This is a genomic window from Flectobacillus major DSM 103 (assembly GCF_000427405.1).
In the GTDB taxonomy this organism is placed as follows: domain Bacteria; phylum Bacteroidota; class Bacteroidia; order Cytophagales; family Spirosomataceae; genus Flectobacillus; species Flectobacillus major.
On record NZ_KE386491.1, the window covers coordinates 3414790 to 3472460 of the forward strand.

General features: G+C 37.5%; 45 protein-coding genes (1 of these 45 running past the window's edge). 29 read left to right on the forward strand and 16 right to left on the reverse strand.

Annotated elements, in window-relative coordinates; genetic code table 11:
• Positions 1-427: 427 nt before the first annotated feature.
• The gene (locus tag FLEMA_RS70740; RefSeq protein WP_044172154.1) at positions 428-1108 is read right to left on the reverse strand and encodes a response regulator transcription factor; all 681 of its coding nucleotides are present in this window, start codon (positions 1106-1108) and stop codon (positions 428-430) included.
• 326 nt (positions 1109-1434) lie between these two features.
• Here FLEMA_RS70740 and FLEMA_RS70745 point away from each other — a divergent pair, with 326 nt between their 5' ends.
• The 3 genes from FLEMA_RS70745 to FLEMA_RS70755 all read left to right on the forward strand — a co-directional run bounded on the left by FLEMA_RS70745 (position 1435) and on the right by FLEMA_RS70755 (position 6069).
• Positions 1435-3054, forward strand: coding sequence for an acyl-CoA carboxylase subunit beta (locus FLEMA_RS70745; RefSeq protein WP_044172155.1), 1620 nt, complete (start codon positions 1435-1437; stop codon positions 3052-3054).
• A gap of 129 nt (positions 3055-3183) precedes the next feature.
• Positions 3184-5496 (forward strand): ATP-dependent helicase, encoded by a 2313-nt coding sequence (locus FLEMA_RS70750; protein ID WP_044172157.1) that lies wholly within the window; start codon positions 3184-3186, stop codon positions 5494-5496.
• Between the two features lie 57 nt (positions 5497-5553).
• Positions 5554-6069 carry a DUF192 domain-containing protein gene (locus FLEMA_RS70755; RefSeq protein ID WP_044172158.1) on the forward strand — a complete coding sequence of 172 codons (516 nt, stop codon included), beginning with the start codon at positions 5554-5556 and terminating at the stop codon, positions 6067-6069.
• A 232-nt stretch (positions 6070-6301) separates the two neighbouring features.
• On the opposite strand, the gene FLEMA_RS0130830 is transcribed toward FLEMA_RS70755, so the two are convergent.
• The 4 genes from FLEMA_RS0130830 to mutY all read right to left on the reverse strand — a co-directional run bounded on the left by FLEMA_RS0130830 (position 6302) and on the right by mutY (position 10389).
• Positions 6302-7234, reverse strand: a complete 933-nt coding sequence (locus FLEMA_RS0130830) for a hypothetical protein (RefSeq protein WP_044172160.1) — start codon at positions 7232-7234, stop codon at positions 6302-6304.
• A 29-nt stretch (positions 7235-7263) separates the two neighbouring features.
• A complete protein-coding gene (gene gldE, locus FLEMA_RS0130835) occupies positions 7264-8634 on the reverse strand; it encodes a gliding motility-associated protein GldE (protein ID WP_044172161.1) in 1371 nt (456 codons plus the stop codon).
• 75 nt (positions 8635-8709) lie between these two features.
• Entirely contained in the window at positions 8710-9171 is a 462-nt protein-coding gene (locus tag FLEMA_RS0130840; protein ID WP_026997857.1) for a single-stranded DNA-binding protein, read from the reverse strand.
• 144 nt (positions 9172-9315) lie between these two features.
• The gene (gene mutY / locus FLEMA_RS0130850) at positions 9316-10389 is read right to left on the reverse strand and encodes an A/G-specific adenine glycosylase (RefSeq protein WP_026997858.1); all 1074 of its coding nucleotides are present in this window, start codon (positions 10387-10389) and stop codon (positions 9316-9318) included.
• A gap of 516 nt (positions 10390-10905) precedes the next feature.
• Between mutY and FLEMA_RS70760 the strand changes: the two genes are divergently transcribed.
• From FLEMA_RS70760 to FLEMA_RS70780, 5 genes are all read left to right on the forward strand, one after another.
• Entirely contained in the window at positions 10906-11190 is a 285-nt protein-coding gene (locus tag FLEMA_RS70760) for an HU family DNA-binding protein (protein WP_044172163.1), read from the forward strand.
• 92 nt (positions 11191-11282) lie between these two features.
• Positions 11283-12137 (forward strand): tetratricopeptide repeat protein, encoded by an 855-nt coding sequence (locus tag FLEMA_RS70765; RefSeq protein WP_044172164.1) that lies wholly within the window; start codon positions 11283-11285, stop codon positions 12135-12137.
• Between the two features lie 687 nt (positions 12138-12824).
• Positions 12825-14381, forward strand: a complete 1557-nt coding sequence (locus FLEMA_RS70770; protein ID WP_081681340.1) for an Rne/Rng family ribonuclease — start codon at positions 12825-12827, stop codon at positions 14379-14381.
• Between the two features lie 109 nt (positions 14382-14490).
• Complete coding sequence (locus tag FLEMA_RS70775) at positions 14491-15822, forward strand: AAA family ATPase (RefSeq protein WP_052354144.1); 1332 nt, start codon at positions 14491-14493, stop codon at positions 15820-15822.
• 11 nt (positions 15823-15833) lie between these two features.
• Positions 15834-16901, forward strand: a complete 1068-nt coding sequence (locus FLEMA_RS70780) for a 5-methylcytosine restriction system specificity protein McrC (protein ID WP_052354145.1) — start codon at positions 15834-15836, stop codon at positions 16899-16901.
• Here the strand turns inward: FLEMA_RS70780 and FLEMA_RS70785 are convergent.
• From FLEMA_RS70785 to FLEMA_RS0131055, 5 genes are all read right to left on the reverse strand, one after another.
• Positions 16885-17424: a DUF6702 family protein gene (locus FLEMA_RS70785; RefSeq protein WP_052354146.1), complete on the reverse strand. Its 540-nt coding sequence runs from the start codon at positions 17422-17424 to the stop codon at positions 16885-16887. The genes FLEMA_RS70780 and FLEMA_RS70785 overlap by 17 nt on opposite strands.
• A gap of 4 nt (positions 17425-17428) precedes the next feature.
• Entirely contained in the window at positions 17429-18814 is a 1386-nt protein-coding gene (gene rseP, locus FLEMA_RS0131030; RefSeq protein ID WP_026996383.1) for an RIP metalloprotease RseP, read from the reverse strand.
• Positions 18815-18892: 78 nt separating this feature from the next.
• Positions 18893-20044 carry a 1-deoxy-D-xylulose-5-phosphate reductoisomerase gene (locus FLEMA_RS0131040; RefSeq protein WP_026997859.1) on the reverse strand — a complete coding sequence of 384 codons (1152 nt, stop codon included), beginning with the start codon at positions 20042-20044 and terminating at the stop codon, positions 18893-18895.
• Positions 20045-20114: 70 nt separating this feature from the next.
• Positions 20115-20747 carry a rhomboid family intramembrane serine protease gene (locus FLEMA_RS0131050; RefSeq protein ID WP_026996384.1) on the reverse strand — a complete coding sequence of 211 codons (633 nt, stop codon included), beginning with the start codon at positions 20745-20747 and terminating at the stop codon, positions 20115-20117.
• Positions 20748-20810: 63 nt separating this feature from the next.
• The gene (locus tag FLEMA_RS0131055; protein WP_026996385.1) at positions 20811-21782 is read right to left on the reverse strand and encodes a polyprenyl synthetase family protein; all 972 of its coding nucleotides are present in this window, start codon (positions 21780-21782) and stop codon (positions 20811-20813) included.
• A 284-nt stretch (positions 21783-22066) separates the two neighbouring features.
• On the opposite strand from FLEMA_RS0131055, the gene FLEMA_RS70790 reads away from it, so the two are divergent.
• The 12 genes from FLEMA_RS70790 (at position 22067) to FLEMA_RS70840 (ending at position 36874) form a co-directional block, all read left to right on the forward strand.
• Positions 22067-22882 (forward strand): 3'-5' exonuclease, encoded by an 816-nt coding sequence (locus tag FLEMA_RS70790; RefSeq protein ID WP_044172166.1) that lies wholly within the window; start codon positions 22067-22069, stop codon positions 22880-22882.
• A 238-nt stretch (positions 22883-23120) separates the two neighbouring features.
• Complete coding sequence (gene nuoK / locus FLEMA_RS70795) at positions 23121-23450, forward strand: NADH-quinone oxidoreductase subunit NuoK (protein ID WP_044172167.1); 330 nt, start codon at positions 23121-23123, stop codon at positions 23448-23450.
• A 70-nt stretch (positions 23451-23520) separates the two neighbouring features.
• The gene (gene nuoL / locus FLEMA_RS70800) at positions 23521-25422 is read left to right on the forward strand and encodes an NADH-quinone oxidoreductase subunit L (protein WP_044174872.1); all 1902 of its coding nucleotides are present in this window, start codon (positions 23521-23523) and stop codon (positions 25420-25422) included.
• 76 nt (positions 25423-25498) lie between these two features.
• A complete protein-coding gene (locus FLEMA_RS70805) occupies positions 25499-26950 on the forward strand; it encodes a complex I subunit 4 family protein (protein ID WP_044172168.1) in 1452 nt (483 codons plus the stop codon).
• A gap of 55 nt (positions 26951-27005) precedes the next feature.
• Complete coding sequence (locus FLEMA_RS70810) at positions 27006-28427, forward strand: NADH-quinone oxidoreductase subunit N (protein ID WP_044174874.1); 1422 nt, start codon at positions 27006-27008, stop codon at positions 28425-28427.
• A gap of 1 nt (position 28428) precedes the next feature.
• Positions 28429-28926, forward strand: a complete 498-nt coding sequence (locus FLEMA_RS70815; RefSeq protein ID WP_044172169.1) for a GtrA family protein — start codon at positions 28429-28431, stop codon at positions 28924-28926.
• Positions 28927-29252: 326 nt separating this feature from the next.
• A complete protein-coding gene (locus FLEMA_RS0131260) occupies positions 29253-29438 on the forward strand; it encodes a hypothetical protein (protein WP_026996389.1) in 186 nt (61 codons plus the stop codon).
• Positions 29439-29544: 106 nt separating this feature from the next.
• Positions 29545-30156: a SprT-like domain-containing protein gene (locus FLEMA_RS70820; protein ID WP_044172170.1), complete on the forward strand. Its 612-nt coding sequence runs from the start codon at positions 29545-29547 to the stop codon at positions 30154-30156.
• A 49-nt stretch (positions 30157-30205) separates the two neighbouring features.
• Complete coding sequence (gene porU, locus FLEMA_RS70825) at positions 30206-33622, forward strand: type IX secretion system sortase PorU (RefSeq protein ID WP_052354147.1); 3417 nt, start codon at positions 30206-30208, stop codon at positions 33620-33622.
• A 97-nt stretch (positions 33623-33719) separates the two neighbouring features.
• Entirely contained in the window at positions 33720-34904 is a 1185-nt protein-coding gene (gene porV / locus FLEMA_RS70830) for a type IX secretion system outer membrane channel protein PorV (protein ID WP_159102701.1), read from the forward strand.
• Between the two features lie 115 nt (positions 34905-35019).
• On the forward strand, positions 35020-36312 hold the full coding sequence (locus FLEMA_RS70835; protein WP_044174879.1) for a M16 family metallopeptidase: 1293 nt from the start codon (positions 35020-35022) through the stop codon (positions 36310-36312).
• 127 nt (positions 36313-36439) lie between these two features.
• Positions 36440-36874, forward strand: a complete 435-nt coding sequence (locus tag FLEMA_RS70840; protein WP_044172172.1) for a CBS domain-containing protein — start codon at positions 36440-36442, stop codon at positions 36872-36874.
• A gap of 318 nt (positions 36875-37192) precedes the next feature.
• On the opposite strand, the gene FLEMA_RS0131500 is transcribed toward FLEMA_RS70840, so the two are convergent.
• Together FLEMA_RS0131500 and FLEMA_RS0131515 are read right to left on the reverse strand one after the other, a co-directional pair.
• Positions 37193-38107: a PfkB family carbohydrate kinase gene (locus FLEMA_RS0131500; protein WP_026996393.1), complete on the reverse strand. Its 915-nt coding sequence runs from the start codon at positions 38105-38107 to the stop codon at positions 37193-37195.
• Between the two features lie 176 nt (positions 38108-38283).
• A complete protein-coding gene (locus FLEMA_RS0131515; RefSeq protein ID WP_026997860.1) occupies positions 38284-39459 on the reverse strand; it encodes a hypothetical protein in 1176 nt (391 codons plus the stop codon).
• A gap of 223 nt (positions 39460-39682) precedes the next feature.
• On the opposite strand from FLEMA_RS0131515, the gene FLEMA_RS70845 reads away from it, so the two are divergent.
• From FLEMA_RS70845 to typA, 7 genes are all read left to right on the forward strand, one after another.
• Positions 39683-40063: a HEPN domain-containing protein gene (locus FLEMA_RS70845; protein WP_044172174.1), complete on the forward strand. Its 381-nt coding sequence runs from the start codon at positions 39683-39685 to the stop codon at positions 40061-40063.
• Positions 40064-40279: 216 nt separating this feature from the next.
• Positions 40280-41770 carry a cysteine--tRNA ligase gene (cysS, locus tag FLEMA_RS70850; protein WP_044172176.1) on the forward strand — a complete coding sequence of 497 codons (1491 nt, stop codon included), beginning with the start codon at positions 40280-40282 and terminating at the stop codon, positions 41768-41770.
• 116 nt (positions 41771-41886) lie between these two features.
• Positions 41887-42669 (forward strand): rhomboid family intramembrane serine protease, encoded by a 783-nt coding sequence (locus FLEMA_RS70855; RefSeq protein ID WP_044174881.1) that lies wholly within the window; start codon positions 41887-41889, stop codon positions 42667-42669.
• A gap of 149 nt (positions 42670-42818) precedes the next feature.
• On the forward strand, positions 42819-43730 hold the full coding sequence (locus FLEMA_RS70860; RefSeq protein WP_044172179.1) for a rhomboid family intramembrane serine protease: 912 nt from the start codon (positions 42819-42821) through the stop codon (positions 43728-43730).
• A gap of 286 nt (positions 43731-44016) precedes the next feature.
• On the forward strand, positions 44017-45978 hold the full coding sequence (dxs, locus tag FLEMA_RS70865) for a 1-deoxy-D-xylulose-5-phosphate synthase (RefSeq protein WP_044172182.1): 1962 nt from the start codon (positions 44017-44019) through the stop codon (positions 45976-45978).
• Positions 45979-46185: 207 nt separating this feature from the next.
• Entirely contained in the window at positions 46186-48030 is a 1845-nt protein-coding gene (locus FLEMA_RS70870) for a sensor histidine kinase (RefSeq protein WP_044172186.1), read from the forward strand.
• Positions 48031-48424: 394 nt separating this feature from the next.
• Entirely contained in the window at positions 48425-50239 is a 1815-nt protein-coding gene (gene typA, locus FLEMA_RS70875) for a translational GTPase TypA (protein WP_044172189.1), read from the forward strand.
• A 274-nt stretch (positions 50240-50513) separates the two neighbouring features.
• Here typA and FLEMA_RS0131805 read toward each other — a convergent pair whose 3' ends face one another.
• Together FLEMA_RS0131805 and FLEMA_RS0131820 are read right to left on the reverse strand one after the other, a co-directional pair.
• Positions 50514-50900: a DUF6970 domain-containing protein gene (locus FLEMA_RS0131805; protein ID WP_229359465.1), complete on the reverse strand. Its 387-nt coding sequence runs from the start codon at positions 50898-50900 to the stop codon at positions 50514-50516.
• Positions 50901-51064: 164 nt separating this feature from the next.
• Positions 51065-52801 (reverse strand): hypothetical protein, encoded by a 1737-nt coding sequence (locus FLEMA_RS0131820; protein ID WP_044172190.1) that lies wholly within the window; start codon positions 52799-52801, stop codon positions 51065-51067.
• 367 nt (positions 52802-53168) lie between these two features.
• Here FLEMA_RS0131820 and panB point away from each other — a divergent pair, with 367 nt between their 5' ends.
• Both panB and FLEMA_RS70885 read left to right on the forward strand, forming a co-directional pair.
• Complete coding sequence (gene panB / locus FLEMA_RS70880; RefSeq protein ID WP_044172193.1) at positions 53169-53984, forward strand: 3-methyl-2-oxobutanoate hydroxymethyltransferase; 816 nt, start codon at positions 53169-53171, stop codon at positions 53982-53984.
• Positions 53985-54087: 103 nt separating this feature from the next.
• Positions 54088-54813 carry an RluA family pseudouridine synthase gene (locus tag FLEMA_RS70885; protein WP_044172197.1) on the forward strand — a complete coding sequence of 242 codons (726 nt, stop codon included), beginning with the start codon at positions 54088-54090 and terminating at the stop codon, positions 54811-54813.
• 454 nt (positions 54814-55267) lie between these two features.
• Here the strand turns inward: FLEMA_RS70885 and FLEMA_RS0131870 are convergent, their stop codons facing one another.
• Positions 55268-55927: a phosphatidylserine decarboxylase family protein gene (locus FLEMA_RS0131870; RefSeq protein WP_026996400.1), complete on the reverse strand. Its 660-nt coding sequence runs from the start codon at positions 55925-55927 to the stop codon at positions 55268-55270.
• 680 nt (positions 55928-56607) lie between these two features.
• Positions 56608-57671 carry the 3' portion of a type III polyketide synthase gene (locus tag FLEMA_RS0131890; RefSeq protein WP_044172204.1) on the reverse strand. It continues 25 nt past the right edge of the window, so 1064 of the gene's 1089 nt are visible here — the last part of the coding sequence; its start codon lies beyond the right edge, outside the window; its stop codon occupies positions 56608-56610.

Below are 57671 nucleotides of genomic sequence, written 5' to 3' on the forward strand. Positions count from 1 at the left end.
GATACTAGATCCATTCACTTACTTTTGACTGGCATATCCCAGAATACTCTGCCATAAATGATTGACTAGGGTTTTGCTTTAAGTATTGCAAAATGAACTTTAGTTTAGCTTCATTCCCATAAAGGCTACTTAACTTAGATTCTTTAACTTGTCTGTACTTGCCTAAAGTCCCTTTGAGGGTATAGTTGCTAACTCGTTCATCCATAAGAGGACAAAAAACTGAATATAAATGTGTGTATTCGCTATGATTAAGTGTAGTTAATGTGTTAATTTTGTACATGGCTCGTCTTTTTTAGTTTGTTTGGTTTTGCGACTACAAATCTAAAAAATTCAAGCCTTTTTTTATGCTAATTCTGAAACCGTGATAAAGTCTAATGATAAAAAAGAGTATTCTGTTTTTTTTCTACAGAATACTCTTTCGTTATATTTAAGCGACTTCTAATCGAAAACCAACTCCGTGGACATTACTCAATTTGATATTCTCATCTTTATTAAGGTATTTTCTGAGCCTTGTAATGAATACATCCAAACTTCGTCCCTTAAAATAATCATCATCACCCCAAATAGCTATGAGTATTTTATCTCTTGAAAGCGTTTCGTTTTTATGTTGTACCAAAAACGCCAGCAAATCAGATTCACGATGTGTAAGTTCTTGCTGAAAATCGCCAATAATTAATTTGAGGTTTTTGCTATCGAAAGAATATTTCCCTAGATTTTGTACACCACTAGCCTGAACTGTTTTCTTTCCTGTACGTTTAAGAATAGCTTCTATCCTTAATACTAATTCTTCTATACTAAAAGGTTTTGTCAGATAATCGTCGGCACCTAGTTTCAGGCCTTTTATTCTATCCTCTTTTAGCGATTTGGCCGTCAGAAAAATAATCGGTATTTCACTACCTATATTACGAATGTATTCGGCAAGGGTAAAACCATCCATTTCGGGTAACATGACATCGAAGATACATATATCATATTGGTTTTGCTGAAATGCTCTTTGGCCTGCTTTGCCATTTACTTGTAAATCTATATCATATCCTTCTTGCTCTAAGTTGTCTTTTACTACAAATCCGAGGCTTTCGTCATCCTCTACAAGCAATATTTTAGTCATTCTTTATAATTTTAATTGTGAAGGTTGTTCGTTTTATTGTATATAAATATTCAATAGAAGGCATTTGAAAGTATAATCAAATGAATCAGATACCTAAATATATCACAGAATTGAACCTATAACTACATGAGGACAGGCTTTATTAAATAATTTACTAATGTACTCTATTTGGTCAAAATATACAATTTGTTAATATTTACATATTTTATGTAACTTGACAAAGTTATACTGGTTATTTCATTGGTACTACTTTATAAATATAGTACCAACGTAATTAAGCGTTATTCAGTATATTTCATCAACACAAACAAAACTATCAAGAACGTATGACAACGATGGATCAAGCAAGCAATCGGGCATTAGTAAATGAACGAAATCTACATTTTGAAAAAATAAAACTGGGTGGTGGACAAAAGAATATTGCCAAACAGCATGAAAAAGGTAAACTGACAGCTAGGGAAAGAATTGAGTACTTGATAGATGCTCAATCTGATTTTCTGGAAATTGGTGCATTCACAGGATTTGGGATGTACCAAGAATATGGTGGCTGCCCTGCTGGAGGCACTGTAGGGGGAATTGGCTATGTGTCTGGGCGGCAATGTATGATTGTGGCTAATGATCAAACTGTAAAAGCTGGGGCTTATTTTCCGATTACGGGTAAAAAAAATCTTCGATTACAAGAAATTGCATTACAAAATCGGCTTCCTATTATTTATTTGGTAGATAGTGCTGGCGTTTTCTTACCGATGCAAGATGAAATCTTTCCAGATAAAGAACATTTTGGTCGTGTATTTTATAATAACTCTATTATGAGTGCTATGGGTATTACCCAAATATCGGCTGTTTTGGGAAGTTGTGTGGCTGGAGGTGCGTATTTACCGATTATGTCGGACGAAACACTAATGGTAGAAGAACAAAGTTCTATTTTTTTGGCGGGTCCTTATCTGGTAAAAGCGGCCATTGGCGAAAATATAGATGCTGAAACTTTGGGCGGAGCTATTACCCACACAGAGCTGTCGGGTAATGCCGACTATAGATTTAAAACCGAGCAAGAGTGCCTCGACCAAGTAAAACGTATCATTGGTAAATTAGGAGATACCTCAAAGGCTGGATTTAACAGAGTAACACCTGTGCCTCCTCTCAAAAATCAGACAGAACTCTATGACATTCTGCCTGAACTCAGAACCAAGCCTTATAATATGTTAGAGATTATTGAATGCCTCGTAGATGATTCGGCATTTGATGAATTCAAAAAAGATTATGGCAAAACTATTATTTGTGGATATGCCCGAATAGATGGCTGGGCTGTTGGTATTGTTGCCAATCAGCGGTTAGTGACCAAAAGTGCCAAAGGTGAGGTACAAATTGGTGGTGTTATCTATAATGATAGTGCTGATAAAGCTGCTAGGTTTATTATGAATTGTAACCAGAAGAAAATACCGTTAGTTTTTTTGCAGGATGTTACGGGCTTTATGGTTGGTAGTCGCTCGGAACACGCTGGTATTATCAAAGACGGAGCTAAAATGGTAAATGCGGTAGCCAACTCGGTAGTCCCTAAAATTACGATTGTGATTGGTAATTCTTATGGGGCTGGCAATTATGCTATGTGTGGCAAGGCTTATAACCCTAGCTTTATTTATGCTTGGCCTTCGGCCAAAATTGCGGTGATGGGTGGTGAACAAGCGGCCAAAACACTTTTACAAACCCAAATAGCTTCTATGAAGAATCAAGGAAAAGAGGTATCGAAAGAAGAAGAAGAGCATATTCTTAAAGAAATTATCGACCGATATAATACCCAAACTACTCCGTATTATGCGGCGGCGAGGCTTTGGGTTGATGAAATTATAGACCCACTAGATACCCGAAAGATGATTGCAAAGGGTATCGAAGCAGCCAATAATGCCCCTATCGAAAAAGCCTTCAATGTTGGAGTTATTCAAACCTAGCAGAGGTTATTTGTCACAAAGCCCTTCCTCTTCTCTTTTTTTTGTAATTTTGGAAAAAGGTTTGAACCACAAGCCATCAATTTGCCCAATAGCAAATTGATGGCTTCTATATATTAAGTGTATCTATTCATGATGAATTATTTAGAAAGCTTGAACGAACCGCAGCGGGCAGCGGTACAGCATATTAATGGGCCATTGATGATTATTGCGGGTGCAGGGTCGGGCAAAACACGTGTCTTAACCTATCGTACAGCTTATTTGCTTGAGCATGACGTTGACCCTTTCCAGATTCTATTACTTACTTTTACCAATAAGGCCGCAGGCGAAATGCGAACAAGGGTTGAGAAGGTTGTAGGTAATGATGCCAAAAACCTTTGGATGGGTACATTCCACTCTATTTTTGCTAAAATTCTTCGGTTTGAAGGAAAACACCTTGGTTATACTTCCGACTTTTCTATCTACGATACCGACGACTCTAAATCTCTTATCAAAAGTATCGTAAAAGAAAGAGGACTTGATGATAAGGTTTATAAACCCAATGTAGTTTTCAATAGAATTTCTGGAGCCAAAAATCGACTTATCGGCCCCGACGAGTACCTCAACAACCCTATTATTCAGGCCGACGATGCCGCAGCCAAACTTCCAGAAATGGGAAGGCTCTATAAACTATACGCTTTACGTTGCTTTCAAGCTAATGCTATGGACTTCGATGATTTGTTGTTCAATACCAATATTTTGTTTAGAGACCACCCTGTGGTTTTGGATAAATACCAGCGTAAGTTTAAATACATTATGGTAGATGAGTTTCAGGATACTAACGTTTCTCAGTATTTGATTATCAAAAAACTGGCCGCTATGCACAACAATTTGGCGGTTGTTGGCGACGATGCTCAATCTATTTACGCTTTCCGTGGGGCAAATATCGAAAATATTCTCAATCTTGAAAAAGATTATCCAGGCATGGAAACTATCAAGCTTGAACAAAATTACCGTTCTACCAACAATATTGTTCAAGCAGCCAATTCGGTTATCGCCAAAAACAAAGCCCAACTCAAAAAGAAGGTATTTACAGAAAATGAAGAAGGTTCGCCTATTGATTTAATTAAGGCAGCTTCCGACAATGAGGAAGGACGATTGATTGCAACCAATATTTTTGAAGCAAAAATGGCATTAGGGTTACGCAATACAGACTTTGCTATTTTGTACCGTACCAATGCCCAATCGCGGGCTTTTGAAGAAGCCCTTCGCAAACTCAATATCAAATATCGTATTATTGGGGGCTTATCGTTTTATCAACGTCGTGAAATCAAAGATTTATTGGCCTACCTCCGTTTTATTATTAACCAACGAGATTCGGAGGCTTTCAAACGTATTATTAATCTTCCTAAAAGAGGTATAGGCGATACCACTATTGCCAAAATTGAAATTACCGCCGCCGAACAACAAGTACCCGTTTGGGAAATTGTAGCCAATATCCGCCTGTTTCAGGCTGGGCGATTTGCCGATACCATCGAGGGTTTTGCTGATTTAATCAAATCCTTCAAATTATTGGTCGAGGTTCAGCAAAAAGACGCTTACGAAATAGCGGCTCATGTGGCCAAGGCTTCGGGCTTGCTGAAAGAATTACACGAGGACAAAACAGTAGAAGGGCTTTCTCGATATGAAAACGTACAGGAATTACTCAACTCTATCAAACAGTTTGTCGATAACCCCGATGTTGAAGATAAATCTTTGTCGAGTTTTCTTCAAACAGTTTCTTTACTCACAACAGCCGACGACGACGACCCCGATGGCGACAACGACCGTGTTACAATGATGACGATTCACGGGGCTAAAGGGCTAGAATTCAATCATGTATATGTAGTTGGTATGGAAGAAGACCTTTTCCCTAGCCAAATGATGCTACAAAGCAGAGCCGATTTAGAAGAAGAACGAAGATTATTTTATGTAGCCATTACTCGTGCCGAGAAAAAACTGGTAATGTCGTATGCCGAAAGCCGATACCAGTATGGCCGCCTAAAACCTTGTGAACCAAGCCGTTTCCTTGATGAAATAGACCCAAAATATCTACAGTTTGCGAAAAATATCAGACGAGCTGTCGAAGAGACACAAAGGCTTCCTCAGGGATTTGTCAGAAAGGTAGACAAACCAGTATCTTCTACCATCACCAATAATAACCCAACGCCTGTTTCTAGCCTTATTCAGAAAAAGACCAGTGTAAACGCCGCTCCAGCTAGCTATGTACCTTCTCCTGATTTTGCACCTAGCGATACCCGAAATTTGCAGGAAGGCAACAAAGTGGAACACCTAAAGTTTGGTTTTGGTACTGTCAAAAAAATGGATATTAATGGTAACGACCGTAAAGCTATCATTGTGTTTGAAGGAGGTGTAGGCGAAAAAACATTACTATTAAGTTTTGCCAAACTCAGGATTCTCTCATAAATGATACAAGGATATGGCCGCTTTATACGTTATTGGATTATTTAATTTGTAAACATCATGAAAAAAATTGTTATTCTTCTTTTTGTAGGTTTATTATTGTTTGGAAGTATGATACCCAAACTCATCAATATTTTTAGGAAAGATGATGAAGTAAGCACAATTAGTAATAACCCAACCAATGCAGTACCTAATGAACCTCTTTTTGTCAAAGAAGGGGAATTAGTCTTTTTGAAAAATAACAAACAACTAACCATTGAGGTAGCCGACAACGAAGCCGAAACGACGCAGGGCTTGATGTATCGTAAAAGTATGCCCGATAGCTGTGGAATGCTGTTTGTATTTCCCGATAGCCAAGAACGCAGCTTTTGGATGAAAAATACATATATTCCCTTAGACATTCTGTATTTAGATAGTCAAAAACAAATTCTTACGATTCAGGCTAACCGCACACCCTTTTCTGAAGAGGCTATTCCTTCTCTCAAAGAAGCTCAATATGTATTAGAAGTAAATGCTGGATACTGCCAAAGAAATGGGATTCAGCAAGGCGATAAAGTTGATTTCAAGATTCAATAGTATTATTTTATCCTATACAGTGAAGAGAATGAGTGATTCTGAAATGTAACATAAAAATGGAAGTCATCCCGAATATTTAGAACAAATAAGGCGGTCGAAATTAGTTTTTCGACCGCCTTGTTTGTTTAATAGCCTAACAGTTATATATTTTTTTCCAATAAATACTAACAACAGGTCTCTATTGCAAATTATCCCGCAATTCAGAATGACACATATTTAGGTTTTCTCATTCCTATTTCGTTTGTCGGGCATACCAGTACAAATTTACAGGAAGATTATAATCGGTAGTTTCGCCAATGGTAAAATACCCCTTGGCATCCAAAGAAAAGCAAATACCTTCGCCTTGTGCCTCTTTTGAAGCATCATAATTATAATTGGTCAAAGAAGCAGGACGAAGCAATACCTGTGGGAGAGTCTCACCAGTTTTTCTCCTCCAATGAAAAATCTGACCATAATTACGAACCAAAATTTCTTGATTATCGGGCGATATATCGCCAGCAGTAATATAAAAGAGTTGGTTTATGGCTGTAGAAAAAGAAACCTCTTCTACAAATTCGGCTGTTGTTGTCTGGGTATATGATTGTGGATATTTCAATCTATATAAACGTTGTTTATTTTCTCGTTTCGACAAAATATAAATATCTTTTGTGGCATGATCAATCATCATACACTCAGCATCACGCGGGCCATCGGGATACACAAAATTAATGGCTTTTACACCAGTAAGCGTAATTTTTGAAGAAGCCTGAACCGTTTGGCTGCTTGTATTGGGTTCTAATACACGGTAGATTGTACAGCTTGGGTATTGGGCATTGTTATCACCTATATCAGCTATGTACAAATAATTACCATCATCAAACTTCGTAATAGCAATATCTTCCCAATCACGGTTAGTTGCACCTTCCAAATAAAACTCTTTTGTCCCTTGTCCTTTATTATCTATTAGAAAAATTCTATTTGAATCGCCACTATCATTATGAACCCAAAGCATTCCAGGGTTAGTATAACTAGCTATAATACCCGATGCTTCATCCAAAGCCTTGTTCTGGATCGAGCCTACATTAGCACCAGCCTCAAAAGTATCAATAGGAGTATCAATAGGCGTAGGATTGTCGTCACAAGAAATTAGCAATCCTAAAATCAGTATACTATACAGTAATTTCATTAAAGTATGTGTTTCGCAAAAGAGTACGACTAGGTAAGTTCTCTGCTTGTTTCATCGGTTTCTTCGGTTCTAATAGTCACCTTTACCCTTTTTATGCGGCGAGTGTCTACAGAAGCAATTCTAAATCTAAATTTATCAAAGTCAATTTCCTCACCTGCATGTGGTAGTCGAGTAAACAGCTCGATGAGTAAACCCGCCAAAGATTCGCTTTCGCCCTTGGCTTTATCAAAAAAGTCGTTATCTATACTTAACGCCCTACAAACATCATTTAGTGTTACTTTTCCTTCAAACTCAAACGAGCCATCTTCCAAAAGCTTATATCCTACTTCCTCTTCATCGTATTCGTCGTTGATATCACCCACGATTTCCTCAATAATATCTTCCATCGTAATAATGCCTTCGGTTTCACCATATTCGTTTACCACAACAGCCATGTGTACTCTTTTCTCTTGAAAATCGTACAGCAAGTCATCTATTTTCTTACTTTCAGGAATAAAAAATGCCTGATGAATCAATTCTTGCCAATTGAAATACTCATTTTTCTCAATATGAGGTAATAAATCCTTGATATACAATACCCCTTCTATTTTATCAATAGTTTCTTTATAAACTGGCACACGAGAGTAGCCCGATTTATTGATTTTGTCCATCAACTCATGAAAGTCTAAAGTAATATCAAAAGCCGTTACATCACGTCGAGGACGCATGACACTTTTGGCCGAAGTACTACCAAAGTTGACAATTCCTTTCAATATATCTTTTTCCTGAGCCGACGTCCCTTGTCCTGTCGTAATTTCGAGGGCGTGGTTCAGTTCATCGGCTGTAATGGTATAGCCTTTTCGTTCTACCCTTTTTTCGATAATATTACTAATACCCAATAATAACGAAGAAAGAGGCTTAAAAACAAAAGTAGCAATATCAATAAGAGGAGCTGTCAATTTGGCAAATCGTAGGTTATTCTGCTGAGCCCAAACTTTAGGAATCAGTTCGCCAAAAAAGGTAATGATAAATGTTACCCCTACCAATAGAATAAGAGTAGCCACAAGCCCTTCTTTTTCTTTTTCTCCCAGAATTTGCTCTGTCAAAAAAGTAGAAATCGTAACAAAAGTAATATTGACAAGATTGATAAAAATCAGCAAAGTAGCCAATAGCTGTTGAGGTTTGTCGAGGAGCTTGGCGATGGTGCGTTCGCTACTACTATCACTTTCACGGCAAGCAACACGCTCTTCGGCCGATAAAGAAAAGAAGGCTACTTCCGAACCTGCCAACAATGCAGAAAGCCCCAATAGAGCTACAAGAATAAGTGCGTCAATGCCATAAACGCTGTACGAGGAGGTGCTTTCAACTTGTGCTAAAAGCACCCTAATCGGGTGATAATCGTCAGATAATCGAGTTTCCAAGAGTTTGGTTTGTTTAGTTAAACATAAGTTGTGGGTTATGTTTTATGATAATAACCCACAACAAACGATGAACCTTTAGAAAGGTAAGTCGTCGCCACTATCGCCTGCATCAAATGCTGGAGTAGGTGGTGTTACAGGGTTGGGCCTTGGGGCAGGAGCAGCTTGTTGTGGAGCTACACTACCAGACTCATTGTTACTATTGTCATTTTTACCTCCTACCAAGGTTAGAGCAGTACCTCTAATTTTCATGGTTTTGCGAGTAATATTGTCTTTATCTACGTATTCTTCGGTACGGATACGCCCTTCCACATACACAGGATTTCCTTTTCTCAAATACTGCTCTGCAATATTAGCAAGGTTGTCCCACATCTCAACTCGATGCCATTCGGTTTGTTCTACACGTACACCTTCTTTGTTTGTATAAGTTTCAGATGTAGCAATGCTAAAATTAGCAACCTTTGTGCCACTTGGCAATACTCGAACCTCAGGGTCAGAGCCAAGATTGCCCAGCAAAATAACTTTGTTTACGCCAGCCATTTGTTTCGTGATTTTAAAGTATAATTTTATATTAAAAAAGTCATATAATATCTGTTTTTACGCCAAGGTGTACTGGTAGTCACAGAAACATGAGTCAATTTAACAAAAAAGCATTCAAACTCCAATAGTCTTTTGGCTTGATTATTAAGATATAATACCCATATTTTGAGTTAAGTAGTTGTTTATCAAGGTAGATTTAGGTAAAGCCTCTACCTCATCGAGCGAATAAAACTGTATATTCTCTGGCAAATTTAGAGAAAAGTCTGCATTAAGTTTTATATACCAAAACTTTGTCTGGATTCTTTGATGTGTTAAAATATGCGTATAAAGAGCTGATTCACTTTCGATTAAGCCATGCTGAAGGAGCTGAGATAAGAACTCATTTTTTTCGAGTAATTTTTCGAGGCCCATCAACTCGGTAGCTTCTATAAGGTAAAAATCAAACATTCCTTCCCAAATATCCTTATTGATACGCTTGTTCATCAAAAATCGCTGTTGTTGTTCTACTACAATATAATGAAAAAACCGCTCACGTACTTTTACCTTTTTAGTTTTGACAGGTAATATCGTTTGTTTTCCCTCAGAGCGAGCTACACATTGATCTGCAAAAATACAAAACATACAAGCAGAGGGCATACCTGGGGTACACTGTACCGCTCCAAACTCCATGATGGCTTGGTTGTGTGTACTAGCGTTTTTTTCAGGCAATAGTGTGTTGGCCCATTCCGAAAAAACTTTTTTAGCATCATTTCCCGAAATATCGGTTTCAATACCAAAAACCCTTGCCAATACACGATACACATTGCCGTCTAAAACGGCCACGTTTTCGTCATAGGCAAAAGAGGCTATAGCTGCTGCGGTGTATGTACCTACCCCCTTCAAAGTTAAGAGCTTTTCATAAGAATCAGGGAAGATCCCCCCAAACTGTTCGACTACTATTTTGGCGGTAGCATGCAAATTGCGTGCACGCGAATAATACCCAAGCCCTTGCCAAAGCCTAAGCACTTCGGCTTCGTCGGCTTTGGCCAAATCAAATACCGTAGGAAACGCTTCTATAAACTTATAATAATAGGGCATTCCCTGTACAACTCGGGTTTGCTGCAAAATTACTTCCGAAAGCCATATATAATAAGGGTTACGAGTATTTCGCCAAGGCAAATCCCTTTTACATGAATTGTACCAATTGATGAGTTTTTGAGAGAAAAAATTATTTTCCAAAAGAATCTAAAATAATGAGTGAATAACAAATATGGATTAACCATGTACAAAGATAGTACACGAAACAAGGGATTTTCCGTTATTTAATTTTAACAATCCAAAGCCAAAATAGTTCGTCGAAAAACAGAGGCCATAATTGCGTAATCGCTAAGTAGAAGAAGTGGTAAAATTTTGTTATTCAGAAAAAAGAACGGTTGAAAAACGAGGTAAAAATAGAAGAAAAACAAGAACAAAGAATTAGATTGATTTTCTAATGAGTATTCAAATAGCTAAATATTAAGCAATTACGAAAAAAAAGTTATGACATTTGTTTATTGATTCTTTCATAATTCAAACCAAAGTCGTACCTTTGTGACCCTTAATAATCAGGGGCTTATAATTTGATGCTGTGAGAGTTAGCAAAATTCACTGAATTCAACGTAAGTTGATGCTAATTCAACTGAATTTTTTAGAAACTTATCGCAATCAACAGCCATTGTATATCATATTTTATTAACTCCTAAAATTTTTAAAAAAGTGACAAAAGCAGACGTAATCGCAGAAATCGCAGACAAGACGGGCATTGACAAAGCAGATGTATCAAGTACTTTAGAGTCATTCTTCACAGTAGTTAAAGATAATTTGGCTGATGGAGAACCTATTTATGTACGTGGATTCGGTAGCTTCGTGAACAAGAAAAGAGCTAAGAAAGTTGCTCGTAACATCTCGAAAAACACTTCAATTGTGATTGACGAGCATTTTATCCCTAGCTTCAAACCTGCTAAAATCTTTGTTGAGCAAGTTAAAACTAACGCTAAGTAATCATTGGAAATAAGGTATCAGTTATCGGTTATCAGTTATTAATGAACTATTTCCTGATAACAGATAGCCTATAACAGATAACCATTCAGGAAATGCAAAAGTCTTTTATCCTCATAATTGTGGTTGCGATTGGTACAGTTGGTGCATTGTACAGCCTTCCCAAAGTAGTAGTCAGCGATGAGAAAAAGACGCTTGAACAACCTTCTCAAGTGGCTACTGCAAATAGGGACAAGGCGGTTCAGCCAACTGAAACGCATACTGACACCGACGAAGACCATGGTAGTGCTCTAACACCACAGCAATCAAAAGTTGTGGATGAATTAAGGGCCAAGTTCTTGGGTAGTTCTGACAAGAAAGGTAAAATCGAGCTAGCAAACAAGCTTGTTGCAAGTTTCACAGAATTTACAAAGTATGATAGTGCTGCATATTATGCAGAAGAAGTAGTAAAGTTAGATGCCTCGGAAAGTAATATCATGAAAGCGGCTGATTTATATTATGAAGCTTTCACGTATGCTGTAGACAATGGTAAAAGTGCTAAAATGGGGGAAAAAGCTAGAGCTCTTTATCAAGATGTTTTGAATAAAAACCCTGATAACCTCTTGGCCAAAACCAATATGGCTATGACTTATGTATCAACTTCTACCCCCATGCAGGGTATTATGTTGTTGAGAGAAGTAATTGCCAAAGAACCAGAATTTGAACCAGCATTGTTCAACTTAGGTATATTGTCGATTAGGTCAAATCAGTTTGGAAAAGCGGTAGAACGTTTCAAACAAATTCTTAAAATTAACCCTGCCAATGCTAAGGCTGCCTTAAATTTAGGATATTGTTTAGCCGAACTTGACCGAAACGAAGAAGCTCGGAAAATTCTTGAGAAAGTACTAGCCAACACTAAAGATCCTCAGGAAAAAGCTGCAGCAAACGAAATTTTATCAAAATTAAAATAAGTTTCTGGGTAAGTTCCTACTTTCTGGCTAAATTGTGCCCGAAACGGAATCAAAACTAGAAATAACTCAAACAGATTTCATAACATTTAAAACCTTTTAAAGTCATGCCTTGCGGAAAGAAAAGAAAAAGACACAAGATTGCAACACACAAAAGAAAGAAGCGTCTTAGAAAGAATAGACATAAGAAGAAGTAATCAGTAACTAAGGATTAGTGCATTTTGTAGTGCTAATCCTTAGTTGCTAATTACTGTAAAACAGGCTATTTTCTAGTTTAGAAAGTTGCCTGTTTTTGTCGTTTTTGTGAGATTGTTCGGTCTAAACAATATTTAATTGCTCCAAACCATCGTAGTTATTATAGTAAATGGAACAGTTATTTGGTCATGACAGCTTGGTAATCGTTGCCTATTGCCTATTAGCATAGACACATTCCAACAATACGTCACCGATATTAAAGTCAATTCAAATTAACAGAGTATAGACTCACTTTTATCCAAAACTCATTGATTCTTCAATGACTCCCCTCTTGTAAAATCCAACTGGAAAGTATATTACATTATCCAATAGCGTTTTTTACATTGGGCACGAACCCTTCTATATGATGTCTGATTATATTGATTTTCTATTTGCCGCAACTCACAGCGACCATATACATTCTTATTCTATTCACTTCTAATCCTTCAATCACCTGTGAGTAACGAATTAATTATCAATTCGACTCCCAAAGGTGACCGCATTGCTCTTTTGCAAGACAAAAGGATTGTGGAGTATCACTTAGAGGAGTCCGAGCCACACTTTTCTGTAGGGGATATCTATCTCGGAACAGTAAAGAAGATGGTGACGGGATTGAATGCGGCCTTTATCGACATTGGTTATGAAAAAGATGCTTTCTTGCACTACCATGACCTTGGGCCCAATGTCAATTCCTTGAATAAATTCACCAAAGATGTTATCGCTGGAAGGCTTAATTCTGGAAGATTAGACAACTTTAAACTTGAACCCGAAATAGATAAACACGACAAAATCGACAAGGTTTTGGGCAAAAATACGCCTATCCTTGTACAAGTTGTGAAAGAACCTATTTCGACCAAAGGCCCCCGATTGTCGTGCGATATTTCAATTGCTGGACGATTTACGGTTCTTGTACCTTTTTCTAATGGAGTCAATATTTCAAAGAAAATTACAGCTAAATCTGAAAGACAAAGATTACACAAATTGATGTCGTCGATTAAACCTGCTAATTTCGGTGTTATTGTTAGAACTGTTGCTGAAGGTAAAGACGTAGATGAGCTTGATAAAGATTTGAAGGAATCTTTGGCTAAATGGGATTTGGGAATGAAGGCTTTGAGGTCGGCCAAACCTCGTGACAAAGTCATTGGTGAAATGAGCCGTGCTACGTCGATGCTCAGAGATTTATTGAACGAAAATTTTGATAGTGTTATCGTTGATACACCAGAATTGTTTCAAGAAGCCCGAGCTTATGTACAGCATATTGCTCCAGAAAAAGAACGAATCGTAAAACTTCACCAAGGTAAAACCAAGGTTTTTGAACAATACGGTATCGAAAAACAACTCAAAATGCTCTTTGGCCGCTCAGTAAGCTTACCTGCTGGGGGCTATTTGATTATTGAACACACCGAAGCGTTGCATGTAATTGATGTTAACTCGGGCAATAAATCAAATAGCGAAGAAGACCAAGAAGCTACCGCCGTGAGTGTCAATATTGAGGCTGCCAAAGAAATTGCTCGTCAATTAAGATTGCGTGATATGGGCGGTATTATCGTTATCGACTTCATCGACATGAAGAAAGCTGAAAACAAAAAGCTGATCCATGATATTATGAAGGAGGAAATGAAGTCTGACCGTTCTAAATACACAATTCTTCCACTAACCAAGTTTGGCTTGATGCAAATCACCAGGCAGAGGGTTCGGCCAGAAATGAATGTTGTGACGGCCGAAAACTGCCCAACTTGCGGAGGAACTGGCAAAATCACTGCTAGCATTATTGTTTCTGATGTAATAGAACATCACTTAGAACATATTGTTAGTAAACAAAACGAAAAGAAACCCACTATTGTATTACATCCATTTTTGTATGCTTACTTTACAAAAGGGCTTTTTTCTCGTAGATTAAAATGGTATTTTCAATACAAAACTTGGGTAAACCTTATTCAGGATAGCTCATTTGGCGTTACCGATTTCAAGTTTCATAACAACCACGGAGAAGAAATAGAACTCAATGGTTAGTACATTTATGAAATAACGATAAAACCCGCTTGCACTTGTGTAAGCGGGTTTTTCATTCGTATCTGTTGTACTTATTGCCTAAAGCTACCCAAATACTTATATTTGCCCTATGTCTTTCAAAACTCACAGAAATTATTGGTGGCTTAATGTCAATCCCAAAATAGGGTCTCTTGATTCAATGCGTTTTAATCAAGCTCAGCTTTTTGCCTCGCACAATGAGTTTGGCAATAAACGTCGTATTTACAAAAATTTTGGAAGTGTTCAAAAAGGGGATTTAATGATTGGTTATGAATCAACTCCTATCAAGCAAATAAAGGCTATTCTCGAAATTACTGAGCCGTTGCATTTCGACCCTCAATTTGGTGAAACGATTGGCTTTACCATTAAAGACAAAATTCCTCAACCTATCGAATGGGCTGAACTCAAACAAATTCATTTTTTTAAAGACTCCGAAATCCTCAAAAATAACCAAGGAAGTTTATTTAAACTTACCGAAGATGAATTTGAGGCTATTCAGGCTATGATAGACCTCCAGAAGGAATCTAGCCACCGTGAAAATATTGTGATTCCTTATGAAAAAAATGATGCTCTTACCGACTTGTTTCTCAACGATGATAAATTTGATGACATTATAGATACTCTTCGCTATAAAAAGAATATCATTTTGCAAGGCCCTCCTGGTGTCGGAAAAACCTTTCTTGCCAAAAAATTGGCCTATACGCTTATTGGTACACAAGACGACTCTCGGCTAAAGATGGTACAATTTCACCAGTCATATTCTTACGAGGATTTCATCCAAGGGCTTCGTCCCGACGGTGATGGTGGCTTTAAGCTCAAAAATGGTATTTTCTACGAATTTTGCCGATTAGCTCAACGCAATGCTGGTATCGACCATTTTTTTATTATTGATGAAATCAATCGGGGAAATTTGAGCCGTATTTTTGGAGAACTCCTTTTACTCATTGAATCAGATAAGCGAGGGCGAGCCAATGAAATTCCTTTGACTTATGGCGACAAAGATTCTGAGGCGTTTTCTGTACCTGAAAATCTCCATATTATTGGTACAATGAATACCGCCGACCGCTCTTTGGCCATTATCGACTATGCTCTTCGGCGTAGGTTTGCATTTATTACCCTAGAACCGCTATTTAATAGCAAGTTCAAAAACTACCTTAATAGTCAGGGTTTAGACAACGCTTTTATTGATAGGATTATCGAAAAATTGACCGCTCTTAATCAAATAATCAGTCAAGACCGCAACCTCCAAAAAAGCTTTCAGATTGGTCATAGCTACTTTACCAATTTTCCGATGGGAGAAAACCCTCAAAAATGGTACAAACGCATTATTCAACTCGAAATAGCCCCGTTACTAGAAGAATACTGGTTTGACCAACACGAAAAAGCTGAAGAAGCTATCAATGATTTACTGGCAATAGCCTAAAAAATAATACCATGATACCTATCGAAAATATTTATTTTCTACTTTGTTATGCTTGGAACCGACTCGAACAACGAAATCTGGTATTGGCAGGCACAGCTGGACAAAAAGATATTTATGAATTGTTGTGCTCGGTATTACTCAAAGAAATCAAAGTACTTTGGCAAAAAGGCTACTTTAGCCACTACAACGACAAGCTGCATTATTTTCAAGGTATCAAAGGCAAAATTAATCTCAATCAGTCGCTTCTCGCAAATGCGTTCCCCAAAGGATATGCCTATTGTGAGTTTGACGAATATTCGTCCAATATATTAGTCAATCAGGTACTAAAAACAAGCCTTATTAGGCTTACACGTATTGCCAGTATTCCAGCAACCTTGCACCGTGAGTTACAATTAGAAGTTAGAAAGTTGTCGCAAGTAGATGAAATTCAGTTGCACCAAGACATTTTCCCTAGGGCTTTTTTACAGTGCCAGCGAGACACCACTTATACTTTTTTATTGCATATCTGTGAGCTATTATTTACCCAAAGTATGATTTCAGAAAAAGGTGATGAAATTTTATTTCGAGATTTCTTCCAAGATGAAAAGAAAATGGCCTATTTATTTGAAGACTTCACCCGTAATTTCTACAAAATAGAACTCAAAGGTGTTCGTGTGTTTCGGGAAAGGCTACACTGGCAACTAGAAGGAGAACAGAAGAATTATTTGCCCAAAATGCAAACCGATATTAGTATGCTCTTTATTTCTGGCAGAAAAATTATTATCGACACCAAATATTACACCCAAACCCTAAGTAGCTATTTCAGTACAGAAAAAATCCATACAGAAAATCTTTACCAGCTTTTTGCTTATCTCAAAAATCAATCCGACCCCCACGCTGAAGGAATTTTATTATACCCTACCGTAAAGCAACATTTGAGTCTGAGGTATTCCTACGAATCACATCAAATCAGGGTAGAAACTATCAATTTGGCTCAGCCATGGCAAGCCATTCATAGTGACCTATTAAAGATTGTAGAAGAAAATACAAACCCCTCAGGCATTTTACCAAAGGGGTTATCAATCAAAAAGATACTGTAAATACCCTATTTTTTTGATTAAAGATAAAAGACTTTTTATCGTTCTGGTAAAAGATATTCACAATATTGGTTTGATCGTCAAACATATCGATCAATACATCATTTTGTAGCTTAATACCATTGATAGCTTCATTGATAGGTAATTCAATATAGAGCCACATCGCATCGCCCTCTTGTTCCTTTCCTAGTAGTTGGTAAGGCAATCGTTGATTGCGAGTATTAAGCACCGCAAAATGCTTTTGAATATACTTATCTATCAAAGCATCATATTTGTCAGTTTTATCCAATACAATCTTTTTATTCTGGTTATCTCGTGTCAGTACCGACTCTAGGTCATCTTTAAATACCCGTAAGCTAATTTCAAAAGATTTCTCTTTGGGGTTATGACGCATTTCGGTAATACTAGTATGAAAGGCATGTTTTTTGAAGGCCCCCAAAGAAGCCACTATTATACATCCTAAAAGCAAAAACCTGTAAGATATTCCTACAGGTTTTGCATTATTTTTTTGATTTTTTAGTATCATATTACTAGAAAAACTTTTTGAAAGCTCCGTTTCCTAAAACAAAAACCATCAAGCCCAACAAAATAATTGTACCTACTTGTTGTGCACGCTCCATAAACTTTTCTGATGGCGGTCGACCCGTTACAATTTCAAAAATCAAGAATAAGGCATGTCCACCATCTAGGGCAGGTATTGGCAACAAATTCATAAATGCCAATGCCATTGATAATAAACCTGTCAAGCTCCAGAAATTGAGCCAATCCCAGTGAGAGCCATACATATCAGCAATTTCAAAAGGGCCACTCAGAGCCTTATCGGCACGAACTTGTCCAGAAAAAATCTTTTTGAAACCCTGAATATTTTTCCACACTACATCAAAGGCATCATGAACCCCCACCACAAAAGCCTGTCCTAAGCCATAATCCTCGTGTGATTTTTTGATGATATATTCAGTAGCAAACCCAACAGTACCTTCTGGAGTAACCGTCATTTTAAGGGTATCTACTTTACCATCACGCAAAATGGCTAATGCCACAGGCTTATTTTTGTATTTGAGAAGTTCTTCTCTAAAAAGCTGGAAATACTTTACAGGCGTACCATTTACAGCCAATATTTTGTCGCCATCCTTCATACCAGCCGTAAAAGCAGGCAATGGCTGAGCGGGTTGTTTATTCAATAGTTTATCCAAAAATGAAGGTTCAGCAGGTTGTGTAACCTTAGCTACCTTAAATTCATACAAAGGCTGAATAAATTCGCTTTTTTGGTCGGATAACTTATTCAAGAAATCATCAGGAATAGCCACTTCCACGATTTGGCCATTTCTATCAACAGTATAAGTAGGCTTATCGTCGAGTACAGCACCTGTGATGTCGCTATATTCCTTATACTCTTTACCATTTACTTTCAGGATTTTATCGCCTGTTCGGAAACCAACCTCCTTGCCCAAAGCACCAGCATAAATACCAGCTTTGTTGATTTCTTCTTTGGCCAAATAGTTATTTCCTTGGTGATAATTGATACCAAAGAAAATCAGTATTCCAAGAATCACATTGACAATCACCCCACCCAACATCACAATAAGGCGTTGCCAAGCGGGTTTACCTCTAAATTCCCAAGGCTCAGGTACAGCTGCAAGCTTAGAGGCATCCTGAGTTTCATCAATCATACCAGCAATAGATACGTACCCCCCCAACGGAAACCAACCAAGGCCATATTCTGTTTCTCCAATCTTCTTTTTGAAGAGAGCAAAATTTAAAACGGTGGGAATTGGGAATAGAAAGTCGAAAAACAGGTAGAACCTTTCTACTCTCATTTTGAACCACTTAGCAGTGATATAATGCCCAAATTCGTGCAAACTTACTAAAATTGACAGCCCTAAAATAAGCTGTCCAACCTTCACTAGTCCTTCCATTGTTTAGCTATTAGTATTAGTTAAAATATTGATTGTCTGAACTAATACTTTTTTCAATTAAATTTTTCTGTTAAATATTTAAAGTAATGTGGCTGCAAATTTTCTGGTTTCAGCATCTGTTTGAATATAATCATCGAGCGACGGACTCTTGATAAACTCTACTTTTGCCATACAAGTTTCAATTAAATCTGACATCTGTAAAAAACCTATTTTATCTTCTAAAAAAGCCGCAACAGCTATTTCGTTGGCAGCATTCAAGATACAAGGCATATTACCGCCCCGAGCCATAGCATCGAATGCTAATTGCAAGTTACGAAATGTTTCTTTATCAGGTTGCTCAAATGTGAGATTTGGGTAATTTATGAAGTCAAAACGAGGAAAGTCGGATTTTATTCTATTCGGAAAACCCAATGCAAACTGAATAGGAAGCTTCATATCGGGCAAGCCTAATTGAGCTTTGATAGAACCATCCTCAAACTGAACCAACGAGTGAATAATAGACTGTGGATGCACAACTACGTCGATTTGTGAGGCAGTAAGGTCAAAAAGCCATTTAGCTTCAATCACTTCCAAGCCTTTGTTCATCAAGCTAGCAGAATCTATCGTAATTTTTGCCCCCATTACCCAATTGGGATGTTTCAGCGCTTGAGCTTTTGTAACCTTGGCTAATTCTTCTCTTTTTTTGCCACGGAAAGGCCCTCCAGAAGCAGTCAAGATGATTTTTTCGATAGGATTATGGAACTCGCCAACGAGGCATTGAAAAATAGCAGAATGCTCGGAATCGACAGGAAAAATACGAACTCCTTTTTCCAAAGCCAGTTTTGTAATTAGCTCGCCAGCTACTACAAGGGTTTCTTTATTGGCCAAAGCAATATGTTTGCCTGCCTCTATAGCTCTGATAGTAGGCAATAAGCCAGCATAGCCTACCATAGAGGTAAGAACAATATCGATAGCCTCCATTTGTACTACCGATTCCAAGGCTTTAGCCCCAGCATATACCTTGATACCTAAAGGGTCGAGAGCCTGAAATACTTTGTTGTACAATTCCTCGTGACCAATCACTACACAATTGGGCTTAAACTGAATACTTTGAGTAATCAACAAATCGGCATTGTTTTGTGCCGTAAGTACTTCTACTTCAAAAATATCAAGATTGGCTTCAATGACTTCCAAAGCCTGTGTACCTATCGAACCCGTCGAGCCTAAAATGGCTATGTTTCTTTTTTGCATAAATTGAATACTTCTGCCAAAAGTCTATTTAATAGTTAAACAAATCTTTTTGAGCATTTTAAATATCGTCTCAGAATGATTGAATCCAAAGTAAAATTTGAGAGATAAAAATCGACCAAACCTTTGGGTATACTAATGTTGTAAATATCACACCATACAATGCCCCATATAAGTGAGCTGAATGATTGACATTGTCCATATTACGACGAGACATATAAATCGAATACCATGTGTACAATACCGCAAACAATACCGCAGGCACAGGCAAAATAGCATAAATTTGAAGCGTTTGGGTGGGCCCAAACAATATAGCCGCAAACAGTACACTCGACACCCCGCCCGAAGCCCCTAACGAATTATAGTGATAGTTGTTTTTATTTTTGAAGTATGTTGGCATATCCGAAACGATAATACCCCCCAAATACAAAATCAAGAAATAAATTTGCCCCATTTCTCCAGAAGTTTGCTGAAAAACATATTCCATAAACTGCCCAAAAGAATACAAGGTAAACATATTAAAAAACAAATGCCCGTAGTCGGCATGAATAAAGCCTGAGGTCAAAAATCGCCAATATTCTTTGTTGCGGGTAATCTGATAAGGATTCATAATTAATTTGCCCAAGAAATCGTAGTTTCTAAAAGCAAAAAGACTAATACCAACGGTTATGGCTATTAGAATAACGGTAAGCGATAATTCTGTCATTTCCTAGAAAATAAAAGCAGTCAGATGACTGACTGCTATATGGTTTATATCTACAAATTTACATTAAACTTCTCTATCTATCAATATCTCTGCAAAAGCTCTTAAAGTAGCTTTTCTTTCCTCTTCCACTTTGAGGGTATTGAGTAAGTCAAAAGCCTTGTCGAAATAATCATTAATTTTTGCTTCGGCCAATTGCCGAATGCCCAATTGGTCATAAATTACTCTAACAGCATTAACTTTTTCGATAGGGTCAAAAGTTTTGGCTTCGAGCCATCTGTTGAGGTCTTGCTGAGTTTGGCCTGTAGCTTTGTCGATAGCTTCGATAAGCATAAAGGTTTTTTTGTTAGAAATAATATCCCCTCCTACTTGCTTACCAAACTTTTCGGGGTCACCATATACATCTAACAAATCATCTTTTAGTTGAAACCCTAACCCAATACAAATACCCATATCGTACAAATGGGCACACGATTTTTCGCTAGCCCCTCCAATAATACCGCCCAGTTCGAGGGCAAAGCCAAGTAATACTGATGTTTTTAGCTTAATCATCTCGATATATTCGGCCTCAGTAACGTTATCTCTGGTCTCAAAATTCATGTCCAGTTGTTGGCCTTCACAAACCTCTGCTGCTGTTTTATTAAACCTCACCAAAGCTTTTCGCAACTGAGTGTCTTCCACGTACATCATCAGCTCGTAAGCTTGCACAAGCATTACATCGCCCGAAAGAATAGCCGTATTGTTGTTCCATTTGGCATGCACAGTAGGTTTTCCTCTTCGCAAAGGGGCATTATCCATAATATCGTCGTGCATCAAGGTAAAATTGTGAAAAACCTCTACAGCAGTAGCAGGTTTTACGGCCTTTTGCCAATCGTCGGTAAATAAAGCAGTGGCCATGAGTGTCATAAGTGGCCGCATCCGCTTCCCTCCAAGTGACATCAAATACCTGATAGGCTCATATAATTCAACGGGATTATTACCGTACTGTTGTTGCTTAAACTCTTCTTCTAAAGCTTGAACGAAATATTTTGTAGTCATACTTTAATCCAATCCACTGTATTGGATGGCTATTTTATTTTATGAATTATGAGTGATTTAGCAAGTAAACAATTCAATGCTAAGATAGTTTACAAAAGAAAACGGGTGAATTATTGCCCATCAATACAAAAACCGCTAATGATTATACTTAATACAAATAACTGAAAATACTTATTTTTTGTTATGTTTTGCCAAAAATAGAAATAAGAAATGAAACGCAACACACGAATCAATTTTATTTTGGCTAACTTTGCAAGGCCTCACCTCACCTGAGGCTAAGCCTTATGCTCACACATCAATTGAATCTTCGCAAACCACTCGCCTTTTTCGACTTAGAAACAACAGGCGTGAATGTTATTAAAGATCGTATCGTAGAAATTAGTATTGCCAAAGCCAATATTGATGGAAGCGTTACGATAAAGACTCGTCGTGTCAATCCAGGAATACCAATTCCATTAGAATCGTCGCTGGTTCATGGAATTTATGATGAGGATATCAAAGACGAACCCACCTTCAAGCAAATTGCAAAATCTATGGCTCAGTTTTTGGAAGGCTGTGATTTGGCAGGCTTCAACTCCAATCGTTTTGATGTTCCGATTTTGGTCGAGGAATTTTTGAGAAACGATGTTGAGTTTGATGTAAAAAACCGTCGTTTGATTGACGCTCAACGGATTTTTCACATGATGGAGCCTCGCAACTTGTCGGCGGCATATCGTTTTTACTGCAATAAAGAATTGATCGACGCCCATTCGGCCGAAGCAGATACTATTGCAACGTTGGAGATACTAAATGCCCAAATCAAAAAATATGCGGGAGTTGTTATAAAAAATGAGAAAGGCGAAGATTTTGAGCCTATCAAAAACGACATGGATGCCCTTCATGAATTGACGGCCTCAAAGCTAGTAGATTTTGCCCAACGCATTGTTTTTAACCGTGAAGGCATCGAGGTTATCAACTTTGGAAAACACGCAGGAAAACCAGTTTTGCAGGTATTGAAAGACGAGCCATCTTATTATGATTGGATTATGAAAGGTGATTTTCCACTCGATACCAAACGCAAACTTACCGAAATAAAGCTTAGAGCATTTAACAATAGATAGTACAGGAAATGTTTATAATGAAAATACGCTTGGATTTGGTTCATATTTTAGCGAGTTTTCAAACATTATTCCTTATTTTTGCCCCGAATTTTCTGAAAACTGTAAGAACTACAAATGTACCTCGTCAACAGAGGTTAACCATTTAGAGTTGAATGTTTGGAGGAAACTTGGTATTCTCAATGATAGATTAAATAGGGAGAAAATTAGGCTTCTTCTAATCACGTAAACTTAAAGACTTATGCAACAAATACCTGACGTTATCCGACAAATTCCGCTGAATTACTATGTGTGGTTCAGTACGGCACTGTTCTGTATCGGCATTATTGGCGTATTGACTCGCCGCAATGCTATCATTATCTTTATGTCAGTCGAATTGATGCTAAATGCAGCCAATCTTCTACTAGCAGCCTTTTCTTCTTACAAAGCCGACCCTTCAGGTCAGGTTTTTGTATTTTTCATTATGGCTGTTGCCGCAGCAGAAGTAGCTGTTGGATTAGCAATCATTGTCATGATTTATCGCAACATCCAATCTATAGATGTGGGTATTTTGAATAAATTAAAGTGGTAATTATCAGGTGTGGGTTTTTGAGCTTGTATATAACAACACTCAATACTCACTGCTCATAGCTCTAAAAATTATGTCATTAGCAGTACTTATCCCTCTTTTTCCACTAATTGGTTTCCTCATCAACGGAATTGGATTCCGTCGAGTTCCCAAATCATTAGTTGGTATCATCGGTTCGGCAGCGGCATTAGCCTCTTTTGCCTGTGCTCTTAGCCTTTTTACGAGTTTCTCGGGACAGCCCGAAATAGCTCATGTATTTGACTGGATTACGATTGGCGACCTGAACATCGCAATGTCCTTTCAGATTGACCAGCTTTCTTTGTTAATGTTGCTCATTATCACAGGCGTTGGTTCATTGATTCACATCTACTCGATTGGCTATATGCACCACGACGAAGGTTTTGGGAAGTTTTTTGCTTTCTTAAACCTTTTCTTGTTCTTCATGCTCTTGTTGGTATTGGGTTCAAACTACGTTGTGATGTTTATTGGCTGGGAAGGTGTTGGGCTTTGTTCTTATTTGCTCATTGGTTTCTGGAACAAAAATACCAACTACGGAAATGCCGCTCGCAAAGCTTTTATTATGAACCGTATCGGTGACTTAGGCTTTTTGCTAGGTATTTTCTTAATCATATCTCATTTTGGTACAATTGAATACACCGAAGTATTCAGCAAAGTAGCAGAAGGTGGTTATGAATCTGGCGATAAAACGTTGATGTTTATCACATTACTCCTTTTTGTAGGGGCAATGGGTAAATCAGCTCAAATTCCATTGTACACTTGGCTTCCAGACGCAATGGCTGGCCCTACGCCAGTGTCGGCTCTTATCCACGCAGCTACAATGGTAACAGCGGGTATTTATATGATTATTCGCTCAAATATTTTGTACAGTTTGTCGCCTGATACCCTCGAAGTAATTGGATGGGTTGGTCTTGCAACAGCTATTTTGGCTGCTTCTATTGGTTTACTCCAAAATGATATTAAAAAGGTTTTGGCCTATTCTACGGTATCGCAGTTAGGGTATATGTTTATGGGTCTTGGGGTAATGGCTTATTCTTCGTCATTTTTCCATGTAATGACTCACGCTTTCTTCAAAGCCTTGTTGTTCTTGGGGGCAGGTTCTGTGATTCACGCAATGTCCGACGAACAAGATATTCGCTCGATGGGTGGGCTTCGTAAAAAACTCCCTATTACTTTCCTGACGTTCTTGATTGCTACAATTGCTATTTCTGGTATTCCTCCATTTGCGGGTTTTTTCTCGAAAGATGAAATTTTGGCTCATGTATATGAGCATAACAAAATCATGTGGGTATTTGCTGTAATTGGCTCAATGATGACTTCATTCTATATGTTCAGATTGTTGTTCTTGACATTCTTTGGTGAATTTAGAGGAACACACGAGCAAGAGCATCATTTGCATGAATCGCCAATTACAATGACAGCTCCATTGATGATACTAGCGGTATTGTCGGCTGTTGGTGGATTCTTTAATTTACCCCACATTTTTGGAGGACACGCTAGTCTTGCCGAGTTTATGGCACCATTGTTTGCACAAGCACACGGTGCTGCACACGAAGTAGACGAGTCTACCGAAAAGATGTTGATGGCTGTTTCGGTAGTAGCAGCAGTGGTTTCGGCAGCAGTGGCTTATGTTATGTATATCAGCAAAAAAGCTGTGCCAGAAGCCGATGGTACTGAAAGTGGTTTACAAAAAGTGGTTTACAATAAATTTTATATTGATGAGCTGTACGACTCATTGTTTGTGAAACCAATTACAGTTTTATCCAACTTCTTCTATTCGACCATCGAGTTCTTGGTAATCGACCTTATAGTAGAAGGCATTGGAAAACTTGTTAAAGGGCTTTCGGCAGAAGTTAGATTATTGCAGAATGGTACTACAGGGTATTATATTTTCGCTATGGTAGTATCTATTGCAGTAATATTAGCTTGGAGCTTGCGAGCTTTTATATTGGGCTAAAACGGTTCACTGGTTTCTTACCATCCTGAATAGGAGGTTTTCTAAATTGAATGATCAACAGATAACGTTTTTATAAATGTTAACACTTACACTAATACTTCTTCCCATTTTCGCAGGGTTAGTAACCTTAACCACGAAAGGAGAAAATGCAAAAGTTCTGGCATTAGCAGCCGCATTGGCTGAGTTGGCTCTTGGGGCATATACATACTATACTTTTGTTCCTGATGCCACCACACAGTTTGGGGCATCTTACAACTGGATAGCATCGGCAGGCATTAAGTTTTCTGTTGGAATAGATGGCATAAGCCTCATTTTGGTGAGCCTTACAACCTTGTTGGTGCCATTCATTATTTTATCCACATTTAAGATTAACTACAAAAACCCATCTACATTTTATGCGTTGATTTTGTTTATGCAAGCTGCATTGGTAGGTGTATTTACAGCAAAAGACGCATTTGTGTTTTACTTCTTCTTTGAAGCTGCTCTTATTCCTATTTATTTTATTGCGGCTATTTGGGGTGGCGAAAACAGAATCAAGGTTACTTTCAAGTTTTTTGTTTATACCTTATTTGGTTCTCTATTTATGTTGTTAGCATTGGTATATTTATACCTCAAAACCCCAACACATACTTCAGAGATTACGGCCTTGTACGATGCCGCCAAGCTATTGGATGCTTCACAGCAAGGGTATTTGTTCTGGGCATTCTTTATTGCTTTTGCTATCAAAATGCCTCTATTCCCATTCCATACTTGGCAACCCGATACTTACGTAGAAGCTCCTACAGCAGGCACAATGCTTCTTTCGGGTATTATGCTAAAAATGGGTACTTATGGTTTAATCAGAATCTTGTTGCCAACTGTTCCACTTGGGGTACAGGCTTGGGGCAATACAGCCGTTATTTTGTCGGTAATTGGTATTGTTTACGGTTCGATTATTGCCATTCAGCAAAAAGATATGAAGCGTTTGATTGCTTATTCATCATTTGCTCACGTAGGATTGATGTCGGCAGGTATTTTTGCTAGTAACCTAGACGGTATACAAGGGGCTTTAATCCAAATGCTTGCTCACGGAATCAATGTAGTTGGTTTGTTTTTTATCGTTGAGATTATTCAGCAACGTACTAAATCAAGAGAATTAGAACGTTTGGGAGGTATCACTCAGACTACGCCACAACTCACAGTTCTTTTCATTATTATTATGTTGGGGTCGGTAGCATTACCACTTACCAATGGTTTTGTAGGCGAGTTTTTACTCTTGAAAGGTGTTTATGAATACAATGCTTGGATTGGTGCTGTAGCAGGTTTAACAATCATTTTAGGGGCAGTTTATATGCTACGTTTGGTACAAAAATCAATGTTTGGTACAACAACAACCCTCACAGAAGGCTTTGAAGATTTGGGCTTTACAGAACGAGCCACTCTTTTACCTATCGCCGTGTTGGTTATTGTACTAGGTATTGCTCCAAATGCTATTTTGAAAGTTTCAGAACCAGCAGTGAGCCAATTGTTATTAATCATAAATAAGTAAGAAATCTAATCAAACCTTGCAGGCTTATTTTGTGGGGTTTTACGATACAGCAAATATGAACGCAATTATAGCTTTATCACTTTTCGGTATCGCCAATTTGTTTTTAGGGTTTTTAAATAACCGTAAAATCTTATTGCCAGCCACACTACTTTTTATTCTAGTTGCCCTAGGCTTAAACCTTGCAGATTGGAATCATGAATATTATTGGTTCAACAATATGTTGAAGACCAATAATCTTTCTATCAATTTTGCCTCTGTGATTTTAATATCGGCTGCCTTGGTGGCTTGTATTTCAAGAAGCTTTGGCGATGATGAAGAACACACCCACCCTGCCGAATACTACGCTGTTATGTTGTTCTCGGTAGTTGGGGCTATCATGATGGTTACTTTCCAAAATCTTATTATGTTATTTGTAGGCTTAGAGATTTTGTCGGTAGCAATGTATGTTTTGACAGGTTCAGACAAAAGAAATCTTCGCTCGAATGAAGCAGCCCTTAAATATTTCTTAATGGGGTCTTTTGCGACGGGTATTCTTTTGTTTGGTATTGCCTTGGTTTATGGTGCTACAGGTTCGTTCGATATCAATGGTATTGGCATAATGGTAGCCCAAGCCAAACAGCAAGATATTCTATTGTCACCATCGGGCCCTATTTTGTATGCTGGCATTACGTTGATATTTGTTGGCTTATTGTTTAAGGTATCGGCTGCTCCTTTCCACTTCTGGACACCAGATGTATATGATGGTGCACCTAGCTTATTTACAGCTTTTATGTCGACAGTAGTAAAAACAGCGGGTGTAGCTGCAACTTACCGTTTGTTATCCATTTCGTTTCCATCGGTATATGGCTTATGGGGAAATCCATTGGTTTATATTGTATGCTTAACCTTGATAATCGGCAATATTTCGGCAGTATATCAAGTAAGTTTCAAGCGAATGTTGGCCTATTCAAGTATTTCACATGCTGGTTATTTATTGATTACGGTACTGGCCAAAACGCCAAATACTAATGCTTCTATTTTGTTTTATTCATTAGCTTATTCGATTGCTACAATCTCGGCGTTTGCTGTTTTGATTTTGGTATCTGAGGCTAAAGCCAAAGCAGGTAAGCCTGATGAAAGTTTTAATGCTCTCAATGGCTTATCTACCAACAACCCTTTCCTAGCATTTGTACTAGCAGTATCTATGCTTTCATTGGCGGGTATTCCACTTACTGCAGGTTTCTTTGGTAAATTCTTTATCTTTAGCGATGCCTTCAGCAATGTATCGAGTTTGTTTAAAGGAATCCTTGTAATTGCAGTATTGATGTCTGCAGTTGGGGTATATTATTATTTCAAGCCTATTATTGCCGCATATTTGAAAAAAGGAGATTTAGAGAAAATCGAAATTTCTCCTATTTATAAATTAACATTGATCATAACTACAGCCTTAACGATACTCTTAGGTATTGCTCCAGACTTGGTTAAAAATATTTTCTAAGGTGTCAAATTCAAAACAATCGAAACTACTTAATAAAAAAGACTTCATTGCCTATTTTTTAGTAGCTGGAACAGGAGCTATTGTTCAACTGGTGTCGGGTAGTATTTTAAGAAATAACCTCAATTTATCGTATGGTGCATCGGTGTCTTATGGGTATATCATTTCGTTTTTTGTAGGATTTACTCTCACCAAAATGTTTGCCTTTGATGCCCGAAACTCTAATCAAACACGCCGTGAAATGGTGAAGTTTATGATGGTAGCGGCAGGCTCTTGGGGAGTAACCTGGTTTTTTGCGGTCGGCTCTTTGTCATTTGTCAATAACCTTTTCAAAGATAACATAGTTGAATTACCTATTATTCACAAAACTATTAATGCCAACGAATTAGGCTGTCAAGTAGTAGGAATGGGCTTTAGTTTTATTTTCAACTATATCATGCACAAAACCTTCACTTTTAAAAGTACAGGCTTTTATAATAGACTCAAAAAGTTCATTAAATAGTGTCCAATATTTTTAAGTATCCCAATACATCTTCTTTCGGGTTGAGGTATTGGGATATTTTTTTGAAAGCATTCTCCTCTCAAAATATTACAAAAACAAGATACCTTCTTACCTGTAGTCTTTATTTTGAATCAAAAATTAAAAAACTCTCTCTTAGAATAATTATCATTCGCAGGTTATTATTAAACTTTTCCAATAATTTACAGCCTAAAACAAAGAACTTTAGGGCAATTATTAAAATTTAATTAAAATTTTTGCCCAATGTCTTGGAGGGAATATAAGTTGTACTTAACTTTGTAGCTCAAACCTTAAACACCACAAAAGAAATGAAAAAATTGTTCGCATTCGCATTAGTAGCTGGTATGATGTCATTGGCTGCTTGTTCAGAAAAGAAAGCTGAAACTACTGCTGTTGATTCAGCTGCTGCTGCTGTAGATACTACAGTTGCTGTTGATACTGCTGCTGCTGATTCAGCTGCTGTTGATTCTGCTGCTGCTCCTGCTGCTCACTAGTATTTTCTGAAATTTCGAAAGAAATTAGAAAAGCCTCACTATGTGAGGCTTTTTGATTTTAACCTCATTAAGTCCCCTTAATGAGGTTTTTTATTATATTCGTAATATGAACAAGGAATATATCACATTTGAAAAATATTTTCCTCCTAAGGCCGTAACTTACTGTTTTGAGCTGTGGAAACAACACCGATTCCAATTCAAAATAACCAAGCCAAGGCAAACAAAATTAGGAGATTACAGCTTCAGAAAAGATAAAGGGCATCAAATTACAGTCAATGGTAATCTCAACCCTTACGCTTTTAGTATTACATACATCCATGAAGTGGCTCATCTGGTAACTTTCCAACAATACAAAAGAAAAAAAGACCCGCATGGAAAAGAATGGAAAAATAATTTTAAAAAGCTTTTTGAACCAATATTAACCCTCGATGTATTTCCAGAATCTATTTTACAACCTTTGACAATGTACCTTCAGAACCCCTCTGCCAGTACACAAGGGTGTGTACCTCTCACAAATGCTCTCCGCAGCTTTGACGAATTACCCCATATCGACAATCAGCATGTACCACTAACAAGCCTAGCTGTAGGCGAGAGCTTTTTGGTCAATGGTAAAAAATTTGTCAAGGGAGAATTAAGACGTACTCGCTTTTTGTGTACCGACCCCCACAGTGGCAAGCGATATGTAGTGTCGGCCAATGCTTTGGTAAAAAAACTATAATTTTACAGGCTTTATAACCGTTGGTAAAGTATTTAACCAACAGCTCAATATGTATAAGTTTACTAGACTATTTATCGTGTTTTTGGGTTGGGCTTTTCCATTTTTGTTACAAGCCCAAAACAGTGTATTGTCCAGTGGACTATGGCTCAAAATTGGTATTACACAATCGGGGATTTATAAAATAGATAAAAGTACGCTACAAAAATATGGCTTCGACGTAAATACGCTTAATCCACAATTACTAAAAATTTATGGCAATACAGGAAAAATGCTACCTCAAAGTAATGCTGTAAGCCGTGCTATAGATTTACAAGAAAATGCGATTCAGGTGGTGGGTGAGCAAGACCAAAAATTTGATAACGACGATTATATCTTATTTTATGGGCAATCGCCACATTCGCTCCTTTTCAATACCGCCCAAAAAGAAATCACGCATCAAACCAATATTTATTCTGATACCACTTTTTACTTTATTACACTTGCCCAAACACCCGGATTACGAATAGATACCCGTACTTCGACAACGACAAACAATCAAATTGGTAGTTTCGATAACTACGAATTTCATGAAATTGACCGTCGAAATATATTGGCACAAGCCCCCTTTGCAGGCTCAGGACGTGAATGGTACGGTGAAGAGTTTGTAGGAAATAGCCAACAAATTTTTACCTTTTCGGGACAAAACCTTATGCCCAATACTGCTATTCAACTAAGGTCATCGGTACTGAATACTTCTTATGGGCAAACCGAGTTCAGGCTGAGCATCAATGGGCAAGCTCTTGGTACGCAAAGCTTGGACGCCATTACAGCAGAACGGTACGACTTTAAAGGCAAACCTAATACACAGGTTTTTAGTATTAATAGTAATAACATTACCACAAGTAATACCCTCAGTATTGCACTAATATTTGACCGAAAAGCACTTACTTCGGGTGGTGCATTCTTGAATTTTTTAGGATTACAAAGCCTCAAAAGACTTCAATTATACAATAACCAAACACATTTTAGAGCTTTTGAAAGCCTCCAATACCCACAGGCAACTTTTGTGCTGAGTGAAGCCAACAATAATCTTATGATTTGGGATGTCACCAATCCAATTCTACCTATCAACCAGCAATACCAAGTCAGTAATCAACAAGCTCAATTTGGTACAAATACCTCTGTTTTACGAGAGTTTATTGCGTTTAATGCAACTGGCTATTTATTCCCTTCCTCATTTAAGCCTCTAAAGAATCAAAATATCAGATCAATAGATACTCCCGATTTGCTCATTGTTACGGCTGAAAGTATCAGAGAATATGCTAATCAATTGGCCAACTTCAGAAAAGAGCATGATAAATTAGATGTGAAGGTGGTATCGATAGAGGAAATTTATAATGAGTTTGCTTCTGGACAGCCCGATATTAGTGCTATTCGAGATTTTGCCAAAGTACTATTTGACCGAAATCCCCAAAAATTCAAATATTTACTCCTTTTTGGTGATGCTTCCTACGACTACAAAAAGCGTTCGGTTGTAGTTAATAACGAAACCAAGAATATATATATTCCAGCTTATCAAAGTAGAGAGTCGTTACATCCTATTTATAGCTATTCGTCCGATGATTATTTTGGTTTTCTTGAAGACACAGAAGGAACATGGCAAGAGGACGAACTCGGAGACCATACTTTAGAAATAGGTATTGGTCGTTTGCCCGTAAAAAGTAAAACAGAGGCACAGGATATTGTAAAAAAGCTTATTAGCTATGCCAAGCAGAGCTCGCTGGGTAATTGGCGAAGTAAAGTTGCCTTTGTTGCCGACGATGGCGACGGCAATATTCACCAAAGCGATGCCGACTATTTTTCACGCATTGTCAATAGTACTTATCCCGCTTACAAAAGCGAAAAAATTTACTTGGACAACTACCCTCTTGTTTTGTTACCCGAAGGGCAAAGAAGCCCACAAGCCAACTTAGCCATTAAAAATACTATTGAAAAAGGAGCTTTAATTATTAACTACAATGGCCACGGAGCTGAATCTGGATGGAGCGATGAACAAATACTTACTACAAAAGACATCGCCAATTGGAATAATTATAAAAATATGCCTTTGATGCTTACGGCCACCTGCCAGTTTGGGCGATACGACGACCCCAATCAAGTTTCGGGGGCAGAACTAGCCTTACTAAGCAATAAAGGAGGAGCAATAGCCTTGTTAACTACTACTCGACCTGTATTTCAAAGTACCAACTACCTTATTAATCAAGCCTTCTATGAAAATGCCTTTAAAAATATTCATGGAACTATACCCCGATTAGGCGATATTGTCAGAATAACCAAAAACAATAGTTTAACAGGAGTTGTCAATCGTAATTTTGCTTTGCTAGGAGACCCTTCAATGCAGCTACTTTACCCATTAAAAGACATAACCATTCAAACTATCAATAGCAAAAAACTAACCAATGCCGATACACTCAAAGCTTTGTCGAGGGTAACAATTACAGGACAAATACAAGACAAGGGAAGTGATACAGTCGACAAAACATTCAATGGTCAAGTACAAATCGGTATTTTTGATAAGCCCCAAACACTCAATACACTAGGAGGCAAAGGCAGTAAGTTTACTTACAACGATTATACCAATCTTATTTTTCAGGGAAAAGCAAGTATAAAAAATGGGCAATTTGATATTACCTTTATTGTCCCCAAAGATATTAATTATCAGTATGGCCTAGGTCGTATCTATTTGTATGCCGAAAACCCCACAACCCAAACAGATGCCACTGGCGAACAGGTTGTTGTTGTAGGTGGTTCAAGCAAAATTAGTACTATCGACAACACAGGGCCAGATGTTAAACTGTATCTTGATGAAAAAGTCGAAAAAACCCTGTATATTACAAACGCTAATCCCAAATTGATAGTAGAGCTATCAGATGAAAGTGGCATCAATATTGCTACTGATGGATTAGGGCATCAAATCATGCTCACCCTCGACGATACTACCAATGTTATACTAAACTCCTATTATACAAGCGAGCTTGATAATTTCAAAAAAGGGGAAATTCTTTATAACTTTGAAAACCTGAGAGAAGGGAATCATTTATTAAAAATAAAAGTTTGGGATGTATACAATAATTCTACAGAGAAAACGTTGCCTTTTAGGGTTGTCTTTGCGTCAACAAATCACCTAAGTAATGTTAAAGCTTTCCCAAACCCATTTGTTGACAAAACATACTTTAGTTTTGAACACAATCGCAAAGGAGATGATTTAGCTGTAAGTATCGAAATTTTTGATAGCCAAGGTAAACTGCTCAAAGTAATCAGTGAAAATGTTTACGATGCACCTAGTCCATGTGAGAATTTTTTCTGGGATTTAACAGAAGATTCTCTATCAATAGCACGAGGTATTTACTTTTATCGTATTTTTGTAAAGTCACTAACGATAACATATCAAGCTTCAGCAAACGGCAAATTGGTATCCGTTAAATAATTTAAGTCAAGGATTTTCAGGTATTCTTTCACATTAAAGTAAAAAATATATTACTTTTGGAATGTGCCTCATCCGAAAAACTTTAACCTTAAAAACAATGATTAGAAAAGTTACAAACGCTCTTAGAGCGTCTTTGATGCTTGGATTGACAATGTCTGCAGCAAGTGTTGTAGCTCAAACACAAACACCTGTGCAAGGTTCGTTAAAATCTGTTCCTTCACCTGTAATCGGCTCATTGATTTTCACTCCTGACGCTCGTTCTGCAGGTATGGGTGACGCGGGTGTTGCAATTTCTACAGCAGACGGTGATGCCAACGCAATATTCTGGAACCCAGGAAAACTCCCTTTCTCAGGCAAAGACATGGGCGTTTCTCTTTCATATACCCCTTGGTTACGTCAATTAGTAAACGACATGGCATTATTGAATGGTAGTTTTTATAAAAAAATTAAAAACGACCAAGTGATTGGGGCATCAATTCACTATTTTGACATGGGCTTGTTCCAACAAACCGACAACAATGGTAACAACTTAGGTAATTTTAATTCAAAAGAATATGCAATTAACTTATCCTATTCACGTAAATTATCAGAAAAACTAGGTTTAGGGGTAAATTTAAAATACATTAATTCTACTTTGTTCTCGGGCGTTGTAACCAACTCTAGCGGTGGTAGCTTTACAGCACAACCTGTTAATACTGTAGCAGCAGATATTGGGATATTCCATACTTCTAAAAGTGATAAACCTTGGAACTATAACTGGGGGGTAATGATTCAAAATATTTCGGGTCGTGTGTCTTACGGTGGTAATGAATCAAACTTTATCCCTACTAACCTGAAAGCTGGTTTTGCCGCAATCAACTCTATCGACGAACATAACAAACTTACTCTTACTGCCGACATCAATAAGCTGATGGTGCCAACGCCAACTTACGATGCCAACGGTAATCTCAAATTACCTTCAACAGCTATTGGTGGTATCTTGGGTTCGTTTGGTGATGCTCCAGGTGGTTTCAGCGAAGAGTTAAAGGAAGTAGCTGTATCATTGGGTGCTGAATACCTTTACAATGATATGTTTGCTGGCCGTGCGGGTTACTACTTCGAAAATGGTACTAAAGGTGGTAGAAAATATGCTACCGTTGGTGTAGGTATCAAATTAGAGAAAAAATATGGTTTAGACTTCGCTTACTTGATTCCTACTGCAAGTGGAAGTCCTTTGGCACAAACATTAAGAATTTCTTTACATGCTAATTTCAACTCAGCTCCTAAAGTTGCAGCAAACTAGTATCAAGATATTTTATGATTATTTAGTAAAATGGCATTTCTACGGAAATGTCATTTTGTTTTTATAGCAATTCGTAGGTATATTGACCCCTTACAACAAAAGCAAAGCTCATTTCATGGATATAAATACACTCGATAGAACCACTAGCCCTGCATTCCATACCATTGAGCAGGTACATATACCACTAGCCCAAACTTATACTTTGGCTAATGGTATTCCTTTACATGTAATCAATGTGGGCGAACAACCCGTCGTAAAACTTGAACTATCGTTTCATGCAGGCAACTGGTATGATACCAAAAATGGAATATCTTTTTTTACCTCCAAAATGCTGAATGAAGGTACTTCGCAACATAATTCTAATCAGATTAGCGAGTATTTTGACCAATTTGGGGCTTTCACAGAGTTTACACATGGCGTTGATAGGGCTAGTTTTGTTGTATATGGCCTCACCAAGTACCTTGACCAACTGTTACCAATGGTACAGGAAATACTCAATGACTCTATTTTCCCAGAAAAAGAACTCAATACCCTCAAAAAAATTCAGCTACAAACGATTCAAGTTAATCAAGAAAAAACCTCGTTTTTAGCTAATCAAAAAATACGGAAATCTCTTTTTGGCACTCAGCACCCTTACGGAAAGCATTTAACCAGTCAGGTAATTGAGGCTATTACCAGAGAAGATTTGGTTGATTATTATAAGAGCCACTGGAAAAATCAGCCTTGTCGTATTTTTCTTTCTGGTAAAGTTACAGAAGCCGATATTCAATTGGTAAGCCAAGCTTTTGGCGATACTCCTTTGCAAAAAAGGCTAGACTCCACTCCTACTTTCGATATTGACTCAGCTCCTATTGCCGAACCGATTCTTATCGAAAAAGAAAATGCCATGCAATCATCGATTAGATTGGGAAAAAAGCTTGTTACCCGTAATCATCCTGATTATTTTAATTTGTTGGTAACCAACGAAGTTCTTGGTGGATACTTTGGCTCTAGGCTCATGAAAAATATTCGTGAAGACAAAGGATTTACCTACGGTATTGGGTCTAATATTGTACCATTCTCAAAAGCAGGATATTTTATTATAGGAACGGATGTGAAAAAAGAGTTCACTCAACAAACACTTGATGAAATTCGTAAAGAGCTACATATTTTACAAACAGAACTTATTTCGAGCGATGAGTTAGCGGCTGTTCGTAACTATATGATAGGGGCTTTTGCAGGCTCGCTCAATACACCATTTGAAATTGCAGACCGCTATAAAATCATTATGTCGGAAGGTTTACCGCTTGATTTTTATAATAAGTATTTTGAACATATCAAATCTATTAAGCCCGAAGCTATTTTAGCAACAGCTCAACAGTATTTGACTCCCGAATCTTTTATAGAAGTAGTAGCTGGAGGAAAATAGTACAAAGATTTACCTATTTGCAAATGCAGTGCTTCATAATGAAGTACTGCATTTTTTTTGGAAATATTTGGTTTTTAGCAAGTTATTGACTAATTTATGCTTAACCTAAAACTTAAACTTACTGATTATGAAAAAAGTTTCCCACATTATTTTACACAAAGGAAATACCGTAAATGTGATTGACTCCTCTAAAACTGTTTTCGAGGCTCTCGAAATTATGATTTCAAAAAACATCGGTGCTTTGGTTATTTATCAGGATGGCGAATACAAAGGGCTACTTACAGAACGAGACTACGCCCGAAAAGTAGCTATTATGGGAAAAAACTCGCATGACACCTTAGTTTCAGAAATTATGCAAACCAATCCTGCTTCGGTCAAATTTGAAGATACCATTGAGTACTGCATGGAAATTATGTCGGACAAACATATTCGCTATTTGCCAGTACTAGCCGACAATCATGTGGTGGGGCTGGTATCGATGGGTGATTTAGTTCGTTTTATTATAGAAGACCAAAAACATACCATTAATCACTTACAGAACTTTATTTCGGGAGGTATGTAAAAATTATATATTCTATCAAACATGAGTCATCCCGAATTTTGGGATAATTTAAAATACAGACCTCTTGTTTGTGTTTGTTGTGGTTTATTAGGTCGTCAAGTGAACATTGAAGAGGCTTATCAATTGCTCAAATGATAGACATTTAGGGGTATTCATGCAAAAGGCGTTTGAAATTAGTTTTCAAACGCCTTTTGTATGTTAAATATCAGAATGACACATCTTTAGCCACAAGGCATTGCATCCTTATTGGTGAAAATCATATTCAAAAATAATCACTCATTCACCAAATTCGAGATGACTCATGCTTTGATAGAATAACTATACTTCAAATCCAGCTAATTCCTTAAATTCTTGTACACGAGAAAGAAGCTCTTCGTAAGAAAGATCAACCAAACGTTCTGTACCAAACTTTTCTACGCAAAACGAAGCCATAGCCGAACCATAAACGATAGCACGTTTCATATTCTCAAAGCCGATATCGTCTGTTTTTGCAAGATAGCCAATAAAACCACCTACAAAAGTATCACCAGCTCCTGTTGGGTCAAACACTTCCTCTAAGGGTAATGCTGGGCAAAAGAACATTTTATCGTCTTGGAATAACAACGCACCATGCTCCCCTTTTTTGATAATCAAGGTTTTAGGTCCCATTTCCAAAATTTTCTTTGATGCTGTACGCAACGAATATTCGCCTGATAACTGACGAGCTTCTTCATCGTTGATACACAATACATCAATCATTTGTAAAACAGCCTTCAGGTCGTCCATAGCAATGTCCATCCAAAAGTTCATGGTATCCATTACAATTAGCTTAGGGCGAGTTTCTAAACGCTCAATAACCGTTTTTTGTACAGCAGGAGTTAGGTTGCCCAACATCAAGTACTCGCAACCCTGATAAGCCGAAGGAATAATTGGGTCGAAAGTACCCAATACATTCAATTCAGTTACCAAAGTATCTCTTGAGTTCATATTGTTATGATAACGGCCAGCCCAGAAAAACGACTTTTCGCCTTCTTTGATTTGTAAACCCGTAGTATCAACTCCTTTTCCTTGCAATAACTCTATATATGCTTGTGGGAAGTCTTCTCCTACTACGGCAACAAGGTTGACAGGTGTTTTGAAATATGAGGCCGACAAAGAGATGAAAGTACCTGCTCCACCAATAATTTTATCTGTTTTTCCATAAGGCGTTTCGATAGCATCAAAAGCCACCGAACCAATTGCTAATAAACTCATTTAGTTCTTATTATAGTTGATTAATAGGCAAAGATACAAAATTTTAGCATCGTGCCTTTGTGTTTTTATTTTGTTATAAATTAAACGTCTTAAATTCAAAATAGCTCAGTATCAGCCATAATTAGTCATGAAAAACACCAACCCGACAAACACTTTTTGAATTATACACCAGTATATTACCCTACTCGTGGACAACGTTTAAAGGGTTTTTCTCTATCAAACAAAAAGCGATAAGTAATGTATTCTTTATCGCGAGTAGCCCCCAATGTAGACACAAAACGATTCATTTTAGGGTTAAAGTCGCCTACCCAGTTCATATCGATAGTTTCGTACTGAAAATGAGGGTTTTCACGTTCTACTTGCCTTAATCGCAAAGCAATCGCCGATTCTACGCCTTTACCTTGGTAGTCGGGTACTACGCCAAATATTACCCCACACGTTCTGGTAATCACACCACGCCAAAGCAATAACAAAAACTTGATTTTTTCCCATGTACCAAACTTACCATTGAGGTGCTTTATAATCTGGTTGAGGTCGGGAATTACAATAAAAAATGCAATAGGCTTATTATCGGCATAAGCAAACCAAATCAATTGTTCGTCAATAATAGGCTTCATTTGATTCACGAGGCTTTGAGCTTGTTCTTCGCTCATGGCTTTTACCCCTGGAAACTTTGCCCAAGCTTCATTAAAAATGGTTCTAAAATCTTCCCCATATTTAGCTAATTGACGCTTCTGAATATGCTGAAATGTATATTCAGGGTTTTCATAAATTCTTTTGGCTTTTTCCTCTACTACAGGAAGTACTTGCCCCGCCTTGATAGGCGATACGTACACGTACTGCTGGAAGTAGTCTTTAAAACCATATTGTTCAAAAAAAGGAATATAATAAGCCTTTGTCCAAGGCATTTTGTAGGTTGGTTCGTATTCCCAACCTTTGGTCATAAGCCCCCAAAAAGAATCTCTTTCGCCAAAATTAATAGGCCCGTCCATGGCCTCCATGCCATGCCCTTCCAACCATCTTTTGCAAGTATCAAATAGCAAAAAAGCTGCATCTTTATCGTCGATACATTCAAAAAAACCCATACCACCCGTAGGTTGTTCTTCTTTGTGGGCAGTTTCTTGATTGATAAAAGCCGCCACACGCCCGATAGTCTGTCTTTGTGAGTTTTGTAAAATCCAGCGTGTACATATACCATGCTTGAAATACTTATTTTTATCGGGTCTGAAGGTATTTTCTACATCTTGGTCGAGTGGACGTATCCAATTTTCGTCATGAGCATATAAGCGAACGGGAAATTCCAAAAACTCATTTTGGAGATATTTATCGTTACCAACTTCTAAAATCGTCATCGTTTGGGTATTTGATTAATAGTTTTTTAGCGAAAAAATCTTTCAAAGATACTCTTTTTTAGTTTATTTGAGTTCTAAGAATACTCAGACACTCTTTTTTAGGAGCTGAGAATAGATTGATTAAATAAGATTATAGAATTAATAGGGCTTTTGGAACGAAAATTGTCTCAATCCATAATAGTTTTATTAGTTTTGTATCGAAAATGTAATTCGATAAGGTATCATGAAAAATTACATCCTCAGAGCAGAAGACGAACTAGAAAGTGCCAAATATCTCTATCAAAACGATTTTTATAGGGGTACACTCAACCACTGTTATTATGCCTGCGTATGGCTGATGCGTGGATTATTGGCCGAAAGAGGTATTTTTACTAAAATATTGGATGGTGCAATAGCCTTTTTTGACGAATATATGGTCAAAACAGAGCAAGTACCCCAAACTATCCAACAGTATATTAAAGTATTAGTAAAAGAGTATCAAGTACTTCAGAAAGATATTGCAGGTGATTTTGTTCCTGAAGAAGTTTTATCGTTTATCGAAAATACAGAAGAGTTTCTTCGTTTTGTTAAACAAAAAGAAATGCTCTTGGAAAGAGATAACTGAGGATAAGATTTGATAAACTTTTTATCAAGATTGCCCAACCAATACACAAAAGCATCATTATTGATTAAACAGATGTATTCCATGAACCTTCATCATACCGAACTAAGTACCTACTTCCGATGTTGCCTCTGAGCAAGTCCCTCTTTATTCATTGTTTTATCATAAAAATTTATGTACTGATGTTTTTCGGTACGCTTGTGGATAACTAACAAACAGATGCAACCATTAAAAATTTATAATACCCTCACTCGCGAAAAAGAATTATTTGTACCTATCAATGCCCCACACGTGGGTATGTATGTATGTGGCCCAACGGTTTATAATTTTGTACACCTTGGCAATGTCAGAACTTTCACTACTTTCGATACCCTTTACCGTTATTTAACGCATATCGGTTATAAAGTGCGTTATGTTCGGAATATCACCGATGTCGGCCACTTGGTGGGTGATGGCGACGAAGGTGAAGACAAAATTGGCAAGATGGCCAAGCTAGAAAAACTAGAGCCTATGGAGATTGTTCAGCGTTATACCAACGATTTCCATCATGTGCTAACCCAGTTCAATTTATTGCCTCCTAGTATCGAGCCTTCGGCTACAGGACATATTGTTGAGCAAATCGAAACCACAAAAACACTCATAGAAAAAGGACTAGCCTACGAATCGAATGGTTCGGTATATTTTGATATAGCAAAGTATAATGCTGAAGGTGGCGAATATGGCAAGCTTTCGGGTAGAATTTTGGATGATTTACTAACCGAAACCCGAGATTTGGATGGTATCGGTGAAAAAAGGAGTCCATTAGATTTTGCTCTTTGGAAAAAAGCCGCTCCCGAGCATATTATGCGTTGGCCTTCGCCTTGGGGCGATGGATTTCCGGGATGGCACTTAGAATGTACTTGCATGAGTACCAAATACTTAGGCGATTCTTTTGATATCCATGGTGGCGGTATGGACTTAAAATTTCCACATCACGAATGTGAGATTGCTCAGGCCAAAGGCACTACCGGCGTAGAACCCGTACGCTATTGGATGCACTCTAATATGCTGACCGTAAACGGGCAAAAAATGTCGAAGTCGTTAGGAAACTCATTTCTACCTGCAGAATTATTTGCGGGAACGCACCCCGTATTGGAACAAGCGTATTCGCCCATGACGGTTCGTTTCTTTATGTTACAATCACAATATAGAAGTACGTTAGATTTTTCAAATGATGCCCTAAAGGCTGCCCAAAAAGGCTACAAACGGCTGATGAATGGGCTGAGAATCATCAAGAATATGAGCTACCTTGCCGATGATTCAGTAAGTTTAGATGAAAAACATATTGCCGAAATCAACAAAGGGATTCAGGGCTGTTATGACGGTATGAATGACGACCTCAATACAGCCATAACGATTGCTAGTTTGTTCAATTTATTGAAAAAAATCAACCAATTGTACATGAATCAGATTCAACCAGCTCAGATTGGAGAAGAAGTTTTTAATCTTTTGAAAGAAAAATTTGTCTCAATTACTGAAGATGTCTTAGGCTTACTAGAAGAAAAAAATGCTAGTATCGACGCTTTTGCATCGGGAATGCTTTCGCTTTATACAGAATACAAAGAAGCCAAACAATATGATAAAGTAGACCAAATCAGAGCATACTTTAAGGCCAACGGATTGGTAATTAAAGATATGAAAACCAAAATCGATTGGGCTTACGAAGAATAATACAAAAAGCTAGTTAGTTTATCCTATAGTAAACTAACTAGCTTTAATTGTGGTTATTCAATTATGCTTTGGCACAAATACACTTAATTATCGAATTTAGCAAAATGAGAACCCCAATGATAACCCCTGTTGTTAGAGCCCTCATAGCAATCAATGTGATTGTATATTTGGTACAACGCTCTAGTAGCAGCTATGATAGCCAAATAACCTCTTTGTTTGGCCTACATTATTTTACATCCGAACGCTTCAACCCCATTCAATTGGTCACTTATATGTTTGTCCATGGTGGTTTTATGCACTTGTTCAACAATATGCTAGGCTTATTTTTCTTGGGGCCTTTATTGGAGCGACTTTGGGGTGAAAAGAAATTTATGATTTTTTACTTTGTAACAGGTATTGGAGCAGGCTTGTTGTATATGGGTTTAAAATATTATGACTATTCAGCCTTAGAAGAAGCTACCAATGCTTATTTGTTACACCCCGACTTGAGTTTATTCAGTAAATTTATTAGCCAGTTTTATCCTGCGGGTATTCCATCCGAAGTATATAGCTCATTAGTACCAAGCTCGGGTAATATTACCCTCAACGAGTCCAAGCTAATTGCTGAAGAAAGCCTCCGTGCCGTTCTTAATACTCCAACAATTGGGGCATCGGGAGCTACCTTTGGAGTAATGGCAGGTTTTGCTATGTTATTTCCTAATACCGAGCTAATCCTTTTCCCTTTACCTATACCTATTAAAGCAAAATATTTTGTAGCTTTATATGCACTCTACGAGTTTTATGCAGGTTTACACAAAATGCCTGGCGATAACGTTGCTCACTTTGCTCATATTGGCGGAATGATTTTTGCTTTTATCTTAATAAAATACTGGGGCAACCAACGAAATACATTCTATTGATAGGCTCTTTTCGCTATAAATCTAGGTTATTATTGTACGCTTACTAAATCATTTAATAACAATTAGATTTATTGGTTCGTTATCCATAAATTACATTAATTCAATCTTATTTATCAACCCAACAACACGGTCTTGAACGGATTATCACAATGAGCGGGATTTTGGAAGACTTCAAAGATGCTTTTGCTAAGCGGAACAACGGCTTAGTTCAGCTTATTTGGCTTAATGTGGCAGTGTATGTAACTACACTACTATTGTTTGTCATATTAACTGTTTTTTTTAAACAGGGAACACTCTATTATGACCTATTGGAATATGTCAACCTATCGCCAGCTCTAAATATTGTAGTATTTAGGCCTTGGACGTTGCTGACCTATGCTTTTCTGCATGATATAAACCCTATTGTTCATATTTTTCCCAATATGCTTATGCTATATTGGTTTGGCAATATTATCCAAGAATTCTTGGGAAGTAAACGCCTTATCAATCTGTATATTTTAGGGGCTGTCTTTGGCGGTTTATTAACAATTTTGGCATTCAATCTGATTCCTTATTACCACGATAGTGTCAATTCGGTAACAATTATTGGAGCTTCGGGAAGTGTACTTGCCATTGTTTTTGCAGCAGCTACATTAGTGCCCGACTATTCATTTTACTTGTTTTTAATAGGCCCCGTTCGGATCAAATATATCGCATTCTTCCTTTTGTTGATTTCCTTAGCTGGCTCTATTGGTGCCAACGCTGGCGGTGGTATTGTTCACCTTGGGGGTGCATTGCTGGGCTATATTTATATAAAACAACTACAGGCAGGTCGTGATTTTGGTGCTCCTATCGATGCCATCGTTGACTTTTTCCAAGGGCTGTTTAGACGTACCGAAAAGCCTAAAATAAAAGTGGCTTATCGCCAAAAAGAATCTACTTATAGTGGAAGTATTAGCAATCATGCAGGTTTTCCTGATGATGACGAAGTCGACGAAATACTTGATAAAATTTCTCGCTCAGGCTATGAAAGCCTTACCAAAGAAGAAAAACAAAAATTATTCAAGGCCTCGCAAAAATAGAAGCAAAAATCTATGGGTAAAGAACTAATCTTTCTCCAAAAATTAACATAAAAAAATGGGCATATTCAGTTTTGGGTGTGCCCATTTTTAATAGCACAAAATAATTGCGTAAATTGCAAAACATTTAGGTTTAAGGGTTTATTGCATAAACCAATTTTCCTATTTTGGAAAACAATTTGGAACATGAATAGTTAGATTATCAATACAAGCTTATTAGCTCAGGTGAATAACTTTCATATTCCCCAACTTGAACACAAGTGGTTTCCACTTTTTAGACAAATAGACCATGCAAATTACACCAGGCAAAATATTAGCCCAAATCAACTCTCCAGCAGATTTGAGAAAGCGTGACCGCTCGGAATTGTTGCAAATATGTGACGAATTGCGTCAATATATCATTGACAATGTCTCTGTTTATGGAGGACATTTTGGTGCATCACTTGGTGTTGTTGAGTTGTCTGTAGCTTTACACTATGTATTTAATACCCCCGACGACCAGCTTATTTGGGATGTTGGACACCAAGCTTACGGACACAAAATTCTTACAGGAAGAAAAGACAACTTTCATACCAACAGACTGTATGGTGGGATTTCGGGTTTTCCCAAACGTAAAGAAAGCCCTTACGATGCTTTTGGGGTAGGCCACTCGTCTACTTCTATTTCGGCAGCCTTAGGAATGGCCGTTGCCTCGAAATATAAAGGCGAAAGTCAACGCCAACACATTGCTGTAATTGGCGATGGCTCTATGACCGCAGGAATGGCCTTTGAGGCCATGAACCACGCTGGCGACGTACCCAACAATATGCTGATTATCCTGAACGATAATTGCATGGCGATTGACCCCAACGTTGGTGCGTTGAAAGAATACTTAACCGACATTACCACTTCGCATACTTACAACCGTGTAAAAGATGAGGTTTGGAATTTATTGGGCAAAATGTCAACTTTTGGCAAATCTGCCCAAGAAATTGTTTCAAAAATAGAGAATGGGCTCAAAGCTACCTTGCTCAAACAAAGTAATCTGTTTGAATCCTTAAACTTACGGTATTTTGGCCCTATCGATGGGCATGACGTTGAATACTTAGCTACTGTACTCAACGACCTAAAAGATATTCCAGGCCCCAAAATACTACACTGTATAACAACCAAAGGTAAGGGTTATGCTTTGGCCGAAAAAGACCAAACCTTATGGCATGCCCCAGGTAAGTTCGATAAAATCACAGGAGAAATTAAGAAAAAAGTATATTCAACTCCTCAGCCTCCAAAATATCAGGATGTGTTTGGGCATACTATTGTAGAATTAGCCGAACAAAACCATAAAATTGTGGGTGTTACTCCTGCAATGCCTTCAGGAAGCTCGCTAAATATTATGATGAAAGCCATGCCAAATCGTGCTTTCGATGTAGGTATTGCCGAACAACACGCCGTTACATTCTCGGCGGGTATGGCTACCCAAGGGCTTACTGTTTTTTGTAATATCTATTCAACCTTTATGCAAAGGGCATACGACCAAGTAATTCACGATGTAGCAATACAAGAATTACCTGTTATTTTCTGTTTAGACAGAGCAGGCTTCGCTGGAGCCGATGGCCCTACCCATCATGGAGCTTATGATATTGCCTATATGCGTTGTATTCCGAATATGATTGTTTTTTCGCCAATGAACGAGCAAGAACTTCGTAATATTATGTTTACAGTTGCCAATGATGAATTTAAAGAACTCAAAAAAACCATTAGTATTCGATACCCTCGTGGCGAGGGTGTTATGCCAAATTGGAAAACACCTTTTGAAAAAATAGAAATTGGCAAAGGGCGTAAAATCAAAGAAGGTGAAGGAGTCGCTATCTTAACAATTGGGCATATTGGTAATTATGCTATAAAAGCTTGCGAAGAACTGGCCAAAGAAGGCTTGAAGCCAGCCCTTTATGATATGCGTTTTGCGAAACCGCTCGACGAGGCCTTATTACACGAAGTTTTTCAGCAATTTGATAAAGTAGTAACCGTTGAAGATGGATGTATCCAAGGTGGGCTAGGTTCGGCTATTGCCGAATTTATGCTCGACAACAATTATTCATCTCAAATCAAAAGATTGGGAATTCCTGATAAAATCGTAGAACACGGCGAACAGCTAGAATTACATCGTGAGTGTGGCTTTGACCCAGAAGGTATAGCCCAAGCTGTCAGAGATATTCTTGGAAAAGAAAAAAGAGCTATTGCTACAAGTATTGTAAATATTGTTATGAATTAATTGCTGATATATTCACTTATTGCCCCTATAAAATCCCAATAAAAAGATGAGGTTTTCTCTATTTTTTTATTGGGATTTTCTTTGCACATTTTGATTAATCGCTGATACTTTGTAGGTTTGACCTCGTTATTACTATACGCAATACTCCTATTATACAAATCGTAAAGGTATAAATCATCAACTGTTTATTATTTAGGATAACCCACTATGAGGAATTGGATACTAACGGCTGTATTTGTATTAATCCAGCTAGGAGGATTTGCACAACGAAATATCATCATCAATGACCCTACTGAAGCTATTTCGATAGGTCGAGAAATCGAGATACTGGAGGATGAGAAAGGAGAATACTCGTTTTATGATATTTATAAACGCCCTGAAGTTGATGCTCAATTTACCCAAAGCCTCCAGCCTAGCCCTAATTTTGGCGTTACCCAATCTATTATTTGGACACGCTTTAGTATTACCAACAAATCTTCACAAAAATTATACCTCGAAATTGGCGAACCAGTACTAGACAGTATTACGGTGTATAGAATAGATGAAAAAGGCCAAATAACGCAGAAAAAAACAGGTGTTTATGTCCCTAAAAGTAAAAGAGATTTTCAAACAAATCTGTATCTCTTAGACCTCAACATCAACCCTGAGCAAACGTGTACTTATTATATTCGTATCCAAAACACTCTACCGCTATTATTTCCTTTACGGGTTGCTCCACTCAAATACTTTTTTGAAGATAACCACCCCAAAGACCTCATGCAAGGTATTTACTTGGGTATTATGCTTGTAATGGCTATCTTCAATTTCTTTATTTTTTGGACAGTTCGTAGCAAAGAATATCTCTATTATGTATTGTACGTTTTAGCTTTTGCAGGCTTTTTTTCCTACAATAAAGGTATCGCACACGAATACCTTTGGGGAAATGCCATTTGGTTCAATCAATTTACATCGCTCTTTATTTCTGGCGTTATTTGTTTTGGATTATTATTTGCCGAAAGCTTTCTAAATGCACGCAAATACCTCTCTTCGGCATATAAAACTGTGAGAATATTGATGTTTGCTATTATTTTCTTTTTGTTAGCCAACTGGCTCGGAATGGGGGCTATTAGTACACAAATCTTACATTCTATTGCTTTTATTGCTGTAGTATATATTTTATTTCTTGCAGTATATATCTGGATTCAAGGCTCACAGGCCGCACTATTCTTTTTGGTGGCTTGGTCTGTAATGCTAGTTAGTGCCTTGATATTTATCTTACAGCTATCCAATATATTGCCGAGCGACAACTTTACTCGTAATGCCCTTCAGGTAGGATCGGCCTTAGAGGTGGTATTGCTATCATTTGCATTGGCTTATCGAATCAACTATTATCGCCTCGAAAAAGAGCGTTATCAGGCCGAAGTAATCCAACAACTCCGTGAAAACGAAATGATGCGAAGCCGAATTGCCCGTGATTTACACGACGACATTGGCTCTACCCTCAGTAGTATTGGCATTTTGAGTCAAGTAGTAGAGAATCAGATTGATAACAATCCTCAGTCGGTCAAGGAATTGGTACTGCGTATCAATGAAAGTTCACAAAAGGTACAACGCTCGCTAAGTGATATTGTATGGACAACCCGTCAAACTAGCAATAACTTTGCCGAAGTACTGGTGAAAATGAAAGAGTTTACAGCCGAGCTATTTGAGCCCAAAAATATCAATTATAACTTCCAAGCCGACAACCTCCCCGAAATCAAACTATCGGCCAATAAGCAGTACAATTTCTACTTGATTTTTAAAGAAGCTATCAATAATATTGTCAAATACGCTCATGCCACCGAGGTAAATATTGATATTACTTTTGAAGACTCCTCGCTTTACCTACGAATCTCAGACAACGGTATTGGCTTTGACGAACAAACTATTAAGGTAGGCAATGGGCTAGGCAATATGCGTAAAAGAGCCGAAAGCCTTGGCGGTGTGATTAGTATTTATTCTATTCCCAAAGAAGGCACAGACATTGTGTTAAAGTCGCCAGTCGAGCCTATTTTAGCTAAACCTACTATTTAAAAGAAGATACTTTGTCGTAGATTTTCTAAGTATAAACCCTTATAAATATCAAGCCTCACAATAAAGCAATGATTACTTTTAGCAAAAACAACTAGATATTCAGCAAATAGGGGAAGTATTTGGCTTACCAAAGTTGGTATTACTTGGCAATGAGGCATTTGGCCAATATCGTAAATATTAATAAAAAATAAATATAAATTATTGAATAATAATTGATTAAAAAATAACACAGTAAAAAAAATACCATTTTTATTTCAAACTGAATAGCATTTTTCTAAGAAAAACTACGTACCTTTGCACCCTCATTTGAGAGTACGTTAATTGTTATTCGTGATTCAAAAAACAGAAAAACGGCGATTAACGATTAACTGATAACTGATAACATTCATCGAAGATGCAAAGCATTCGTAACATCGCCATTATCGCTCACGTTGACCACGGCAAAACGACACTTGTTGACAAAATTATCCATGCTTCAAAGTTATTTCGTGACAATCAAGAATTCGGAGATTTGATTCTTGACAACAACGACTTAGAACGTGAACGTGGTATCACCATCGTATCCAAAAACGTTTCTGTCCGTTATAACGGCGTGAAAATTAATATCATAGACACTCCAGGTCACGCCGACTTTGGAGGAGAAGTAGAACGTGTTTTGAAAATGGCCGACGGGGTTCTTCTCCTTGTCGATGCCTTTGAAGGCCCAATGCCACAAACTCGTTTTGTATTGTCTAAAGCTATCCAACTAGGCTTGAAACCAATCGTGGTTATCAACAAAGTGGATAAAGAAAACTGTCGCCCAGATGAAGTACACGAGTCTGTTTTTGACTTGATGTTTAACTTAGATGCTACTGAAGACCAATTAGACTTCCCTACCCTTTATGGTTCGTCTAAACAAGGTTGGATGAGTACCGACTGGAAAAAACCTACGACTGACATTACAGCATTGTTAGATGCCGTAATTGAGCATATCCCTGCAGCTCCAACAAACGACGGTTTGCCACAAATGCAAGTTACGTCTCTTGACTATTCATCGTTTGTAGGACGTATTGCTATCGGACGTGTTCACCGTGGTACTTTCAAAGAAAATATGCCTGTTGCTTTGATGAAAGCAGACGGTTCTTTCAAGAAAATGCGTATCAAAGAACTTCAGATTTTTGAAGGTCTTGGAAAAGTAAGAGTTCCTGAAGTGTCTTCTGGCGAAATTTGTGCAATGGTTGGTATCGAAGATTTTGAAATTGGTGATACAGTTACCGATGTTGAAAACCCTGAAGCTTTACCACGTATCTCGATTGACGAGCCTACCATGAACATGTTGTTTACCATCAACAACTCTCCGTTCTTTGGTAAAGAAGGTAAATTTGTAACATCAAGACACCTTCGTGACCGTCTTTTCAAAGAAACTGAAAAGAACTTGGCTTTGCGTGTAATGCCTACAGATTCTGAAGATAAATTCTTGGTATTTGGTCGTGGTATTCTTCACTTGTCTGTTCTTATCGAAACAATGCGTCGTGAAGGATATGAATTACAAGTAGGGCAACCTCAAGTAATCTTTAAAGAAGGTGAAAATGGCGAACGCTTAGAACCTATCGAAACACTTGTTGTTGACGTTCCTGAAGAAACTGCTGGTAAGGTAATTGAATTGGCTACACAAGGAAAAGGTGAATTGTTGATTATGGAGCCAAAAGGCGACTTACAACACCTTGAGTTTGATATTCCTTCTCGTGGTTTGATTGGTATGCGTTCACGTGTATTGACAGCTACTTATGGAGAAGCTATCATGGCTCACCGTTTCAAGGCTTATGAGCCATTTAAAGGCCCTATCGCTGGCCGTACAAACGGTTCTTTGATTTCAATGAATACTGGTAGTGCTACACCTTATGCAATTGACAAATTACAAGACAGAGGTATTTTCTTTATCGATCCAGGTGAAGAGGTATATAGCGGTATGGTAATTGGAGAGCATAACCGTCAAAACGATATTGAAGTAAACCTTCAAAATGCGAAAAAATTGACTAACATGCGTGCTTCTGGTTCTGATGATAACGTAAAAATTCAGCCTAAAACGAATTTCTCGCTAGAAGAATCTATGGAGTATATCCAAAAAGATGAATACTTAGAAATTACGCCAAAATCTATCCGTATGCGTAAAATTTACCTCGATGCTACTGAGCGTAAACGTATGGAACAAAAAATGGAATTGGCTTAATTATTTGCTATAAAAAACAAAACCCCTCTGATTCTAGTCGGAGGGGTTGTTCTTTTACCACTAATTGCTTTATAATTTCTACTAATAAAGACAGCATTTTAGCCAAAAGGGTTGTAATGCTTCTTGTTTTTTTTTACTTTTTTATATTTTCTACTCCTACAAAAACCAATAATCTCTTTATTAATAGCCACTTATATATATTATTGCATAAAAAAACTCCCAAAAATATTCTGAGAGTTTTCCACATTCTCCATAAGCTATTAAGCTATTTCTTTTACTTTCGTGAATCTTTCCAAACCAATATTGGATCGGTTGCATTTTTAAAGAAGTCTATACATTTTCCATCTCCATTTCCTGTAATGCCACCGCTTGGGGCACAAATAACATTGCAATTGGTATCATAAGCTACATTGTACTGGTCGCAGCAGGTTGCCGAAACAACGTATACCTTTTTGCCTTGATAGGAATAGGCATAAATGCTAATAGGTGGATTACCTACTGGCAAAGCCTGAATTTCTTTGATTTTTGCCTCTATACAAGCAGGTACTTTCTCTGTTGTAGTTGATACAACCTCATCAATTGAACCGCCTTTTGAACAGCCAATACAACACGCTATCATAGCTATAGCTACAACAGTCCATACATTTTTAACCATTTTCATAATTATACAAATTATCTGATAGCTAGCTTTTCTTTGTTACTACCAACAATACATATAAAAGACCCATCCAAATATCAGAGCGTTGGAATTGACCGCATATTTATTTCAACAAAAAAGCCCCTAACGAAAAATCGCTAGAGGCTTTTGAGTTTTTTACCTAAAAACTATTTTCTCTTTTTCGGAGAATCAGGGATGATACGAATATCATTTGGTTTTTTAGGGTCAATATAGAATTTGTATTTTGCTACCTGACCTGTAGGCTTACAGTCGCCAGCACTCAAACGTTGAACTTCATATTCATAAACCGCAGGGCTCTTAGGAAGAGGAAGGTCTGATGGCCATTTGATATTAGGATCAGTTGCTACGTTTTCGTAGTTTACGATAGTACTGTATTTTTTAACGCCAGCAGGGCCTGCACTAGCTTTCTTACGTCTTGGTACAAGTTTCTTAGCAGGGGCTGTAGTTGGAGCCACAGTAGCCGCCTTACGAGCCTTACGAACTGGCTTAGCACCACCAAAGTAACTAGTTGCCGTAGAACCACCGAAGATTTTAAAGATATATTGGTCTTCTGTAGCTTTTTTATCTACAACAATTGGAGCAGGTTTTGCTTTATAACCAAAACTTGCAGCATTAGCTTCTGACAAACATTTACCAGCTACACTCGACTGGATTGTATAGTAATAGAAGCTACATTCGTCGCCATTTACTAATGAAACATTACTTGGCAAGCTCAAGCTATTATTTTTAGTAGCTTGTTGGTAAATTGGCGTTCCAGAACCATCTGCTTTATACAGTTTGAAGATAAATTCTTCATTCTCAGGATTTGCAGAAGTACTTTTCCAACGGAATGTTGGTTTTTCTGTTGAGCCATAATCAAACATTTTTCCATTCTCCGATTCCAAAGTAGGTACATAACATACTACAGGAGCTGGAGGCGGAGGAAGCAACTCATATACAGTTTTACCATAAGACTCACCAAATTTGTGAGACAAGGCCAAACCAAAGTTGAACCCACCGTGATTACGAACATCCTCTTTTGTCAATAGGATATTTGATCCTGGAGTTACATCTTGTCCAATAGTTGTGAAAGGTGTTTTTGTGATAAACCCTTGAGCATTCAAGCCAAGAGCCCATGCTTTTGAAAGGTTATACAACAAATCAACACTCAATACACCGCCCAATTTATTTTTAGAAGCCGAAGGGTTTAATCTAAAAATTACTTGTTCTGCACCCAAATTTCCAGGAATTGTAGCACCAAAACGAGGAGCTGAGGTATTCATCAAACCACCTTTTGCATCTACATCTAAGCTAAATTTTTTGCCTAGTGGTAATGACAATGCAGGGCCTACCATCAACATAAAGTCTTCGTAGTTACCAACTTCATCATAAGTCAATGTAGAAGGATTGATACCACGAGTTGCAGCATTTCTAGCAATTAAACCTGTAGGGCCTTTATAATCATCTTTTACCCCAAAATTTTGGTAGCCTCCGAGAATACCCAATCCAAACACACCCCAGAAGTGATTAACCGTTAATGAGTTATATCCTCCAGCCTTCAAAAACATCGTTGCATCTTCATCTTGTTTACAAAATGGCGTTGCAATACCTACTCGGTCTGTTATTTTCCAATAACGTTTCGCTTTGGTTGAGCGAATCACATTACTATTTTTGTAAAAAGCAGAATCCAGATAATATCCATCTGCAACTGTTTTTACAATCTTTCCGTTTGAATAAGTAGTTGTTGTAATCCCGTTTTCAGTGAGAGAACTAACTACAGTAGGTTTAGTGCTGGTACTTTGAGCTGTTGCTAGCTGACTTGCAACAAGGCAAGAGAGTAGCCCCATTGAAAGCTTTCTTGAAACGTTTCCAGCGAAACTGGTTTTAGAAATAATTTGTTTCATAACTGCTTGATTTATAATTAATATAGGGTTTTGTGCTAAGATAGTTGCCTTTAGACTAATAAATGTCAACAAAAGTAACTATCATAAACAATATAAAGTAAAAATTCTAATAAAACAAATATCAAAAAACAAGTTATAGAGCACTATTTAGTAAGGATTTAGATATAAACCCGTAATTTTGCACTATTAAATATACGACAAAGATACAGGTTAAGATTTAAAATAGAATACCATTTACTAAAGAGTCACGTTATTTTAAGATTCATTTTTTATTATTTACCCCTTAAAAACTTCATTAGAAACAAGCTTAGGTTATAACTTTCTATGGCTTAAACCTATTTTGTTCTGATAGATTATCCAGAAACAAATGTCTGTACATAGCGAAATCAAAAGAATTACAACGCATATTCTTCAAGAAATGAAGAATAGAGGCGAAAAAATATCATGCCTTACTGCCTATGACTACTCAATGGCCAGAATTGTTGACTCAGCGGGTATCGACCTCATATTGGTAGGCGATTCGGCTTCTAATGTAATGGCAGGCCACGAAACTACCCTTCCTATTACTTTAGACCAAATGATTTATCATGCCTCTTCGGTGGTAAAAGGTGTAAAGCGAGCTCTTGTGGTAGTTGATATTCCTTTTGGTTCTTATCAGGGAAATTCATCGGAGGCTCTTCGTTCGGCCATTCGTATCATGAAAGAATCGGGGGCTCATGCTGTCAAAATGGAGGGCGGTGCCGAAATCAAAGAATCTATTACTCGTGTACTTAGTGCTGGAATTCCTGTAATGGGACACCTTGGCCTAACTCCACAGTCTATTTATAAATTTGGTACTTATTCGGTTCGGGCCAAAGAAGAAGAAGAAGCTAATAAACTTATCGACGACGCTCTGATGCTTCAAGAATGCGGAGCATTTAGTGTAGTTCTTGAGAAAATCCCTGCTAGTTTAACCAAATTAGTTTCCGAAAAACTTACAATTCCTACTATTGGGATTGGTGCTGGTGCTGAAGCCGATGGGCAAATTCTGGTAGTACACGACATGTTGGGTATTAACAAAGAATTTAAGCCTCGTTTCTTGCGTCGTTATGCCGACCTCGATACTATTATGCACCAAGCTATTTCACAGTATGTCGAGGATGTCAAAGCGGTTGATTTTCCTAGCGACAAAGAAAGTTATTAATTCACAATACAGCTAGCCTAACAGTGTTAGGTTGTTGTTTACTATTCACAGATTACTTTTATAGGGAAAGCATCTTGTATGCCTACCACAAAATTTAGATTCCATGAAAGATTTCCATGTAGTTTACGAGGACAATCACATTATCATCGTAAGTAAAAGAGCAGGTATCTTGGTTCAGGGTGATTCAACTGGCGACCGAACCTTGACCGATGCTGTCAAAGAATATATCAAAGTAAAATATCAAAAGCCTGGCGATGTTTTTTTACATCCTGTACATAGGCTTGATAGGCCCGTTAGTGGTCTAGTTGTTTTTGCCAGAACCTCGAAGGGGCTGGAGCGAATGATGGAGCTATTTCGTAAAAGAGATATTCAGAAGACTTACTGGGCTATTGTCAGAAAAAAACCAGCCAATGAGAAAGGAAAGCTTACTCATTGGCTGGTAAAAGACGAACAAAAAAATGTAGTTACAGCTTATGACGAAGAAGTTAAAGGTTCGCAAAAAGCTGAATTATACTATAAAGTACTCGGTTGTATCAACAAACACTATCTAATAGAAGTTGAGCCTATTTCGGGCAGGCCTCATCAAATCAGGGTACAACTCGCTAGTATGGGCTGTCCTATCAGAGGCGATATTAAGTACGGTTATGACAGACCCAATTTCGATGGTAGCATCAACTTGCACGCCCGTCGATTATATTTTGTCCATCCCGTAAAGCAAGAACCAATCATTTGTAAAGCTGCTGTTCCAGCAATTGCGTTCTGGGAAGAATTTTTGGAATTAGAGCCAGAAGATATCAAGCAAAAAAATCTTGGTTTTCTTCATGAATAATAGGCGTTGAAATATCAGCCCAGATTTGATATATCAAACTGGAAACTGCCTGCTTCACTCCTTGTAAAATACCAGAAGCAACACTCAATGGAAGTATTAAAGGTAAAAACACTAGCCATTGTAGAAGCATAAATTGATTAAACTTTCTCATTTCTCAGCTATTTAGTAGTTAACAATTAGTTGGTATATCTTATTTGATGTGTATTAGTTAAATGTTATGTAAATGTAAAATGTTTTCGATAAACTGACAAATTAATTTTATTGAAATTTTACAATTTTTTATACCTTAAATAACATAATATACTACTAAAAAACATGCGAATTTGTTTAATATTTTATCATTTTTTTGCCCTAAAAAATCAAAGGGCTATCTCAAAAAATTGAAATAGCCCTGATTTTCAAACACTTAAACAATAATACTTTTATAATTACGTTGCTCATCAAAGAGCTTCGATTATGCCAACTCTGCAATTACGGTTTCTCCTCCTATTGGTTTATCTTCTAAATTAACCAAAATTTTGGCATCTAAAGGCAAGAATATATCTACTCTTGAACCAAACTTGATAAAACCAAATTCTGAACCTTGTTCTACTGCTTGGCCTTCTTTTACATACCAACAAATACGACGAGCCAAAGCTCCTGCAATCTGGCGAAACATTACTTCTGTACCGTTTTCATGCTTTACTACGATTGTGGTACGCTCATTTTCGGTACTAGCTTTTGGATGCCATGCTACCAAAAATTTGCCTGGATGGTACTTAAAAAAAGATACAATACCTGACAATGGATTAAAATTAATATGAACATTGACAGGCGACATAAAAATAGAAACCTGACGACGACGACCTTTGAAATATTCAGGCTCTTCTACTTCTTCAATTACAACCACCTTGCCGTCGGCTGGGGCAATAATTTGTTTAGGATTTTGGACAGTAACCCTTTTAGGCACTCTAAAAAACTGTAGGATTATCAGCGAGAACAAAACACTAAAAATAACAGCAATTTTACGAACAAGTTCATTGTCGGGGAAAAAATAGATAATTGCTCCATTCAAAACTGCCAAAAAAATCGCTGTTGCTAAAATTGTACCTGTACCTTCTTTGTGGATTGTCATACTTTGCTTTAGGGGAATGTTATTGTGCAAAGTTAAGAATTTTTTTGATTGTTTTTGCCCTTGATGCACAAAGCAAAACATGAATATTTATTTAATATTACTTTCAGAAGAAAATACGCCTCAATTTGTACATAATTTACTATTATTTTAACTTTAAAGTTCACAACTAGTCTTAAATCAAACGTTGTTTCTTTTGGTACAATTAAACTCAATAGCAAATTATGTACAATAAGGCTTTTTTTAAAACTTAGACGAATTGGTAAAGGCTTTTCAAAGAATGGATAACAATGTTTTCATTTAATAACTGAAAACGAAAGCTATCACGATAGAAATTCTACATCATCAACCACAATGACGAAAATATCCTTGTATCGTGAGAAACTACTCACAAACGATACAAACTACGATAAAGGCTTGGGGGAAAAATGAGACCCCGCACTTAATAATCAAACTACTGGCATATTGCCTAATATTCTATAGCTAGCTGCTAAAGAATAGTCTGTGCACCATAATTTCTTTGAAAGAATACTATGAATGTCTTTTTTATTAAATGGCGGTTGTTTTAGAAGACTATTTTTACTCGATATAATAGATATAATTTTATTATAAACAAAACTAAGTGTTTTTTTTTCTTTCCGAAAATAATAAACAAAGTCTTTTACAAACGATGAAAAATGCCTTTAAGCTTCGATTTCCAACAACATCGATTCTAAGGTAAGGCCAGGTCCGAATGCACAGCTTAGTATTTTTTTATGGGTGTCTGTGGCTTTTATGTCTTTCATAATGGCATCTAATACAAATAAAACCGTACACGACGACATATTGCCATATTCTTGAAGAATTTTATAGGCATATCTGTTATCGAAAACAGTAATATCTAGGGCTGTTTCTATGGCTTCGAGTATAGCTTTTCCTCCGGGATGCACAGCAAAGTAATCTATTTCATTCAATGCGTGGTTGCTCTGATTTAGTAAACGCTCTACTAATGATTTTATTCCCTTTTTAACCAATTTGGGTATATACGACGTTAGGGTCATTTCAAAACCAAAGTCGGCGATAGTCCATGCCATATCCGATTTACCGTCTTGGTATAAGTCACAAAAAAAAGAGGCCATTCTAAAAGCCTTGGGGCTTTTGGAAGTTGTATTCTCTATTATCACAGCGGCAGCTCCATCTGCAAAAAGGGCATTCGACAATAGGAAATCAATATCTTTCTTTTTCTGGAAATGAAGTGTACATAACTCTACTGTAACTAATAGGACTTTGGCCGTTGGATGAGCCAAACATATATCATTGGCTACTTTGAGTCCATTAAAAGCACCATAACACCCCATAAAGTTGATGGCAGTACGATGAATAGTTGTGTCTAAACTTAGCTGCTCGATAAGGTCGATGTCCAACCCTGGGGCATACATTCCCGTACAACTTACTGTTATTAGGTGAGTAATACCTGTCAAATTCAAATTTTCAACGGCTTTCAGACAAAGGGGAAGTGCGTATGCTCGATAGGCTTCCATTCGCTGAGACACTGTTGGAAAAGGTTCGAGGTTGGTACTTTGCGGGTAAAACTCATACTCTGCTACAGAATCCTTGCCATAATCTGCCAAAACAGAATATCGTTGGGCTATCTGGGTGGTGCGATACAAAGCCCATAATTTTCTTTTTTCGGTTTCGTCCAATTCCAATGCTTTTGCCATAAATTCGGCAATTTTCATCTGTGAAAAACAATTTTCAGGAACTGCCG

Bases quoted from the DNA above. Each gene is read 5' to 3' on its own strand.
- FLEMA_RS0131050 (WP_026996384.1), bottom strand. From the start codon at position 20,747: ATGACAGAATTATCGCTTACCGTTATTCTAATAGCCATAACCGTTGGT.
- FLEMA_RS0131055 (WP_026996385.1), bottom strand. From the start codon at position 21,782: ATGACTACAAAATATTTCGTTCAAGCTTTAGAAGAAGAGTTTAAGCAA.
- FLEMA_RS0130840 (WP_026997857.1), bottom strand. From the start codon at position 9,171: ATGGCTGGCGTAAACAAAGTTATTTTGCTGGGCAATCTTGGCTCTGAC.
- FLEMA_RS70885 (WP_044172197.1), top strand. From the start codon at position 54,088: ATGAAAGATTTCCATGTAGTTTACGAGGACAATCACATTATCATCGTA.
- nuoK (WP_044172167.1), top strand. From the start codon at position 23,121: ATGCAACAAATACCTGACGTTATCCGACAAATTCCGCTGAATTACTAT.
- FLEMA_RS70740 (WP_044172154.1), bottom strand. From the start codon at position 1,108: ATGACTAAAATATTGCTTGTAGAGGATGACGAAAGCCTCGGATTTGTA.
- FLEMA_RS70840 (WP_044172172.1), top strand. From the start codon at position 36,440: ATGAAAAAAGTTTCCCACATTATTTTACACAAAGGAAATACCGTAAAT.
- FLEMA_RS70845 (WP_044172174.1), top strand. From the start codon at position 39,683: ATGAAAAATTACATCCTCAGAGCAGAAGACGAACTAGAAAGTGCCAAA.
- FLEMA_RS0131500 (WP_026996393.1), bottom strand. From the start codon at position 38,107: ATGAGTTTATTAGCAATTGGTTCGGTGGCTTTTGATGCTATCGAAACG.
- FLEMA_RS70810 (WP_044174874.1), top strand. From the start codon at position 27,006: ATGAACGCAATTATAGCTTTATCACTTTTCGGTATCGCCAATTTGTTT.
- FLEMA_RS70745 (WP_044172155.1), top strand. From the start codon at position 1,435: ATGACAACGATGGATCAAGCAAGCAATCGGGCATTAGTAAATGAACGA.
- nuoL (WP_044174872.1), top strand. From the start codon at position 23,521: ATGTCATTAGCAGTACTTATCCCTCTTTTTCCACTAATTGGTTTCCTC.
- FLEMA_RS70780 (WP_052354145.1), top strand. From the start codon at position 15,834: ATGATACCTATCGAAAATATTTATTTTCTACTTTGTTATGCTTGGAAC.
- typA (WP_044172189.1), top strand. From the start codon at position 48,425: ATGCAAAGCATTCGTAACATCGCCATTATCGCTCACGTTGACCACGGC.
- FLEMA_RS70775 (WP_052354144.1), top strand. From the start codon at position 14,491: ATGTCTTTCAAAACTCACAGAAATTATTGGTGGCTTAATGTCAATCCC.
- FLEMA_RS70755 (WP_044172158.1), top strand. From the start codon at position 5,554: ATGAAAAAAATTGTTATTCTTCTTTTTGTAGGTTTATTATTGTTTGGA.
- rseP (WP_026996383.1), bottom strand. From the start codon at position 18,814: ATGGAAGGACTAGTGAAGGTTGGACAGCTTATTTTAGGGCTGTCAATT.
- FLEMA_RS70790 (WP_044172166.1), top strand. From the start codon at position 22,067: ATGCTCACACATCAATTGAATCTTCGCAAACCACTCGCCTTTTTCGAC.
- FLEMA_RS70820 (WP_044172170.1), top strand. From the start codon at position 29,545: ATGAACAAGGAATATATCACATTTGAAAAATATTTTCCTCCTAAGGCC.
- dxs (WP_044172182.1), top strand. From the start codon at position 44,017: ATGCAAATTACACCAGGCAAAATATTAGCCCAAATCAACTCTCCAGCA.
- FLEMA_RS0131040 (WP_026997859.1), bottom strand. From the start codon at position 20,044: ATGCAAAAAAGAAACATAGCCATTTTAGGCTCGACGGGTTCGATAGGT.
- FLEMA_RS70805 (WP_044172168.1), top strand. From the start codon at position 25,499: ATGTTAACACTTACACTAATACTTCTTCCCATTTTCGCAGGGTTAGTA.
- porU (WP_052354147.1), top strand. From the start codon at position 30,206: ATGTATAAGTTTACTAGACTATTTATCGTGTTTTTGGGTTGGGCTTTT.
- FLEMA_RS70750 (WP_044172157.1), top strand. From the start codon at position 3,184: ATGATGAATTATTTAGAAAGCTTGAACGAACCGCAGCGGGCAGCGGTA.
- FLEMA_RS0131820 (WP_044172190.1), bottom strand. From the start codon at position 52,801: ATGAAACAAATTATTTCTAAAACCAGTTTCGCTGGAAACGTTTCAAGA.
- FLEMA_RS0131870 (WP_026996400.1), bottom strand. From the start codon at position 55,927: ATGACAATCCACAAAGAAGGTACAGGTACAATTTTAGCAACAGCGATT.
- FLEMA_RS70835 (WP_044174879.1), top strand. From the start codon at position 35,020: ATGGATATAAATACACTCGATAGAACCACTAGCCCTGCATTCCATACC.
- FLEMA_RS0131515 (WP_026997860.1), bottom strand. From the start codon at position 39,459: ATGACGATTTTAGAAGTTGGTAACGATAAATATCTCCAAAATGAGTTT.
- FLEMA_RS70785 (WP_052354146.1), bottom strand. From the start codon at position 17,424: ATGATACTAAAAAATCAAAAAAATAATGCAAAACCTGTAGGAATATCT.
- FLEMA_RS0131805 (WP_229359465.1), bottom strand. From the start codon at position 50,900: ATGAAAATGGTTAAAAATGTATGGACTGTTGTAGCTATAGCTATGATA.
- porV (WP_159102701.1), top strand. From the start codon at position 33,720: ATGATTAGAAAAGTTACAAACGCTCTTAGAGCGTCTTTGATGCTTGGA.
- FLEMA_RS70765 (WP_044172164.1), top strand. From the start codon at position 11,283: ATGCAAAAGTCTTTTATCCTCATAATTGTGGTTGCGATTGGTACAGTT.
- FLEMA_RS70860 (WP_044172179.1), top strand. From the start codon at position 42,819: ATGAGCGGGATTTTGGAAGACTTCAAAGATGCTTTTGCTAAGCGGAAC.
- FLEMA_RS70855 (WP_044174881.1), top strand. From the start codon at position 41,887: ATGATAACCCCTGTTGTTAGAGCCCTCATAGCAATCAATGTGATTGTA.
- FLEMA_RS70870 (WP_044172186.1), top strand. From the start codon at position 46,186: ATGAGGAATTGGATACTAACGGCTGTATTTGTATTAATCCAGCTAGGA.
- panB (WP_044172193.1), top strand. From the start codon at position 53,169: ATGTCTGTACATAGCGAAATCAAAAGAATTACAACGCATATTCTTCAA.
- FLEMA_RS0130830 (WP_044172160.1), bottom strand. From the start codon at position 7,234: ATGAAATTACTGTATAGTATACTGATTTTAGGATTGCTAATTTCTTGT.
- cysS (WP_044172176.1), top strand. From the start codon at position 40,280: ATGCAACCATTAAAAATTTATAATACCCTCACTCGCGAAAAAGAATTA.
- FLEMA_RS0131260 (WP_026996389.1), top strand. From the start codon at position 29,253: ATGAAAAAATTGTTCGCATTCGCATTAGTAGCTGGTATGATGTCATTG.